This window comes from Rhodococcus daqingensis (assembly GCF_042665615.1).
In the GTDB taxonomy this organism is placed as follows: Bacteria; Actinomycetota; Actinomycetes; order Mycobacteriales; family Mycobacteriaceae; genus Rhodococcus_G; species Rhodococcus_G daqingensis.
Genome location: NZ_JBHTCS010000022.1, coordinates 173,015 through 228,346 on the forward strand (window position 1 = coordinate 173,015; position 55,332 = coordinate 228,346).

The 55,332-nt window shown below is 68.3% G+C and carries 56 protein-coding genes and 1 pseudogene (2 of these 57 only partly in view); 29 read left to right on the top strand and 28 right to left on the bottom strand.

Annotation, left to right across the window (positions count from 1 at the left end; translation table 11 throughout):
• Positions 1-73, bottom strand: partial view of a cupredoxin domain-containing protein gene (locus tag ACFQS9_RS18495; RefSeq protein ID WP_378407314.1) — the 5' portion only. The gene continues 362 nt to the left of window position 1, outside the view; 73 of the gene's 435 nt are visible here — the first part of the coding sequence; the start codon lies at positions 71-73; its stop codon lies beyond the left edge, outside the window.
• A gap of 177 nt (positions 74-250) precedes the next feature.
• Here ACFQS9_RS18495 and ACFQS9_RS18500 point away from each other — a divergent pair, with 177 nt between their 5' ends.
• Positions 251-565, top strand: a complete 315-nt coding sequence (locus ACFQS9_RS18500) for a hypothetical protein (RefSeq protein WP_378407316.1) — start codon at positions 251-253, stop codon at positions 563-565.
• Positions 566-586: 21 nt separating this feature from the next.
• On the opposite strand, the gene ACFQS9_RS18505 is transcribed toward ACFQS9_RS18500, so the two are convergent.
• Positions 587-1,174 carry a type 1 glutamine amidotransferase domain-containing protein gene (locus ACFQS9_RS18505; protein ID WP_378407318.1) on the bottom strand — a complete coding sequence of 196 codons (588 nt, stop codon included), beginning with the start codon at positions 1,172-1,174 and terminating at the stop codon, positions 587-589.
• 150 nt (positions 1,175-1,324) lie between these two features.
• Between ACFQS9_RS18505 and ACFQS9_RS18510 the strand changes: the two genes are divergently transcribed.
• Positions 1,325-1,528 (top strand): hypothetical protein, encoded by a 204-nt coding sequence (locus tag ACFQS9_RS18510; protein ID WP_378407320.1) that lies wholly within the window; start codon positions 1,325-1,327, stop codon positions 1,526-1,528.
• Positions 1,529-1,566: 38 nt separating this feature from the next.
• Here ACFQS9_RS18510 and ACFQS9_RS18515 read toward each other — a convergent pair whose 3' ends face one another.
• From ACFQS9_RS18515 to ACFQS9_RS18530, 4 genes are read right to left on the bottom strand one after another with little or no spacing between them, the layout of a single operon-like run.
• Positions 1,567-3,627: a prolyl oligopeptidase family serine peptidase gene (locus tag ACFQS9_RS18515; protein ID WP_378407322.1), complete on the bottom strand. Its 2,061-nt coding sequence runs from the start codon at positions 3,625-3,627 to the stop codon at positions 1,567-1,569.
• A 6-nt stretch (positions 3,628-3,633) separates the two neighbouring features.
• Positions 3,634-4,842: an FAD-dependent monooxygenase gene (locus ACFQS9_RS18520; RefSeq protein WP_378407324.1), complete on the bottom strand. Its 1,209-nt coding sequence runs from the start codon at positions 4,840-4,842 to the stop codon at positions 3,634-3,636.
• A gap of 18 nt (positions 4,843-4,860) precedes the next feature.
• Positions 4,861-5,682, bottom strand: coding sequence for a serine/threonine-protein kinase (locus ACFQS9_RS18525; RefSeq protein ID WP_378407326.1), 822 nt, complete (start codon positions 5,680-5,682; stop codon positions 4,861-4,863).
• The gene (locus tag ACFQS9_RS18530) at positions 5,679-7,514 is read right to left on the bottom strand and encodes an ABC transporter ATP-binding protein (protein ID WP_378407328.1); all 1,836 of its coding nucleotides are present in this window, start codon (positions 7,512-7,514) and stop codon (positions 5,679-5,681) included. The genes ACFQS9_RS18525 and ACFQS9_RS18530 overlap by 4 nt, the downstream gene beginning before the upstream one ends.
• A gap of 507 nt (positions 7,515-8,021) precedes the next feature.
• On the opposite strand from ACFQS9_RS18530, the gene ACFQS9_RS18535 reads away from it, so the two are divergent.
• The 3 genes from ACFQS9_RS18535 (at position 8,022) to ACFQS9_RS18545 (ending at position 10,237) form a co-directional block, all read left to right on the top strand.
• On the top strand, positions 8,022-8,519 hold the full coding sequence (locus ACFQS9_RS18535) for a hypothetical protein (RefSeq protein WP_378407329.1): 498 nt from the start codon (positions 8,022-8,024) through the stop codon (positions 8,517-8,519).
• 148 nt (positions 8,520-8,667) lie between these two features.
• Entirely contained in the window at positions 8,668-9,399 is a 732-nt protein-coding gene (locus tag ACFQS9_RS18540) for a hypothetical protein (protein ID WP_378407331.1), read from the top strand.
• A 217-nt stretch (positions 9,400-9,616) separates the two neighbouring features.
• Complete coding sequence (locus ACFQS9_RS18545; protein WP_378407515.1) at positions 9,617-10,237, top strand: PAS and ANTAR domain-containing protein; 621 nt, start codon at positions 9,617-9,619, stop codon at positions 10,235-10,237.
• Positions 10,238-10,282: 45 nt separating this feature from the next.
• On the opposite strand, the gene ACFQS9_RS18550 is transcribed toward ACFQS9_RS18545, so the two are convergent.
• The gene (locus tag ACFQS9_RS18550; RefSeq protein WP_378407333.1) at positions 10,283-10,720 is read right to left on the bottom strand and encodes an STAS domain-containing protein; all 438 of its coding nucleotides are present in this window, start codon (positions 10,718-10,720) and stop codon (positions 10,283-10,285) included.
• 306 nt (positions 10,721-11,026) lie between these two features.
• Between ACFQS9_RS18550 and ACFQS9_RS18555 the strand changes: the two genes are divergently transcribed.
• Entirely contained in the window at positions 11,027-11,470 is a 444-nt protein-coding gene (locus tag ACFQS9_RS18555) for an ATP-binding protein (protein WP_378407335.1), read from the top strand.
• The gene (locus ACFQS9_RS18560) at positions 11,458-12,231 is read left to right on the top strand and encodes a SigB/SigF/SigG family RNA polymerase sigma factor (protein ID WP_378407517.1); all 774 of its coding nucleotides are present in this window, start codon (positions 11,458-11,460) and stop codon (positions 12,229-12,231) included. Before ACFQS9_RS18555 ends, ACFQS9_RS18560 begins: the two co-directional genes overlap by 13 nt.
• A gap of 21 nt (positions 12,232-12,252) precedes the next feature.
• Here the strand turns inward: ACFQS9_RS18560 and ACFQS9_RS18565 are convergent, their stop codons facing one another.
• Positions 12,253-12,408: a DUF6131 family protein gene (locus ACFQS9_RS18565; protein WP_378407337.1), complete on the bottom strand. Its 156-nt coding sequence runs from the start codon at positions 12,406-12,408 to the stop codon at positions 12,253-12,255.
• A gap of 195 nt (positions 12,409-12,603) precedes the next feature.
• Here ACFQS9_RS18565 and ACFQS9_RS18570 point away from each other — a divergent pair, with 195 nt between their 5' ends.
• Positions 12,604-13,098, top strand: a complete 495-nt coding sequence (locus ACFQS9_RS18570) for a DUF6328 family protein (RefSeq protein WP_378407519.1) — start codon at positions 12,604-12,606, stop codon at positions 13,096-13,098.
• A 31-nt stretch (positions 13,099-13,129) separates the two neighbouring features.
• Here ACFQS9_RS18570 and ACFQS9_RS18575 read toward each other — a convergent pair whose 3' ends face one another.
• Complete coding sequence (locus tag ACFQS9_RS18575; RefSeq protein ID WP_378407339.1) at positions 13,130-13,498, bottom strand: hypothetical protein; 369 nt, start codon at positions 13,496-13,498, stop codon at positions 13,130-13,132.
• A 96-nt stretch (positions 13,499-13,594) separates the two neighbouring features.
• Positions 13,595-13,759, bottom strand: coding sequence for a hypothetical protein (locus ACFQS9_RS18580; protein ID WP_378407341.1), 165 nt, complete (start codon positions 13,757-13,759; stop codon positions 13,595-13,597).
• Between the two features lie 264 nt (positions 13,760-14,023).
• Here ACFQS9_RS18580 and ACFQS9_RS18585 point away from each other — a divergent pair, with 264 nt between their 5' ends.
• A complete protein-coding gene (locus ACFQS9_RS18585; protein ID WP_378407343.1) occupies positions 14,024-15,910 on the top strand; it encodes a sulfatase-like hydrolase/transferase in 1,887 nt (628 codons plus the stop codon).
• A gap of 1 nt (position 15,911) precedes the next feature.
• On the opposite strand, the gene ACFQS9_RS18590 is transcribed toward ACFQS9_RS18585, so the two are convergent.
• The 4 genes from ACFQS9_RS18590 to ACFQS9_RS18605 all read right to left on the bottom strand — a co-directional run bounded on the left by ACFQS9_RS18590 (position 15,912) and on the right by ACFQS9_RS18605 (position 19,047).
• Positions 15,912-17,147, bottom strand: coding sequence for a hypothetical protein (locus tag ACFQS9_RS18590; RefSeq protein ID WP_378407521.1), 1,236 nt, complete (start codon positions 17,145-17,147; stop codon positions 15,912-15,914).
• 101 nt (positions 17,148-17,248) lie between these two features.
• Complete coding sequence (locus tag ACFQS9_RS18595) at positions 17,249-17,869, bottom strand: RES family NAD+ phosphorylase (RefSeq protein ID WP_378407345.1); 621 nt, start codon at positions 17,867-17,869, stop codon at positions 17,249-17,251.
• A 19-nt stretch (positions 17,870-17,888) separates the two neighbouring features.
• Complete coding sequence (locus ACFQS9_RS18600; RefSeq protein WP_378407347.1) at positions 17,889-18,521, bottom strand: hypothetical protein; 633 nt, start codon at positions 18,519-18,521, stop codon at positions 17,889-17,891.
• A gap of 163 nt (positions 18,522-18,684) precedes the next feature.
• On the bottom strand, positions 18,685-19,047 hold the full coding sequence (locus ACFQS9_RS18605) for a nuclear transport factor 2 family protein (RefSeq protein WP_378407349.1): 363 nt from the start codon (positions 19,045-19,047) through the stop codon (positions 18,685-18,687).
• A 133-nt stretch (positions 19,048-19,180) separates the two neighbouring features.
• Here ACFQS9_RS18605 and ACFQS9_RS18610 point away from each other — a divergent pair, with 133 nt between their 5' ends.
• Complete coding sequence (locus tag ACFQS9_RS18610; RefSeq protein WP_378407351.1) at positions 19,181-19,984, top strand: helix-turn-helix domain-containing protein; 804 nt, start codon at positions 19,181-19,183, stop codon at positions 19,982-19,984.
• On the opposite strand, the gene gdhA is transcribed toward ACFQS9_RS18610, so the two are convergent.
• Entirely contained in the window at positions 19,977-21,326 is a 1,350-nt protein-coding gene (gene gdhA / locus ACFQS9_RS18615) for an NADP-specific glutamate dehydrogenase (RefSeq protein ID WP_378407353.1), read from the bottom strand. The genes ACFQS9_RS18610 and gdhA overlap by 8 nt on opposite strands.
• A gap of 221 nt (positions 21,327-21,547) precedes the next feature.
• On the opposite strand from gdhA, the gene ACFQS9_RS18620 reads away from it, so the two are divergent.
• Positions 21,548-22,957 carry an NAD(P)/FAD-dependent oxidoreductase gene (locus ACFQS9_RS18620; protein WP_378407355.1) on the top strand — a complete coding sequence of 470 codons (1,410 nt, stop codon included), beginning with the start codon at positions 21,548-21,550 and terminating at the stop codon, positions 22,955-22,957.
• Here ACFQS9_RS18620 and ACFQS9_RS18625 read toward each other — a convergent pair.
• From ACFQS9_RS18625 to ACFQS9_RS18655, 7 genes are read right to left on the bottom strand one after another with little or no spacing between them, the layout of a single operon-like run.
• Entirely contained in the window at positions 22,954-23,304 is a 351-nt protein-coding gene (locus ACFQS9_RS18625) for an ArsR/SmtB family transcription factor (RefSeq protein ID WP_378407357.1), read from the bottom strand. The two genes, ACFQS9_RS18620 and ACFQS9_RS18625, sit on opposite strands and share 4 nt — an antisense overlap.
• Positions 23,301-23,969 (bottom strand): urease accessory protein UreD, encoded by a 669-nt coding sequence (locus tag ACFQS9_RS18630; RefSeq protein ID WP_378407359.1) that lies wholly within the window; start codon positions 23,967-23,969, stop codon positions 23,301-23,303. The genes ACFQS9_RS18625 and ACFQS9_RS18630 overlap by 4 nt, the downstream gene beginning before the upstream one ends.
• Positions 23,970-23,973: 4 nt before the next feature.
• Complete coding sequence (gene ureG / locus ACFQS9_RS18635; protein WP_378407360.1) at positions 23,974-24,651, bottom strand: urease accessory protein UreG; 678 nt, start codon at positions 24,649-24,651, stop codon at positions 23,974-23,976.
• A 52-nt stretch (positions 24,652-24,703) separates the two neighbouring features.
• Positions 24,704-25,342, bottom strand: a complete 639-nt coding sequence (locus ACFQS9_RS18640) for an urease accessory protein UreF (RefSeq protein ID WP_378407362.1) — start codon at positions 25,340-25,342, stop codon at positions 24,704-24,706.
• 16 nt (positions 25,343-25,358) lie between these two features.
• Positions 25,359-27,080, bottom strand: coding sequence for an urease subunit alpha (locus ACFQS9_RS18645; protein ID WP_378407364.1), 1,722 nt, complete (start codon positions 27,078-27,080; stop codon positions 25,359-25,361).
• Positions 27,077-27,391, bottom strand: coding sequence for an urease subunit beta (locus ACFQS9_RS18650; protein ID WP_378407366.1), 315 nt, complete (start codon positions 27,389-27,391; stop codon positions 27,077-27,079). The genes ACFQS9_RS18645 and ACFQS9_RS18650 overlap by 4 nt, the downstream gene beginning before the upstream one ends.
• A 9-nt stretch (positions 27,392-27,400) precedes the next feature.
• Positions 27,401-27,703, bottom strand: coding sequence for an urease subunit gamma (locus tag ACFQS9_RS18655; RefSeq protein ID WP_378407368.1), 303 nt, complete (start codon positions 27,701-27,703; stop codon positions 27,401-27,403).
• 182 nt (positions 27,704-27,885) lie between these two features.
• Here ACFQS9_RS18655 and ACFQS9_RS18660 point away from each other — a divergent pair, with 182 nt between their 5' ends.
• From ACFQS9_RS18660 to nuoN, 14 genes are all read left to right on the top strand, one after another.
• Positions 27,886-28,302, top strand: a complete 417-nt coding sequence (locus tag ACFQS9_RS18660; RefSeq protein ID WP_378407370.1) for an Rv3143 family two-component system response regulator — start codon at positions 27,886-27,888, stop codon at positions 28,300-28,302.
• 288 nt (positions 28,303-28,590) lie between these two features.
• Positions 28,591-28,959, top strand: a complete 369-nt coding sequence (locus ACFQS9_RS18665) for an NADH-quinone oxidoreductase subunit A (RefSeq protein WP_378407372.1) — start codon at positions 28,591-28,593, stop codon at positions 28,957-28,959.
• 63 nt (positions 28,960-29,022) lie between these two features.
• Entirely contained in the window at positions 29,023-29,586 is a 564-nt protein-coding gene (locus ACFQS9_RS18670) for a NuoB/complex I 20 kDa subunit family protein (protein ID WP_378407374.1), read from the top strand.
• The gene (locus ACFQS9_RS18675; protein ID WP_378407376.1) at positions 29,583-30,344 is read left to right on the top strand and encodes an NADH-quinone oxidoreductase subunit C; all 762 of its coding nucleotides are present in this window, start codon (positions 29,583-29,585) and stop codon (positions 30,342-30,344) included. The genes ACFQS9_RS18670 and ACFQS9_RS18675 overlap by 4 nt, the downstream gene beginning before the upstream one ends.
• The gene (gene nuoD / locus ACFQS9_RS18680) at positions 30,344-31,672 is read left to right on the top strand and encodes an NADH dehydrogenase (quinone) subunit D (RefSeq protein WP_378407378.1); all 1,329 of its coding nucleotides are present in this window, start codon (positions 30,344-30,346) and stop codon (positions 31,670-31,672) included. Before ACFQS9_RS18675 ends, nuoD begins: the two co-directional genes overlap by 1 nt.
• Positions 31,672-33,873 (top strand): NADH-quinone oxidoreductase subunit NuoF, encoded by a 2,202-nt coding sequence (nuoF, locus tag ACFQS9_RS18685; RefSeq protein WP_378407380.1) that lies wholly within the window; start codon positions 31,672-31,674, stop codon positions 33,871-33,873. Before nuoD ends, nuoF begins: the two co-directional genes overlap by 1 nt.
• Positions 33,873-36,314 (top strand): NADH-quinone oxidoreductase subunit G, encoded by a 2,442-nt coding sequence (locus ACFQS9_RS18690; RefSeq protein ID WP_378407382.1) that lies wholly within the window; start codon positions 33,873-33,875, stop codon positions 36,312-36,314. The genes nuoF and ACFQS9_RS18690 overlap by 1 nt, the downstream gene beginning before the upstream one ends.
• A complete protein-coding gene (nuoH, locus tag ACFQS9_RS18695; protein ID WP_378407384.1) occupies positions 36,314-37,636 on the top strand; it encodes an NADH-quinone oxidoreductase subunit NuoH in 1,323 nt (440 codons plus the stop codon). Before ACFQS9_RS18690 ends, nuoH begins: the two co-directional genes overlap by 1 nt.
• Positions 37,620-38,255 (top strand): NADH-quinone oxidoreductase subunit NuoI, encoded by a 636-nt coding sequence (gene nuoI / locus ACFQS9_RS18700; protein WP_378407386.1) that lies wholly within the window; start codon positions 37,620-37,622, stop codon positions 38,253-38,255. The genes nuoH and nuoI overlap by 17 nt, the downstream gene beginning before the upstream one ends.
• On the top strand, positions 38,252-39,064 hold the full coding sequence (locus tag ACFQS9_RS18705) for an NADH-quinone oxidoreductase subunit J (protein ID WP_378407388.1): 813 nt from the start codon (positions 38,252-38,254) through the stop codon (positions 39,062-39,064). The genes nuoI and ACFQS9_RS18705 overlap by 4 nt, the downstream gene beginning before the upstream one ends.
• A complete protein-coding gene (gene nuoK, locus ACFQS9_RS18710; RefSeq protein ID WP_378407390.1) occupies positions 39,061-39,360 on the top strand; it encodes an NADH-quinone oxidoreductase subunit NuoK in 300 nt (99 codons plus the stop codon). The genes ACFQS9_RS18705 and nuoK overlap by 4 nt, the downstream gene beginning before the upstream one ends.
• Position 39,361: 1 nt before the next feature.
• On the top strand, positions 39,362-41,245 hold the full coding sequence (gene nuoL, locus ACFQS9_RS18715) for an NADH-quinone oxidoreductase subunit L (RefSeq protein WP_378407392.1): 1,884 nt from the start codon (positions 39,362-39,364) through the stop codon (positions 41,243-41,245).
• Positions 41,242-42,876: an NADH-quinone oxidoreductase subunit M gene (locus ACFQS9_RS18720; protein ID WP_378407394.1), complete on the top strand. Its 1,635-nt coding sequence runs from the start codon at positions 41,242-41,244 to the stop codon at positions 42,874-42,876. Before nuoL ends, ACFQS9_RS18720 begins: the two co-directional genes overlap by 4 nt.
• Positions 42,873-44,528 (top strand): NADH-quinone oxidoreductase subunit NuoN, encoded by a 1,656-nt coding sequence (nuoN, locus tag ACFQS9_RS18725; protein ID WP_378407396.1) that lies wholly within the window; start codon positions 42,873-42,875, stop codon positions 44,526-44,528. Before ACFQS9_RS18720 ends, nuoN begins: the two co-directional genes overlap by 4 nt.
• 129 nt (positions 44,529-44,657) lie before the next feature.
• Here the strand turns inward: nuoN and ACFQS9_RS18730 are convergent, their stop codons facing one another.
• The gene (locus ACFQS9_RS18730) at positions 44,658-45,062 is read right to left on the bottom strand and encodes a hypothetical protein (RefSeq protein WP_378407398.1); all 405 of its coding nucleotides are present in this window, start codon (positions 45,060-45,062) and stop codon (positions 44,658-44,660) included.
• Between the two features lie 484 nt (positions 45,063-45,546).
• Between ACFQS9_RS18730 and ACFQS9_RS18735 the strand changes: the two genes are divergently transcribed.
• A complete protein-coding gene (locus ACFQS9_RS18735; protein ID WP_378407400.1) occupies positions 45,547-46,548 on the top strand; it encodes an alpha/beta hydrolase in 1,002 nt (333 codons plus the stop codon).
• Positions 46,549-46,585: 37 nt separating this feature from the next.
• On the opposite strand, the pseudogene ACFQS9_RS18740 reads toward ACFQS9_RS18735, so the two are convergent.
• The 3 genes and pseudogenes from ACFQS9_RS18740 to ACFQS9_RS18750 form a co-directional block, all read right to left on the bottom strand.
• Positions 46,586-47,164: pseudogene (locus ACFQS9_RS18740) on the bottom strand (DNA alkylation repair protein); the annotation flags it as partial.
• Between the two features lie 31 nt (positions 47,165-47,195).
• Complete coding sequence (locus tag ACFQS9_RS18745) at positions 47,196-47,645, bottom strand: PaaI family thioesterase (RefSeq protein WP_378407402.1); 450 nt, start codon at positions 47,643-47,645, stop codon at positions 47,196-47,198.
• A gap of 180 nt (positions 47,646-47,825) precedes the next feature.
• A complete protein-coding gene (locus ACFQS9_RS18750) occupies positions 47,826-48,554 on the bottom strand; it encodes a hypothetical protein (protein ID WP_378407404.1) in 729 nt (242 codons plus the stop codon).
• A gap of 359 nt (positions 48,555-48,913) precedes the next feature.
• On the opposite strand from ACFQS9_RS18750, the gene ACFQS9_RS18755 reads away from it, so the two are divergent.
• The 3 genes from ACFQS9_RS18755 to ACFQS9_RS18765 are packed head-to-tail and all read left to right on the top strand — an operon-like array spanning position 48,914 to position 52,307.
• Positions 48,914-50,320, top strand: coding sequence for an iron chelate uptake ABC transporter family permease subunit (locus ACFQS9_RS18755; RefSeq protein WP_378407523.1), 1,407 nt, complete (start codon positions 48,914-48,916; stop codon positions 50,318-50,320).
• A 5-nt stretch (positions 50,321-50,325) separates the two neighbouring features.
• Positions 50,326-51,408, top strand: coding sequence for a FecCD family ABC transporter permease (locus ACFQS9_RS18760; RefSeq protein WP_378407524.1), 1,083 nt, complete (start codon positions 50,326-50,328; stop codon positions 51,406-51,408).
• A complete protein-coding gene (locus ACFQS9_RS18765; RefSeq protein ID WP_378407406.1) occupies positions 51,408-52,307 on the top strand; it encodes an ABC transporter ATP-binding protein in 900 nt (299 codons plus the stop codon). Before ACFQS9_RS18760 ends, ACFQS9_RS18765 begins: the two co-directional genes overlap by 1 nt.
• A 37-nt stretch (positions 52,308-52,344) precedes the next feature.
• Here the strand turns inward: ACFQS9_RS18765 and ACFQS9_RS18770 are convergent, their stop codons facing one another.
• Together ACFQS9_RS18770 and ACFQS9_RS18775 are read right to left on the bottom strand one after the other, a co-directional pair.
• The gene (locus tag ACFQS9_RS18770; RefSeq protein WP_378407408.1) at positions 52,345-54,921 is read right to left on the bottom strand and encodes a bifunctional lysylphosphatidylglycerol flippase/synthetase MprF; all 2,577 of its coding nucleotides are present in this window, start codon (positions 54,919-54,921) and stop codon (positions 52,345-52,347) included.
• Positions 54,918-55,332 carry the end of an alpha/beta hydrolase gene (locus ACFQS9_RS18775; RefSeq protein WP_378407410.1) on the bottom strand. The gene runs 896 nt beyond the window's last position, so only the last 415 of its 1,311 coding nucleotides appear in the window; its start codon lies off the right edge, out of view; it ends in the stop codon at positions 54,918-54,920. Before ACFQS9_RS18775 ends, ACFQS9_RS18770 begins: the two co-directional genes overlap by 4 nt.

The following is a 55,332-nucleotide window of genomic DNA, read 5'->3' on the forward strand; positions in this document are numbered from 1 at the left end:
CGAGGGTGACCGCCGCCAACACGATCCCGAACCGGACGCGCCACCGCCGTGCACCCGCTGTCGTTGCGTTCATCGCTTCCTCCGTGAATGTCACCCCCGCAGTCGACCGGACAGACATACCCGCTCCTCAGGTTCGGAAACACTCCGCGGCGAGGAGGCCTGCGCTCCGCCGTGGTCTGATCCCGAAGACGAATCGGCTGGGTTCAATCTCCCGCGTTTCGGTGACGCGCGATCCGGGTACGCGAACCTCATGACCCTCCACCAGGTCCTGAGCCTGCCCGAGTCCGCATCCGCGCTGGACCCGCTGAGCGACGGACTGCAGAACCGCATCCGGGCAACCCTCGACGGGCGTCCCGTCGATCGAGCACTGCGGGGAGGCTGGCTGGGGCATCCCGTGCATCCCGCGATCGTCACCGTCCCCCTCGGTGCGTGGACTAGTGCCCTCGCCAACCGGCCGGAGGCGCTGAGTCTGCTCGGACTCACCGTGGCCGCGGCGGCAGGAGCGGTCGGTGGACACATCGCGCATGGTGCGGACGGAATCGGTGGGCCGCCCGATTCGGGGTGACCGCGAGCAGGGCGCAGTCGATCACCCGGCCGCGCTGGGGCGAACCGCATTCCGATCGCCCGCGAAGGTGTCGACCATCTGCGCGCAGAAGGCGGGGAGGTCTCTTGGCCGCCGACTCGAGACCAGCGTGCTCGGTTCGGCGCGGCACACGACGACCGCCTTGTCCACCCAATCGCCGCCGGCGTTGGCGATGTCGGTCCTCAGGCTGGGCCAGGAGGTGAGCGTCCTGCCCCGGACCGCGTCCGCCTCCACCAGCGTCCACGCTCCGTGGCAGATCACCGCGATCGGCTTGCCCGCATCGACGAAGCCCTTCGTGAATGCGACAGCGTCTGTCCGGGTACGGAGGAAGTCCGGATTGGCCACTCCGCCGGGCAGCACCAGACCGTCGTAGCCGGCCGCGGAAGCCTCCCCGACGACGGCGTCGACGTCGAAGGAATCCGCGCGGTCGAGATGTCGGAAGGCGCTGATCCTTCCCGGTGCCGTCGAGACCAACTGCGGTGCGCCACCCGCATCCAGGATTGCTTTCCACAGCTCGGTCAGTTCCACCTGTTCGACACCCTCGGGCGCCACGAGGAAAGCGAACTTCTTGCCCTGTAGCGATCTCGTCATCGCGCACGTCCTTCCTGGACCGAATCCGCCGCTTCTGTCCGTTTACCCCGTTGCGCCGTGGGGTAACCACCACCATGCGGCCCGGGGTTCACGCCGTTTGGTGTGCGCCCGGCGCGGCAGACGAACGCACAGCACACCGTCGGAGGCGACATGCGAATCGTGACGCTCATCGTTCTGATCTGGCTGATCGTCGGCGCGGTCGCCGCGGGCCAGCGCGGCTACTTCGGCAGTGACACCCCGACGAGCTGTGCGACCGCGGGCACCATCGCCGTCACCGTCATCGCCGGGCCCCTGAACTATCTCGGGGTCAACCCGAAGATCGCGGATTGCACCTTGCCTCAACCGAGTCCGTGACAGCCGGAACGTCGAACGGAGAAGCAGCGTGCCAGGGATCAGACTGGACCCTGGATGGCCGGGCTGACCAGCGGCAGGCCGAGTTTCAGGCGGAAGAACTCATACACAAGAGCTGATGAGTATGCCGCCTGCCGTTTGCCTGCGGAACGACGATGTCCACCCGTCGTCTGTTCGCAGTACCAGACCTCGTGACCCGCCTCTTCGAGTCGCGCGACCATCTTTCGAGCATGCCCAGGGTGAACCCGGTCGTCGCGAGTGGACGTCGTGATGAGAACCGGCGGGTACGGCCGGCCGCACTCGACGTGGTGATACGGCGAGTACGCACCGAGGTATGCCCAGTCACGAGGGTTGTCCGGATCGCCGTATTCTGCGGTCCACGAGGCGCCGGCGTGGAGCTCGCTGAAGCGGGCCATGTCCAGCACCGGCATCCGACAGGCCAGCGCACCGAACAGTTCTGGGTATCGAGTGAGCATCACGCCGATCAGGAGGCCACCGTTGCTCCGTCCGACTGCACCGAGTTGGTCAGGTGTCGTGATACCTCGGTTCACGAGGTCACGCGCGATCGCCGCGAAGTCCTCGAAGGCGTGGACTCTGCCTTCGCGTCGGGCCTGGTCGTGCCAGCGTGGGCCGTACTCGTTACCGCCGCGAATGTTTGCAACGACGCTGATTCCTCCGCGTTCGAGCCAGCCGGCCCCCTTCTGCGCGTCGTAAGCAGGCAGAAGCGACTTACCGAATCCGCCGTATCCGGCCATGATGGTCGGTCCGGTCGCTCCCGCTCGCCGTGTCACGAAGTAGGGCACGTCGGTCCCGTCGGGTGACGTCGCGAAGTACTGCTCTGTCCCCATCCCGGAAGCATCGAAGAACGCGGGTGACTGTTTGACCAGTTCCGGTGGTCGATGCGGTGATGCCTCAAGCAGTGCCGGCGGCTGGGTGAACCCAGTTGTCTTGAGGAGGAATTCATCGTTGTCGAGTGGGTCAGTGCACGAAACTGAGGATGTCGTCATCGGGGTTCCCGACGGCAACCACTCGATCGACCAACCCGTTGGCGATGGAGCGCAGACCGCGATCAGGGATTGAACATCGCGCATGATCGTCAGCAAAAGGTGGCTCGCGGTCCACTCAGCGTCGATCAGTGATGTGTGCGCGTCCGGTGTGAAGAGAACCTCGAAAGCATCTCCCCCCGCGAGGAATCGGGAGAGACTCGATGCGAGAACTGCGCCGGCTGGATAGGTGTTCCCACCCGTTTCCCATGCGGAACGTGGGACCACGATGAGAGTATCCCGATGCCAGGCGGTCGCTGCATCAGCGGGAACGTCGAGCCGCACGGCATTGTCGCCGTCACAGAGTAGTCGGATCTCCTGCCGTGCAGTGTCCAGGACCCGGACGAAGTAGTGACGCTCGAATCCGGGCATCTTGTCGAATCCCGCGGTGACGGAGACGTCATCAGCATGGCCCTCGAAAACGGTGACCGCGTCGGTGATCGGAGTTCCCCGCTGCCACCGTTTCGCGGTTCGCGGGTATCCGGACCGCGTGAGGCTGCCTGCGCCGAAATCGGTGCCCACGTATATCGACGACTCGTCTATCCAGCACACTCGTGTCTTCGCTTCGGGAACGACAAAGCCATCGGAGACGAAGGTGCCGGCGGTGAGGTCGAACTCGCGGACGACGACTGCGTCGGAGCCGCCGCGTGACAGGTGCACGAGAGCCCGGGTTTGCGCTGGCCGGAGCATTGTCGCGCCACCCCACACCCAGTCCTCGTTCTCGGCTGCCGCCAGCACATCGAGATCGATCAACCGCTCCCACCGCGGGTCTTGCGTGCGGTACTCCGACAAGGTCGTTCTGCGCCATACGCCGCGCGGGTGCTGTGAATCGCGCCAGAGGTTGTAGTACCAGTTCCCGACGCGGGCGGGATGGGCGATTCGCGTGCGGTCCTGGCGGATGTCCAGTATTCGCTGGCTGAGGTGGGCGAAGGCGGTACTCCCGGCGAACTCCGCCCAGGTGGCTTCGGTCCGCGCGGTTGCCCACGCGATCGCTGTGCCGTCATCGACATCCTCGAGCCACAGGTGTGGATCGGCGCCACCGGAATTGGCCTGTTTCACTGAAACCTACGAGCGACGCGTCGGGGGAAGGAGCGGTTCGCCGCGCCGTCGGGCCAGATACCAGCGCCGGGCGTGATCGTAGCGATCCCTCCCGTGACGGACGATCGGGAACTGGGCAGCCCGATGTGACGCGTACCCCCAGGGTTCTTCTGGGTGATATCGCCAGGCGAGTGCGTAGGCAACATCGACGACGTCGTCGCCGAAACTGTTGTCGGCGTTCTCAAACCACATCATGCTGGTTCGTCCGGCGGCCGCGACTCGATGCAGCGCGGACCGACGCTTGCGTGAGTAGCGCTCGAGAGCATCGGACAGTGCAGGCCGACGGTGGAGCGAGGCAGCGAGCTCGCACGCATCCATCATCGCGAGTCCGGTGCCAGACCCCATCGTGAAATGCACGGTGTGCGCGGCGTCGCCGACCAACGCGATGTTGGCGTGGTGGAAGGTCTCGTTGCTGGTCTCGACATACTGTGCCCACTGGGCGGGCCGCCCGCGGTCACTGCTGATGAGCGAGTTTCCGCCGAGCGCCTTCCTGAACACCGACTCGAGTATGCGCACGCCATCCTCGTGGTTCGCGGAGTCGAGTCCGAGCCCGGTCCAGGTCTCGGGCGGACATTCGACGACGCATGTGCTGATCCCTGGTGCGGAGGGGTAGCCATAGAACCACATCCAGCCTGCGTCGGTTTGCTCCATCGCGATCACCATCTGCTTGAAGCGCTGTTCGGTACCGAGCCAGATGAACCGGTTGCGCCCAGTACGCGTTCTGGAGCCGAAGGATTCGGCGTGGGCGGTGCGAATCTGACTGCGTGACCCGTCGGCGGCAACGATGAGATCCGCCGCGCTGAAGCCGTCGTGGTCAGCAGCGGCGATCTCGTGCCGGATCTCGACTCCGAGTTCCTCCGCACGCTCGGTCAGGATCTCCAGGAGCGTCGAGCGGTTGACGCTGTATCCAGACCCACCGAGATAGGCAGCCTGCTCCCCCCGGACAACCTTGCGTCCTTGCCACACGAACGATGCTGCACGCAGTTTCTGCGCTGAAACCCGGTCATGCCGGTACATCACGTCCAGCAAGTCGTCCCAGTAGCCGACACCCCAGCCGTAGGTGGCGCCCCGCGGGTCGCGCTCGACGACCGCGATTTCGTGGCCGGCATCGCGGCGTTTCGCGCAGATCGCGAAGTACAGACCTGCTGGTCCGCCACCAGCACAGACGATCCTCATCACATCCCTCCCGCCACGTCAGATGAATCGTTCTAGGACCGACTCGACCTCGATGAGCGAAGGTCGATCGGCCGCTGTTGGCTCGAGGCAATCGTTGATCGTCGACGCCAGGTCGGACGGCAGTTCGACCCGGCACGATTTGGGAAGCCGGAGCCGTGTCGAGACCTGCTGGTACGCCTGCGGTGTCGAGTCCGGAAATGGCGTCGCTCGGGTGACTGCTTCGTACATCACGGCACCGATCCCCCAGATATCGGCAGCTGTGGTGAGTTCACCTCCGGCTGCCTGTTCGGGCGACAGGTAGGTGCGCGTACCGATCCCACGGTGGACGGTCCCAGGCTCTCGAGCGAGGCTCAGATCGATGAGCTTGACCTTGCCCGCCTCGCAGACGACGTTCGACGGCTTGAGGTCGAGATGTACGAGGCGCTTGTCGTGCAGGTAGCCGAGCGCGGAAGTCAGGTGGGTGCCCATGATGGCGAGCTCTTGAGCAGTGAGAGCGTGCCCGGATTCGTGGATGAGATGCTTGAGGGTCTGGCCGGTGAGCGTCTCCATGATGAGAGCCGGCTGCGGTTCATCGACGAATTCATAAGCTCGTACGAGATGGGGATGCGAGAACGAGAGCAAGTGGTCGGCCTCGGCTCGCAGCATCTTTCGGGCACGTTCGCTGTGGATCAGTTCCGGGCGTGGCATCTTGGCGATGCAGCTGCAGCGACGTTCCTGGCTGATGACCTCGTAGACATCGAAAGGTGTCGCGCGGCGCAGGTGGCGGCGAACGCGAAATCCCGGAATCAGTTGGCTGCCCGCATTCAGCGGTGCCGGCTCTGTGGCTGCGCGGGGATTCACCGTGCAGTCCTGACCAGATCGGCCTCGGCAGTTTCGTGCTGCTGAAGTTCCCAGAGTTGGGCGTAGAGGCCGGAAGATTCGAGCAGGCTGTCATGCGATCCCGAGTCGACTATCCGGCCTTCGTCGAGCACCAGAATGCGGTCGGCGGCGCGCGCGAGCATGAGGTTGTGAGAAATGACGATTGTGGTGCGCCCGGTGGCGAGCCTGCGGAGCGGGCCCATCACCCTGTGCAGTGATGCTGCGTCGAGAGCGGTCCCAGGTTCGTCGAGGACGATCACGGGCGAGTCCTGCAGGATGGTGCGCGCGATGGTCACTCGCTGGCGCTGTCCGCCAGAGAGCATTCGCCCGCTATGTCCGACACGGCTGTCATAGCCGTTGGGCATACAGCGGATGAAATCGTCGGCGTCTGCGGCGTCTGCGGCTCCGACGACGTCGCCGTGTTCCGCATCGGCCATCGCGTACCCGATGTTTTCGCCGACCGAGATGTCGAGCAGATACGCGTCCTGGAGGAGCAGCGCGACATTGCGGCGGATGTCAACGAGTTTCAGATCGCGCAGGTCGTGGCCGTCGAGGCGGACCGCGCCCGATTCAGGATCGCAGAACCGGCCGAGGAGGCGGGCCAGCGTGGACTTCCCGGCTCCGCTTGGTCCGACGAGCGCGACGATCTCACCGGGTTCGGCGGTAAAAGAAACGTCGTCGAGCGCGGGCCGGTCGGAGTCCGGATATCGGAAGGTCACGCGCTCCAATCGGATCTGCCCGTTTGCGCGCTGCAGTGAGCGGGCGTCTGGCTTCTCGACGATGGACGGCTCCTGGTCCAGCAGCTCGAGAACGCGTTCGGCCGCGGCTCCTGCGGTGAAAAGTGTCGTGGTCAGCTTGCCGAGCCCGCTCAACGGCGCGAACAGCTCCCGCAAGAAGGCGAGGAAGACGATCAGGCTACCGAGTGTCACCGTGCCATTGATAAGCATCCAGACGCCCACGCCGAACACGAGAACGCCGCCGAACAGCTCGACGACCTGAACCAGGAGTCGATAGATGCCGGAGTACTTGGCAGAGGCCAGCTGTGCCTCGAGCGCGCCCTGGCCGTGACTGTCGACGCGCTTCGCCTCGTACTCTTCTCGGCCACAGCATTGGACGAGCGTCATGTTGTACATCGCGTCCTCGGCGAGGGCGGCAACCGCGCCACTGCGGCGTCGCTGCTCGCGTGCGGCTTCCTGCCGAAGCCGTGCGAAGTGCCTGGTCAGAATCAGCATGACGGGCGCGGTGACGAGAGTGATCAGTGCCAGTTGCCATTGCACGACGAAGAGCGTGCCGGAGAAGAACACGATTCTGATCATCGCGGCGATGCCCTGCGTAGGTCCGGCGAGGACAAAGGTCTGGATCGCGGCGACGTCGCCGCTGAGCCGCAACTGCACGTCTCCTTGGCCGCGACGGGTGTAGAAGTCGGAAGACATGCGCTGTAGGTGCCGGAAGACGCTGGACCGGAGATTGAACAGGAAGTTCTCGCCGAGCCACGTCGACAGGTAGTCCTGTGCGAACTGGATCAGTGCACTGGCGAGAGTCAGAACCGCGAATCCCGCCACGATCGGACCCAGGGAGTCGAGGTCCCGAGGAACGAGAACATCGTCGACGAGCAGCTTCCAGCACCAGATCGCGGCGGCGCTGAGGAGCGGTCCGAGGATGAGCAGCGCAATGAGCACGCCGAACCAGCCGCGGTATCCGCTGGCGTACGGCCAGAATCGAGGGAAGATCTCACGGATGCGCAGTGCAGGCGCCGATGCGACGGGATCCTGTGGCCCGGGCTCGGTCGGGTGGTCCTGGCTATGGCTGCGCACGGTGTTCCTTTTGTGGACTCGAGTGGTTGTCGACAGGCGAGCGCCCCGCCATTGGACGGGCGGACCTCTCCAATGGCGGGGCGTCGTGGGGCTGGACCTACCAGCCGCACACCGCTGCGTCGCTGCTGGCGCTCGAGTCCGACGCAACATCGACGGTGGTTGCGGCAGCGGTAATGACGGTGAATGCCATGGGGGGTATTCCCTTTCGTTGAATTGTTGGTTGCCGGACGGCAACGAGCAGGGACCATAACAAGGTTAGGCTGGCCTCACAACTGGACATCTGGATCTCCGGTCACCGGCCCCTACCTGGACAAATGCCCATATGTGACCGGAACCACATTGGTTGACTTCGGGTACCCGAACACTTTTACTAAGGCGGTCCTCACACAGGACATCCTTAGCTAACTCGCATACTGGCCGGGTCCGACCGAAAGGTCTCGGACCGGCTTTCGTGTGCGAGGTCGATCCACCGTGCCTGGGCACGGTGACCCACGAATGGAGCACTCCGTGGCAAGTTTCACCAAGCGTCGTCTCGCCGGTGCCGGCACCATCGCCGGCCTGTCCGCGCTCGCCCTGATCGCGAACCCCGCCATGGGCTCGGCGGCCATCACCGGCGGTGCGACCGTGGCCGCGAACGCGGGCAAGGGCACCATCACCACCACGATCACCGGGCTGAACACCACGAAGGCGTTCGTCAAGTGCGAGGGCACCGTCTACCGCGGCGACGCCACCGTGCTGGACAAGACCACCAAGGTCGGCGAGAGCTACCTCATCGTGGGCGAGACGATGGTCGCGGGCCAGGTCCTGACCGGCGCCTCCGGCACCGGTACCTCCGCGGTCTTCCCCGCGGGCGAGTACCAGGTCCGCACCAAGTGCAAGGAAGAGGGCGACGTCGACTACCAGGACCCGATCGCCGCGGTGCGGGTCACGGTGACCTCGGGCAATCCGGCCGGTGGCAGCCTGGACTTCGGGCTCGAGAGCCTGATCGGCGGGTTCGGCAGCTAGCAGCGGATCGGCGGTGGTTGGCGTCCGGGGCAGCGCGCGCCAACCACCGACTCCCGTCCCGAGCCGCGGAGCTCCCAGCACGCTTCGCGGTGGAAAGCGCCGCGCGGAGACGACTTCTCGCCCGCCCCACCCGTCAGGATCGATCCCTGTGTACGACACCCCCCACATCGTCGGCGCCGCCGACCTGGACCCGTCCGAGCCCGATCTCCTGCCGCCCGAACCGGCCGCCGCCGGTGCCGTTCGGCCGAAGCCACGCGTGGAAGCCGTGACGTGGGGGCGTCAACATCTCCACGTGCCGACCTCGGTCGTCGCCGCCCGGCGATCGACGTGGCTTGCCACGGAGCCCGAACGCCCACACGCGCTGCACGATTCGTGGTGGATCATCGCGGCCGTCGCGCTCGTGGCGTCGTCGCTGATCGCGGTGGTCCTGTGGATCTCCGCGCACGTCGACGTCGACCCGACACTCCACACCGTTGCGCTGTTCGTGCACCTGGCGTCGCTGGTGCTCGGCTTCGGCGCCGTGTTGGTCGCCGACTACCTCGTGCTGGTGTGGCTGTCCGGCCGCTGCACCCTCGCCGAGGCGATCGGTGGGGCAAGTCGGCTCCACCTGCCCATCTGGGCGGGCCTCGTCGGCCTCGTCGCCAGCGGAGCGCTGCTCGAACCCGACCTCACGTCCGGCCTGACACGAATCAAGATGATCCTCGTCCTGATTCTGACGATCAACGGACTGCAGGCCCTCATCCTCAGCAGACGTATCTCCCAACATGTTCCGATTCCTCTCACCCCTCGGCTGATGGGCTGGGGTGCAGCGACCGCACTGATCTCCCAGATCTGCTGGTGGGGTGCGGTGTGGATCGGATTCTGGAACGCCGAGAACTAGTCGTCGACCTCCCCGGGGACCACAAAGGCGCTGCCGCCCAAGGAAACTGCGGCGGCCGCCGCGCACCCTGCGGGCACCCCGCAGGGTGCAGATCGACCGCCCTCCTCGACAGATCGCCACCACCCCCGAATGGGTCCATACTCGATGGGTGAGCGATGTGGCGCCCGAGGCGCGGCCGGAGCCGAGCGATCTCGAACCCGCCGTCGACGCGTCGGGCATGCTGGTCGGGAGTTTTCGCTTCCGGGTCGCCGACGACGCGTGGGAGTGGTCCGCCGCGGTCGCCCGGATGCACGGGTACGAACCGGGGTCCGTGGTCCCGACGACCGAGCTCCTGCTCTCGCACAAACATCCCGACGACAAATCGCACGTCGCGGCGATACTGGACAACGTGCGTGCCCACGGTGCACCGTTCAGCAGTCGTCACCGCATCATCGACACCGAGGGCGAGACCCATCGCGTGGTGGTCGTCGGCGACCGGCTGCTCGACGACGGCGGCAAGGTGATCGGCACGTTCGGGTTCTACATCGACCTCACCGATGCCTTCGAATCCGAGGTTCAGGAATCGGTCGACGACGTCGTAGCCGAGATCGCGTCCTCCCGGTCCGCGATCGAGCAGGCGAAGGGGGCGCTGATGCTCGCCTACGGCATCTCGGCCGACCGCGCATTCGAGGTTCTGACCTGGCGCTCGCAGGAAACGAACGTCAAGGTCCGCGATGTCGCGCGAGCGCTCCTCCGCGACATCGCAACCAAGCTCGACACCCCGCAGGGGTTTCGGGAGGACTTCAACCACATCCTGCTCACCCCGACCGACCGGGCGGACCGGCGATCCGTCCGTTGACCGCCCGCGGGCGCGTTCCGGTCGGCGGTCGGGTGTGATGCCTCGCTAGCCGGCGTCCCGGAATCTCTCGACCGGTGCCGGGACCGTCATCAGTGCCCGGCCGCGACGGGTCTGACGAACAGCGTCGTCCGCTGACCCGAAACGACGGAACCGGTCCTCGAGCCCGGTGACGGTCAGCGTTCTGTCCACTGCCCGCCCGCCGGTGACCAGGACCAGCTCGACGCCGTCGTGGCCTGCGCGCCACTGGGCGTCCGCGAGCACCTCGGCACCCCTGATGCTGAGGAAGGTGACCTTCGACAGATCGACGACCAGGACACGAACCGCGGTGCCGATTCCGGCGTTGAGGTGCCGGCTGAACTCACCGAGCGCGGCCGCGTCGACGTCGCCCCGCATTCGGACAACGGTAGGAGGCGAACGTCTCTCGCGGGTGGCCCCGGGATGTGATGTCCGGTCGGATTCGTCGAGCTGGTGGCGCGTGGGCACGGCACCCTCCTCACCTTCGCGGTTCGCTTCTGGTAGGTGCAGTGATGGTGCGTCGGCGCAAGACGCTGTGATCTTGGGAGAGACACTGTGATCTCGGGAGCCACGACGACCTGCTGGACCTACCGCAGGCTGTGGGCTCAACCTCCTTCGTTCCTACCAGAAATCGACCCGTCGGGCCAGAGACATCCGAGTTCACCGGCTCGATCGCCGCGTGCGGATCGATGACGTTTGGGGGACCTCCGAGGGTGGGTAGTCTTCTGCGTGTCAGCGAACGGCGACGTCCCGCATCGGATGAAACGAGGCCGCATGTCCCAGGCATACGCCGACGAGCCCATTCCGGGGCGGTCGGGATCCTTGGTCGAACTCCGGGTCCCAGCCCAGGCCGAACAGCTCTTCATCGTCCGGTCTGTCGCTTCGGCGATGGCGACACACAACGACTTCGACCTCGACACGATCGCCGACCTGCGGCTCGCCGTCGACGAAGCGGCGACCAGGTTGATCCGTGCCGCGGCTCCGGAAGCGTCCCTGTCCTGTCGTTACCACGTCCGCGGGCGCCGGATCGAGTTCTCCGGGTCGGTGCGGATCGGCCCCGACGATGCGGTGGGAGTGTCCGAACACGGATTCGGCTGGCATGTACTCCGGACGCTGACCGACGAAGTCGCCGCACATCGGACTCCCGACCCCGATTCCGACACACACTCCATCCTGAGCATCGAGTTCACGCTGAAGTCAGGCGGATCGGAGGGGTGAGCCAGCGCTCGGACGAGTACACGGACGTGAACGCCCAGTTCCTCGCCCTGGCCGCCATGCCACCCCACGACCCGGCTCGCCTCGCCGTGCGCGAGGCGATCGTGGCTCGCTGCCTGCCGCTGGCGGAGCACATAGCTCGCCGGTTCGACGGGCGAGGTGAACCGCACGAAGACCTGGTGCAGGTGGCACGCCTCGGACTGGTCAACGCCGTGAACAGATTCGACGTGGCACAGGGATCCGAGTTCGTGTCCTTTGCCGTCCCCACGATCATGGGTGAGGTCCGTAGACATTTCAGGGACGTCGGCTGGTCGCTGCGAGTCCCCAGGCGCACCAAGGAAATTCACCTCGCGATCGGAAAGGCGACCGGCGTGCTGAGCCAACGGTTGGGACGAGCACCGACGCCGACCGAGCTCGCGGCCGAGCTCTCCGTGAGCCGCGCGGACATCGACGAGGCATTACTCGCCGGCAACGCCTATCAAACAGCGTCGGTCGACGCTCCCGGAACGGACCGTGCGGACGGCCAGACATTGGCGGACACCATCGGCGATCTCGACGCCGCGTTCGACGCAGTCGACGATCGAGAGTCACTGCGCCCCCTCCTCGCCGGCCTCCCGGAACGAGAACGCACGGTGCTCGTGTTGCGCTTCTTCGGCAACCTCACGCAAACACAGATCGCGGAGCAGGTGGGCATCTCCCAGATGCACGTCTCACGCATCCTGGCCAGAACCCTGGCCTCCCTGCGTGAGGCAATCGGAGGGTGAGCGTGGCGGCCAAGGCCGCCGCTAGTACCAGTTCTTGCGACCGCCGACCGCGCGACCGGTGGCCCCGAGCAGCGCCAGGATCAGGCCGACCACGAGGAGAACGATTCCGATCGTCCACAGAATCGAGATTCCTGTCAGGAAGCCGATGAGCAAGAGGATCAAACCAAGCACGATCATGGGTCGCACCCCATCTCAGACCTGCGATCGAGAACAGAAGGCGTTGTCGTTCAATTGAAGCACGCCGGCAATACGAACGACAGACTCGGCGACCCGAGAACTCTTGCGGTCCTTAGCGAATGCCATGACCATTGAAGGATGGATCGGGACGAGCAGACCTCGGCCTCCGAGCCGGGCGGCGACCGGGAGTCCCACATGGACGCGGACCATCCCGAGTCGGACGCCGATTGGAACAGGTACGCCCGCCACGAGACGGAAACCCAGCGCCTCGACCGCAACTGGGCGAGCATCCTCCAGGAGTTACGCGTGGTCCAGACCGGCGTACAACTGCTGACGGGCTTCCTCCTCTTCCTGCCTTTTCAGGTGCGATTCGCCGAACTGTCGACCTACGAGCGGTCCGTCTATCTGGTTACGGTGTTCCTGTCGATCTCGTCCACGATCCTGCTTCTCGCCCCGGTGGGAATGCACAGGGTCATGTTCCGTCAGCGCAAGCTGCGCACCCTCGTGTCGTCCGCTCATCGACTCGAGCTCAGCGGCCTCCTCCTGCTCGGCCTGGCACTGACCGGCGTCGTGATGCTGATCGCCGGCACGGTGATCGGTCCTCACGTGGGCGCTGTCGCGGGGGCCGTCACCGTGCTTGCCTTCTCCTACTTCTGGATACTCCTGCCCTGGCTCCATCTCCGGGACTGATACGACTCTCCTCGGCCTTGCCGGCGGTCGATCATTCCGGTGGTTTCTCGGACTCCGTGTCCGGGTCGATCTTGTCGGCGCGCTTCAGGTCGTCCTCGACCTCACTCCGGGACGCCGCTGCCTCACTCCCGCGCGCCTGCGCCCGGCTCTCGAGTCGGGCCGCCTCCGCGGCCTTGGCATCGGCCTCCGCCTCGGCGACCCGAGCCTTGGCCGCGGTCTCCTCCGCGAGCGCCTCTTGTTCGCTGACCTTCATCGACCGCTCCGCAGCATCGTCGCGAATGGTCTCGGCCTCGACGCGGTGATGCTCCTTGCGTCTGTTCATCGACACCCAGGCGACCGCGGCCACCGCGAGAACGACGACGAGCGCAACGATGATCCACATGACGATGGTGTTGTCCATCTTCGGCTCCTTGGCGAAATTTCCGCCCTCTCCACCCTAACGCCGCCCGCGCCTATCGAGGCAGGCCAAGCCTGCGGCGGACCGTGGAGCGCCCGATCAGGCCGCGAGCGTCTCGTTCAGTTTGTGCAACCCGCGCACTCGGCGCCGCGAGGGCCGGGCGCCAGACGCGAACATGCCGTCGATGTGGGCCTTGATCTCCTCGGTACTCATGGAGCCGCCGGTTCCGGACGCGGTCGACGCCGATGTGTTCATTGCATTCATGCCGAGATTCATGCCGAGCTCTCCGTGGATCGTGACGGGGTGAATCCTGATGTGGATTCGTTCCCCTCAATGTTGAGCCGCGCGGCGGTCGGGGCGCCATCACCCCAGGGCGAAGAATGGCCCACCCTTGGGTGAATCATCTGCAGAAATCACACTTCTGGAATTCGCGGGCGACCGCGGGTGGTTTCTCCGATTCCTTCATGTTCCGGATGCAGTGGGCGTATCTGTTGATGGGAAGCCGGTGCACCGGAAGGGGAAATCGCAATGCCTCAGGAGAATCCCGCTCCCCGGATCGACAGACGGACATTTCTCACCGGCGCGGCGGCGGCAGGCGGCATCACCGTCATGTCCGGCCTGTTCGACGGCCGCGCCGACGCCGCGCAGGCGCCCCCCGGCCCACCGAAGGGCCGCTATCAGCAGCCCAATATCGTGTTCATCGTCGTCGATGAAATGCGGTTCCCGTCCGTGTTTCCGGCCGGCGTCACCTCACCCGGCCAATTTCTCGAACGGTTCATGCCGAACCTGTACGGCCTGTGGGCCACGGGCGTGAAATTCGCGCAGCATTTCACCGCGGGCGTCGCGTGCAGTCCCGGGCGCGCCGCATTCGCCACCGGGCTTTATCCGATGCAGACCTGGCTGCTGCAGACCCGCATGGGAGACCGGAACAGTCCGGTCCCCTCGCCCGCGCTCGGACGCGAGTTCCCGACCTACGGCAAGCTGCTCCGGCAGGCGGGCTACGAGACGCCGTACGTCGGAAAGTGGCACCTGTCCCCCTCACCCGACCAGGACACCGGGATCGGTGAGGGCTACCTCGAACCGTACGGCTTCCACGGCATGACCCTGCCGGACATCATCGGCATGAACGGCGAGGGCACCAGTGACGACGGCCTGATCGCCCGTCAGGCGGCGGGCTGGCTGGCGAACCGCAGGCCGGGCGACAAGCCGTTCTGCCTGACGGTCAGCTTCGTCAACCCGCACGACCAGCAGTTCTTCTGGGCAGGGACGGAGGCGCAGCGCTACACCGCGCTGTACCAGGACCACGAGCCGCCGCTCGAGCCTGCGCGGGCCTGGCCACCCGCGGCCGCTGAGCTGGCCGATCCACCGAGGCTGGGATTCCCGTCGATCCCGCCCAACTGGGAGCCCGCCGCCGCGCTGAGGTCGAAGCCGAGCACCCAGACGTTCGCGCGGGAGTTCCAGGCGCTGGTATGGGGCGGGGTGACCGACGATCACCTCAACTCCTCGGAGTTCGGCCTGCGCCCGTACGGCGCCGGAACCGACCCCACCCGCAATATCGCCTATGCGCCGTACACCTACTGGGAGCGCGCCCTCGACAGCTACACACGGATCCTGTCGATGGTCGACGCGCACATCGGCACCGTGCTGGAGGCGATGCCCGCCGACATCGCGAAGAACACCGTCTTCGTGATGACCTCCGACCACGGCGAGTACGCGGGCGCGCACGGACTCGTCGCGGGCAAGCTCGCGACCGCCTACGACGAGGCCTTCCACATCCCGCTGATCGTGGCCGACCCGACCGGACGCTTCACCGGCGACACGGACGCCGTGCGCACGCACCTGACGTCGAGCGTCGACGTGCTGCCGATGTTGGTCACCCTCGGATTCGGCGACCGCGGCTGGATGAGCGGGGATCTCGCGCTCACCTACGGGGAGCGGCTGGACCTGATGCCACTGCTCCGCAGCAACGCCGCCGGCGGCCGCCCGCACGTCCTGCTGGCCACCAACGAGCATCCGCCGCAGGGCACCAACTGGAACGACTCGCCCACGCACATCTACGTGATGCGCACGCCGGAGGCGAAGGTGGCGGTCTACTCCAAGTGGCTCGGCCCCACGGCCTACATAGACCCGTCCTCGTTCCAGTACGAGTTCTACGACTACGCCACCGAGCGCGGCCGGGCCGAACTCGACAACACCTTCGATCACGATCCCCGGGCCAGGGCGATGGCGGCACAGCTGATGACGCAGTTCGTGCCCGGTCAGCTGGCCGCCGCGTTGCCGCCGTCATATCAGCCGCAGAGCGCGGCCGCGCAGGCCCGGTACCTCACCTACGTCCAGGCGATCGACCGGTTCACCCCGGGCGAGATCGACAAGGAGGGACTCGCGAGGCTGACGCCGTTCGGAGAGGTCTTCTGACTCAGCCCTTGTCCAGGCAGGCTCGATAGCCACCGGCCTCGAAGTCGGCGCGCGCGCAGTAGGACGCGCGCGGGTAGTACTCCCCCATGGTCGCCGCGGGATCGGCGTTGGCCGCCTGGGACGCCTGCACCGAGTACGGATAGAAGGCCGGACTGGGCAGCATGTGCCGCATGAACAGCACCTTCCTCGGCACCGCTGTCGACCCCCAGGGCAGGACGGTCACCGTCGGGTCCGACGTCGCGGTCGCCGGCACGTCCTCGGGCGCCGCCACGACATAGGTGTAGTAGCCACCGGCGTCGACCCCGGTCTGGAAATCCGCCGCACACGCCACCACCGGATACGGCGACACCTGATCGTTCTGGCACATCGACCAGTACCGCACCTGCTGCCCCGGCTCGGTCACCGGCACGCCCGCACGGGTGTCCGGGAAGCTCGGCGCCCGCCCACGCACGACCACGATCCGGCCCGGCTGATAGGTCAATCCGGCACCGATGTACTTGTTGTCGCCGTTGGGGAACAGGCCGGAGGTGCTGGCCGGGTTCACGAACGTCGCCTCCGGCACGTTCCCCGGGAACGCACCCGATGCCGCGCCTGCGATGAGCCGATCGAACGCCTGCTCCATCGCCTGCCCAAGCGGTCCGCTGGTCGCGTCTGCGGGGTCGAAGGCAGCGGGGCAGGTCGAGATGGGGATGGTGGTCGCGCCATTGTCGAGGACCAGGGCCACCGCGGGAAGCGGCACCCCTCCGGGGAGCGAGGCCGCGTCGTCCGGGACGTACACCCGGATGATCAGGAAACCCATCGGCACCGTCTGGCTGCCTGCCCCGGAGGGTAGCGCCCGGATCTGGTTTAGCGCGTGGTTCGCCTCGCCGGGCACCACGGTGGCGTGCCACCGTCTCGCCAAGGCCGGCAGTCCGGTCAACGAGGGATCCGCGAACGGGTTCCCGCTGCCTGCATCCGGAACGATCATGTCGTCGCGGAGGGTGTCGACCGTGTTCAGGTCCGTGCCGTAGGTGTTGAGCGAGAAGTACCGCGCCGCGGGATAGTCGCCGCTCAGCTCGATCCGGTCATCTCCGCCCAAGGCATACGGCAGCACCCAGTAGGTGGCGTTCGAGTCCGGGAACGCGACATTGAGGACCGTGTCGTTGGACATGAACCGCCACGCGCACCCGATCGCCGGGCCCGCGGGCGGGGCGGCGCCCGCCGCCGTGGGCACCCCGAGCGCCGCGCTCACCACCATGCAGACCAGCGCAAGGAGAACACGCACCGAGTACCTCGACTGTGGCACCGCCTCGGCCATACCCGACTCCGTTCGTCCAGGTGCTCACGCTACGCGCGTGGTCAGCGCAGCGTGGCGTTGTAGACGGCGAGGTGCGACCGAACCAGTTCCAGCCCGGCGGGGTCGTCGAGCGGAATGGGATCACGGACGACGGTCATCAGGTCTGCCAGCGCGACGGGCGGGTCCGCGTCCGCGCGAATGGTCATGACCACCGAGAACCGGTCCTCGTCGTTGCGGGCCCTGTATTTGATGCCTCGCACCTCGGAGCCGTTCACCACCGCCGCCGCCCACTGCTGGGTCAGGGGATAGTCGACGGGGTCGCACTTCGTGAGCCAGAGGTCCTGACCGATGGCGGCCAGGTGGCGGCCGTGCAGGAGCGCGACCGGGAACTCGGTGGTCACCTGCACCTGCGACAGCACCCGGCCCTCGAGCTTGCGCCTGCGCAGGATCCTGGGCACGTTGTCGTCGAGCGGGAGTGAGCGGCAGTAGGTCTCGGCGATGCACACCGAGATGTCGTCGCCGAAATAGCTGTAGTGGAACGAGCCGTCCGGGGAGTCGAACCTGCCGCCGTGGACGGGATGGGCCGGGGCCTGGTTCAGGGACAGGACATGCCGATCGGGGGCGCCGGAATGAATGCGCCACAGCTTCGTTCCGGCAGGGATCGACGCCACCTCTGCGGTCACCGCGGGTGGGGGTACCCGGTTAGGCAATGTCGTCCTCGACCTCGGCCCGGACCAGGGCGGCAACCTGCTCGAGGTCGCCGGCTTCGAGCAGGTCCACCGGAGAGGGGCGGCCCGCGGCGGCCGGGTTGGGTGAGAGCCACCAGGACGCCACGCCCCATGGGTCGTCCTCGGCGCCGAGCGCCACATTGCTCCGGCGGACCAGTTCGGTCGCGTCCTCGGGCAGCGAGAACTGGAACTCCGGATAGCGGTATCGCCTGCCCTGCTTGAGGCCGATGATCTGTCCGGCCCGCTTGCGCAGCGCATCGCTCGGGTTGGCCCAGGTCTTGCGATACTTGACGGCGACCTCGCCCGCGGAGAGGTGCGGGAACGACAGGATGTACTCGACGGCGTCGCGCATCACCGTCTTCTCGTCGAGGACGTTGCCCGGATCGATGAGGTCGAGGATCGGATCGTCGCCGTCGACCTGGCCGGCCAGCAGCAGGTGGGAGACCCGACCCGCGACCAGGCTCAGGGTGGGACGGCTGGCCAGTTCGGATCGGATGAGCTCGATGAGGTCGTGGTCGCTGACGGCACCGCCGACGGCGGTCAACCTGCGCGAGTGGTCGCGGTGGCGCTCGGGAACGCCGTGGGTGCGTGCCGCACTGTTCGACATGTCCGCCTCCAGGAAGCCAGCTGATTCTATCTAGATAGCTAGTATAGATCGTCCGGCGGCCGTCGGCGACCCGGGCGCGCGCGCACCTGTTGACAGCATCGCACCCCCGTTGCGGGCCCAACGAAGGTGCGATGTCGCCAGAAGGTGTGCGGTGGGCGCGACCCTAGGCGGACGGCACCTTGTCGAGGAAGCCGAGCACGTGGATCAGCCGGCCGGTCGCATCGCGCTCGATCACGTCGAACCCCTCGATCAGGTCCTCCGCGCCCGCGGGCCCGAGCTGCCAGCCGAACCTCGCCTGGTCGTGGTGACCGTCGACCGGCCCGGTGAGGCGGAAGCTCATCCCGGCGAACTGCTGCTGCACGGCACCGATGGTGGCGTCGATCTCGTCGAGCCCCGTGGCCGCGGCCATCGGGTCCACATACCGACCGCCGGGCGCCCACAACGCGTCGATCGCGGCGCGACGCCTATCCGCATCCGTCTCGTTCCACACCGCGATGTACTGGGCCGCAAGGTTTTCGAAGCTCATGTCGTCACTCCTGTCGGATGTCGCGGTGACCGTCTCGGCCGCCGTCTGGACACCACTCTGGCCGCCGCGGTGCGCCGCGTCGATTACCTCCGAGGTAATGGCGACGCCTCCCCCACGGCCATAGGGTTGCCGGATGACCACCCTCACCCAGGCCCCGCAACCGGTCGGCACGCTGCTGCGGCGTTGGCGCGAGCGACGCCGGCTGAGCCAACTGGACCTCGCATCCCGTGCCGACGTCTCGGCCCGCCACGTGAGCTTCCTCGAGACCGGCAGGTCCCAGCCGACCAGGGCGATGCTGCTCAAGCTCAGCGAACAGCTCGACATCCCTCTGCGGGAACGTAATTCGCTGTTGCTGGCAGGCGGCTACGCGCCCGCCTACCCCGAGCACCGACTCTCCGATGTGCCGATGGCCGCGGTCGCCGACGCGATCGCGGCGATCCTCGGGGCGCACCTTCCCGCCCCCGCGGTCGTCGTCGACCGGCACTGGAACATGGTCGACGGCAACGCGGCGGTCGCGATGTTCACCGAGGGGTGCGCGCTCCACCTGCTCGAACCGCCGGTCAACGTGCTGCGACTGAGCCTGCACCCGGAGGGCATGGCACCGCGGATCGTCAACCTCGGACAGTGGCGCAGCCACCTGCGCCACCGGCTCGACCACCAGATCGCCGCGACGGGGGACCCGTTCCTGGGCGCGTTGGCCGACGAACTGTCGACCTACCCCGGCGCCGACGCGCCCTCGGAGCACGACCCGGACGCCCTGGTGGTGCCGCTCCGATTCGCCACCCCCGCCGGCGAACTCGCCTTCCTCAGCACCACCACGGTGTTCGGCACGCCGATGGACGTCACGGTCGCCGAGCTGGCGATCGAGACCTTCTACCCCGCCGACGCGCCGACCGCCGCGGCGCTCGCCGCGGCGCTCGCCGACGGCGTCAGATGACGCCCATCGCGAGCATCGCGTCCGCCACCTTGACGAAGCCGCCGATGTTCGCGCCGAGGACGTAGTCGCCCGGCTTGCCGTACTCCTCCGCGGTCGCGACACAGCGGCCGTGGATGTCCGACATGATCTTCGAGAGCCGCTCGTCGGTGTAGTCGAAATGCCAGGAGTCGCGGGAGGCGTTCTGCTGCATCTCCAGCGCGGAGGTCGCCACGCCGCCCGCGTTCGCGGCCTTGCCGGGTGCGAACGCGACGCCCGCGGAGCGCAGCACGCGCAGCGCCTCCGGGGTGGTCGGCATGTTGGCGCCCTCCGCTACCACGCGGACCCCGTTCTCGACCAGGGTCAGTGCGCCCTTTTCGTCGAGCTCGTTCTGGGTGGCGGACGGGATCGCGACGTCACAGGGCACGTCCCAGATCGAGCCGCCCGCAACATATGTCGCCGACGGAACCGTGTCGACGTAGTCGCAGATCCGGCCGCGCCGGACCTCCTTGATCTCCTTGAGCAGCTCCAGGTCGATGCCGGTCTCGTCCACGATGTAGCCGGCCGAATCCGAGCAGGCCACCACGGTGCCACCGAGCTGGTGCACCTTCTCGATCGCGTAGATCGCCACGTTGCCGGAGCCGGAGACCACGACCCGCTTGCCGTCCATGGCGGTGCCGGCCGTCTTGAGCATCTCGGCCACGAAGTAGGCGGCGCCGTAGCCGGTCGCCTCCTTGCGCACCTGTGAGCCACCCCAGGTCAGGCCCTTGCCGGTGAGCACGCCCGACTCATAGGAGTTCGTGAGCCGCTTGTACTGGCCGAACAGGTAGCCGATCTCGCGGCCGCCGACGCCGATGTCGCCCGCGGGCACGTCGGTGTACTCGCCGATGTGCCGGTGCAGCTCGGTCATGAAGGACTGGCAGAACCGCATGATCTCCGCGTCGGAGCGACCCTTGGGGTCGAAGTCGGAGCCGCCCTTGCCGCCACCGATCGGCAGTCCGGTGAGCGCGTTCTTGAAGATCTGCTCGAAGCCGAGGAACTTCACGATGCCGAGGTTGACGCTCGGGTGGAAGCGGAGGCCGCCCTTGTACGGGCCGAGCACGCTGTTGTACTGCACCCGGAACCCGCGGTTGACGTGCACGTTGCCGTTGTCGTCGGTCCACGGCACCCGGAAGATGATCTGGCGCTCGGGCTCGCAGAGCCGCTCGATCAGCGCGCCGTCGGCGTAGTTCGGGTGCCGCTCCAGGACCACCGTGAGCGATTCGAAAACCTCGGCGACGGCCTGGTGGAACTCCGGCTCACCAGCGTTGCGGCGGACAACTTCCTCGAAGTACTTGTCGACGCGCTCACGGACATGCCCACTCACAGCGGCCGTTCTCCTCTTGATCTACAGGGAATGGAAAGTAAAGACAATCACAAGACTTCCTCACCGTCGTACGCGGGTCTCCGTGATGATGCTCGCCGCGGTGACCGATCCCACACCTTCCGGTCGCCGCGACACGGGGTCCGGTGGACGTCCCTTACCAGGACGCGAGCTGGGCCTGGGACTACCGTGAGATCGTCATCCCGTACTGCGGAGGAGCGTCAATGAGCATCCAGACGGTGGAATCGCGCCGCCATCGCGTCGTGGTCATCGGTTCCGGTTTCGGCGGCCTGTTCAGCGCGCAGGCACTCAAACGCGCCGACGTCGACGTCACCCTCATCGCCCGCACCACCCACCACCTGTTCCAGCCGCTGCTGTATCAGGTTGCGACCGGCATCCTCTCGGTAGGCGACATCGCCCCCGCCACCCGCATGGTCCTGCGCAAGCAGAAGAACACCCAGGTGCTGCTCGGCGACGTCCTCGAGATCGACCTCGAGGCCAAGACCGTCACCTCGCGACTGCTCGAACGCGAAACGGTCACCGAGTTCGACAGCCTGATCGTGGCAGCGGGCGCCGGCCAGTCGTACTTCGGCAACGATCATTTCGCCGAGTTCGCGCCGGGTATGAAGACCATCGACGACGCCCTCGAACTGCGCGGCCGCATCCTCGGCGCCTTCGAACAGGCCGAGTTGTCCCAGGATCCGGAGGAGCGCGCCCGGTTGCTCACCTTCGTCGTGGTCGGGGCGGGCCCCACCGGCGTCGAGCTGGCCGGCCAGATCGCCGAGCTGGCCCATCGCACCCTCAACGGCGCCTTCCGCAGCATCGACTCCCGGGAGTCGCGGGTGATCCTGCTCGACGGCGCCCCCGCGGTGCTCCCCGTCTACGGCGGCAAGCTCAGCGAGAAGGCGGCCGCGCGCCTGGAGAAGCTGGGTATCGAGATCCAGCTCAACGCGATGGTCACCGACGTCGACGTGGACGGCCTGGTCGTCAAGGAGAAGGACGGCACCGAGCGCCGCATCGACTCGCAGTGCAAGGTGTGGTCCGCGGGGGTGCAGGCCAGCCCGCTCGGCAAGCAACTGGCGGCGCAGTCCGGAGCCGAGATCGACCGCGCCGGCCGCGTCCACGTCAATCCCGACCTGTCACTGCCCGGCTACCCCAACGTCTACGTCATCGGCGACATGATGTCGCTCGACAACCTGCCCGGACTGGCGCAGGTCGCAATGCAGGGCGGCAAGTACGCCGCCAAGCAGATCAAGGCCACCGTCGCGGGTGAGTCGCCCGAGGCGCGCCACCCCTTCAAGTACTTCGACAAGGGCTCGATGGCGACCATCTCCCGTTTCAGCGCCATCGCAAAGGTCGGCAAGCTGGAGATCAGCGGTTTCATCGGCTGGATCGCCTGGCTGGTGATCCATCTGATGTACCTGGTCGGGTTCCGCAGCAAGTTCTCCACGATCCTGTCCTGGACCGTCAGCTTCCTCGGCCGCGGCCGCGCGCAGATGGCGTCGACGGAACAGCAGGTGTTCGCGCGCAACGCGATGGAGCTCTTGCAGGACTACGAACGGGCCAAAGATGCCGGCCTGATCGGCGATCCGCTGGCGGTCTCGACCGGCGAGGAGCGGGAGAAGGCCGGCTAACCGTTGTGCGCGTGGGTGGCGCCGAGGTCGTGCAGCATCCGGTGCACGACCTCGTCGTCGAGCGAGTAACTCATCTTCTTGCCGTCCCGGCGCACCGCGACCCAGCCCTGATTGCGCAGCAGCCGCAGGGCGTGCGAGACGGCGGTGGTGCTCATGTCCAGCGCCGCCGCGAGATCCGAGACGTAGATTCCGGGGGCACGGTGCAGCCCGAGCAGGATCCGGAGCCTGGTCGGGTCGCCGAGCAGTTCGAACCGGCGCACCCACTCCGGTAGATCCGGCACCGCAGCTACGGCGGCGCGGGCCTGCGCGACCTGTTCCGGGTCGAATGCGGGCGAGGTACCGGTCATGGGTTCACCGTAGCCAACGCGCGGCCCAGTCGGGTCCCGAGACTGCCGCCCGCCGCCAGGGGCATCCGGACCCACGACCCGCCGGGGTACCGCTCGACCACCGCGGGCCGCTCGTCCGGGTACACCAGTTCGCTCAGGACCGCCATCGGCGCGTCCAGCACGTCGTGACCGACGGTCCCCGCCCCCAGCTCCAACCGGTGTCTGAGCAGCGGAATCCCGTCCAGGTCCGCGTGCAGCGCGCCCGACCACCGCCCGCCGACTTCGCCGGTGCGCCCGATCTGGGCCCGCTCGCGCACCGTCACCCGGGACGAGGACGTCAGCTCGAGCCGGGTGTGGGTCCGGTGGTCCGCGTCCGCCGCGACCACCATGGGCTCGGGGTCGAGCAGCAGCTCCGCGTCCGGCCCCACCTCGATGCTCCAGCGGGCGGTCGAGACCAGCTGGTCGGCGCCGGGCAGGGCGAGTGCGGCTGCGACGGTGCGCACCGTCAGGCTCGCGCCGGGTCCGACGCGCAGGGCGATCTCGAGGTGGTCGCCGCCGAGCGGCGTCGCGGCCGCGGAGATCAGGTGCACGGTGTCGTGCGCCGTGATCCGGGCGGCCAGTCCCCCACTCGCCTGGATCCGGGGTGTGCGGCCCCGCTCGGCGACGATGGTCAGCGCCGTGCGCACCCGGTCAGACCGCCGCCGCCAGCTGCTCGCGCACCCAGGCCAGCACGGGGGTCGCCGCCGGATCCGCGGTCAGCGAGATCAGCGCCGTCGGCCGGCCCTCGCGGACGCGGGCCGCGTCGGTCTCCATCACGGTCAGGTCCGCGCCGACCAGCGGGGCGAGATCGGTCTTGTTGACCACCAGCAGGTCCGAGAACGTGACGCCGGGTCCCCCCTTGCGCGGAACCTTGTCGCCGCCCGCCACGTCGACCACGAAGATCTGCACGTCGATCAGTCCCGAGGAGAAGGTCGCGGTGAGGTTGTCGCCGCCGGATTCGACCAGGATCAGGTCCAGCGGCGGGTTCGCCTCGATCAGGTCGTCGATCGCGTCGAGGTTCGCGGTGATGTCGTCGCGGATCGCGGTGTGCGGGCAGCCGCCCGTCTGCACCGCCGTGATCCGCTCGTCGGGCAGCACGGCGTGCCTGCGCAGGAAGTCCGCGTCCTCGGTGGTGTAGATGTCGTTGGTGAGCACGGCGAGCGACAGTTCGTCGCGCAGTTCCCTGCAGAGGGCGGCGACCAGCGCGGTCTTGCCGGATCCGACCGGGCCGCCGATGCCCACCCGCAGCGGCTCTCCCGCCGCGCGAACCCGCTTGGGCCGGTCGTGCGTGTGCCGATGCGGTTCTCCGTCGATCAGGTGTGGGGGCATGTCGGTCTCCTTCGGGTGATGAGGTTCTCGGGTGTTCGGGGTGCCGGGTGATTCACGAGGCGAACAGTGGACGTTCGCGCTCCACGTGCGCCTGCGCGACCACGTCCAGCATCGGGTCGGACAGGTCGGCGAGCCCGGCCGCGGCGAGATCCGCGGTCCGGTCGCACAGCTCGGAGAGTGCGAAGGTACAGGCCGCCACGTCCGCCGGATCGAGCGCGAGCAGGCGCTGCGCGGCGATCGCGGTCCCCGTCATCGTCGTGTAGACGAGCACCATCGCGGCCTCGGTGCCGCTCATCCCGCAGACCCGCGCGGCCTGGCCGGACGCCACCGCCAGGTGCGGGCGGGTACCGAGCGCCGACCAGTCGTGCTGGGGCCAGACGTGTTTGGACAGCCGCACCAGTCCCCGGCCCTGGGCCCGGGACGCGGCCCGCCCCGCCGGGGACGGGGTCCGTGCGTCGGTCTCCGCGTCGGCCTCGCCGGGCGCGAGCGCGCCCACGCACACCGCGGCGGCGATCGACCCCGCGACCAGCCCTCCGCTGCCGATCCGCCTGCGCAGGTACGCGTCGAGCGTCGGGAGGTCCCGCACCAGCCCGCACGCAATGGCCTCCTCGACTCCTCCGGAGTGCACATGCCCTCCCGTGGGGAGCCGGGAGTCGGCCAGCGCCAACAGGTTCGCCAGTCTCGTGGTCATCGCGCATGCACCGCCATCAGAACAGGAAGTAGCGCTGGGCCATCGGCAGCTCGGTCGCCGGCTGCTCGCGCCACACCTGCCCGTCGATCCGCACGGTGAACGTGTCGGGGTCCACCTCGATGTGGGGTCGCGCGTCGTTGAGCGGCATGTCCGCCTTGCCCCGCGCGCGGACATCGAGAACCGGTACCAGCCTGCGGTCCAGGTTCAGCCGATCGGCCAGACCGTCCTCGATCGCCTGCGGCGCCACGAAATGCACCGAGGTGGCGGCGGCCACCTTCGGGGCGGCGCCGAACATCGGCCGCGGCAGCACCGGTTGCGGGGTCGGGATCGAGGCGTTCGCATCGCCCATCGCGGCCCAGGCGATCGCGCCGCCCTTGATCACGGCGTGCGGCCGGACCCCGAAGAACGCGGGCTCCCAGAGCACCAGGTCAGCGAGCTTGCCCACCTCCACCGAGCCGATCTCCGCGTCGAGGCCGTGCGCGATCGCCGGGCAGATCGTGTACTTGGCCACGTATCGCCTGGCCCGGTGGTTGTCCGCGGCGCCGTCGCCGGGCAAGGCCCCGATCCGGCGCTTCATCACGTGCGCCGACTGCCAGGTGCGCAGCACCACTTCGCCGATCCGGCCCATCGCCTGCGAGTCGCTGCCGATCATCGAGATGGCACCCATGTCGTGCAGCAGGTCCTCCGCCGCGATCGTCGACGGCCGGATCCGGCTCTCCGCGAACGCCAGGTCCTCGGGGATCGACGGGTCCAGATGGTGACACACCATGAGCATGTCCAGGTGTTCGTCGAGGGTGTTCACCGTGTGCGGGCGGGTCGGGTTCGTCGAACTCGGCAGCACGTGACCCTGCGCGGCGACGGTGATGATGTCCGGAGCGTGCCCACCGCCCGCGCCCTCGGTGTGATAGGCGTGGATCCCCCGCCCTGCGATGGCCGCCAGGGTGTCCTCGACGAAGCCGGCCTCGTTCAGGGTGTCCGAGTGCAACGCCACCTGGACGCCCGCCGCGTCCGCGACGGACAGGCAGGCGTCGATGGCCGCCGGGGTCGAGCCCCAGTCCTCGTGCAACTTGAATCCGGAAGCGCCGCCACGCAACTGCTCCCACATCGACTCCGCGCTGACGGTGTTGCCCTTCCCGAGCAGCGCGATGTTCATCGGCCACCCGTCCAGCGCCTCCAGCATCCGGGACAGATGCCAGGAACCGGGCGTCACGGTGGTGGCCTTGGAACCCTCGGCGGGACCGGTACCGCCGCCGATCAGCGTGGTGATCCCGCCGCCGAGCGCCTCCTCCATGATCTGCGGGCAGATGAAGTGCACATGACAGTCGATCGCACCCGCGGTCAGGATCCGTCCGTTGCCCGCGATGATCTCGGTGGAGGGCCCCACCACCAGGTCCGGGTGTACCCCCGTCATCGTGTCCGGGTTGCCCGCCTTGCCGAGCGCCACGATCCGGCCGTCCCGGATCCCGACGTCCGCCTTGATGATTCCCCAGTGGTCGAGGATCACCACCCCGGTGATGACGGTGTCGGGCGCCCCTTCGGCGCGGGTCGCACGGCCCTGCCCCATGGATTCGCGGAGCACCTTGCCGCCGCCGAACACGGCCTCCTCGCCTGCCAGCCCCGGCCCGCCCGAACGGTCCTCGGTGACCTCGATGAACAGGTCGGTGTCGGCCAGCCGGATCCGGTCGCCGGTGGTGGGACCGAACAGCGCGGCGTAGCGGGCCCTGCTCAACGAGCTCATCGGCGGTCCAGCCGTCCGGGTGCGGCCAGGGTCAGGCCGTGCACCTCGCGGGTGCCGCCGATCGGGACCAGGCTCACGCGCTGCGCCAGCCCCGGCTCGAACCGGACCGCGGTGCCCGCGGGGACGTCGAGGCGGAGGCCGTGGGCGGCCGAACGGTCGAACCGCAGCGCCGCGTTCGCCTGCGGGAAGTGGACGTGGCTGCCGACCTGGACCGGCCGGTCGCCGACGTTGAGCACCTCGAGCTCGGTCCGCGGCGCATCGGGGTTCAGCTCGATCTCGCCATCGGCGCAGAGGATTTCACCGGGGATCATCGTCTGCTCCTACGCGATGGGATGGTGGACGGTCACGAGCTTGGTGCCGTCCGGGAAGGTGGCCTCGACCTGGACGTCGGCGAGCATCTCGGGCACGCCCTCCATCACGTCCTCGCGGCCGAGCACCTCGCGACCGGACGCCATCAGCTCGGCGACGGTGCGGCCGTCGCGCGCGCCCTCGAGCAGGTGATCGGTGATGATGGCCACCGCCTCGGGATGATTGAGCCGCAGCCCCCTGCCCCGGCGGCGCCTGGCGAGCTCGGCCGCATAGCTGAGCAGGAGTCGTTCCTGCTCGTGGGGCGACAGCCGCATCCGTCCTCCTGATGGTGTGCCGGGCGGGCGCCCGGAGTGGCAATGGTGCCACGCGATCCCGGGGCGATCGCAGCCTCCCCGCCGGGTTGACGCGGCCGTAAGAAGACCGAAACATGCAGGCAACACGCCCCTCTCGACGGAGCGGCGGCCCAGGAGGGCGCACCGCCAGTAGCATCGAGCCCGTGACCGAGGCGACGGAACGCACCAGCCCGCCAGTCGTGTTGCGCGTGCTCGTCTACAGCGACAACGCGCACACCCGCGCCCAGGTCATGAGCGCGCTCGGCGATCGGCCCCATCCGGATCTGCCGGCATTGACGTACCTCGAGGTGGCGACCGGTCCCGTCGTCATCGAGCTGATGGATGCCGGCGGCATCGACCTCGCCATCCTGGACGGGGAGGCGACGCCCGTCGGTGGCATGGGAATCGCCAAGCAGTTGAAGGACGAGATCCGCCGATGCCCGCCGATCCTGGTGCTGACCGGCAGGCCCGACGACGCCTGGCTGGCCAACTGGTCCAGGGCCGAGGCCGCGGTGCCGCAACCGATCGACCCGATCCGGCTCGCCGAGGCCGTCGTGACGCTGCTCCGCGCCTCCGCCTGACACCGCGATCCCTCCCGGGACACGCCCGCGAAGCGCCGAGCCCTGACTCACCAGACCGGTAGGGTGAGATGTAGCTCACATCGACCCGAGTCGGGATAGTGCGGCTCGTTCGGCCGGAGTGATCGCGTGGGAAGTGCTTCGGATCGTAGGAGCGTGGCATGGGGCGAGTCTGGCAACGCGGACCGACTGGTCGGCCCGGGATGCGCTGCCGCCCGAGTCCCGCGCGCGTGCTGGAACGACCGCTCGGAACCGGGCGGCCAGGCTCGCACAGAGGGGAGCTCATGCGGCATGAACGTCTATGTGCCGATCCTCGTACTCGGGGCGATCGCAACGGGATTCGCGATCTTCTCCGTGATCGTGGCGTCTGCCGTCGGCCCGAAGCGGTACAACCGGGCCAAGCTCGAGGCGTACGAGTGCGGTATCGAGCCGATGCGACAGCCGGCGGGTGGGGCCCCCGGTCAGCGCATCCCCGTGAAGTACTACCTCACGGCGATGCTGTTCATCATCTTCGACATCGAGATCGTGTTCCTGTACCCGTGGGCGGTGCACTTCGACGCACTCGGGCTCTTCGGGCTGGCCGCGATGGCGCTGTTCATCTTCAACGTGGCGGTGGCCTATGTGTACGAATGGCGACGCGGCGGCCTGAGCTGGGACTGAGCGTCCGCTCACGTAGTGCCGGAAGCCATCTCAAGCGAAATCCGAACTGAGAAGAGTGGCGAGATGGGTCTCGAGGAGAAACTGCCGAGCGGCTTCCTGCTGAGCACGCTCGAGGGGCTCGCGGGTTTCGCCCGCAAGGGTTCCCTCTGGCCGGCGAGCTTCGGCCTCGCCTGCTGCGCGATCGAGATGATGGCCACCACCTCGGGTCGCTACGACCTGGCCCGCTTCGGGATGGAGGCGTTCCGAGCCTCGCCACGGCAGGCCGACCTGATGATCGTCGCCGGACGGGTCAGCCAGAAGATGGCCCCGGTGCTCCGGCAGATCTACGACCAGATGGTCGAACCGAAGTGGGTCCTGGCGATGGGGGTGTGCGCGTCTTCGGGCGGCATGTTCAACAACTACGCGATCGTGCAGGGCGTCGATCACGTCGTTCCCGTGGACATCTACCTGCCCGGCTGTCCGCCGCGGCCGGAGATGCTGCTGAACGCGATCATCGCGCTGCACGAGAAGATCCAGCAGATGCCGTTGGGTGTCAACCGCGAGGAGGCGGTCCGGGCAGCCGAGCAGGCCGCCCTCGCCTCCACCCCGACGTTCGAACTCGGCACCCCCGGGGGTCTGCTCCGGTGACCCACAAGGACAGTGATCGCGACGACGATGCCCGGCGGGTCGACGCGGAGGCGACCGTGGGCCCGGAAGGCGCTGTGCCGTCGGAGCATCCGGAGGACGAGGAACTGATCGGTGTGCGTCGCGGCATGTTCGGGGTGCGCGGCACCGGCGACACCTCCGGCTACGGTCGGCTGGTTCGCCCGGTCACGGCGCCCGAGCATGCCACCCGCCCGTACGGCGGCTACTTCGACGCGGTCGCAGACGCCCTCGAAGCCGCGCTCACCGACGCCGGAGTGCGGTACCTGGAGGCCATCGAGAAGGTCGTCGTCTTCCGGGGCGAGATGACCTTGCATGTGCGGCGCGGGCACCTGCCGCTGGTCGCCCGGACCCTGCGCGACGAACCCGACCTCCGATTCGAGCTGTGTCTGGGCGTCAACGGTGTGCACTACCCCGAGGATGCCGGCCGGGAACTGCACGCGGTCTACCCACTCCGCTCGATCACCCTGGGGCGCGTGATCCGGCTCGAGGTGTCGGTGCCCGAGACCGATCCGCACGTGCCGTCGCTGTACCAGGTGTACCCGACGAACGACTGGCACGAGCGAGAGACCTACGACTTCTTCGGCATCGTGTTCGACGGCCATCCGTCCCTGACCCGCATCGAGATGCCCGACGACTGGCAGGGCCATCCGCAGCGCAAGGACTATCCGCTCGGCGGCATCCCCGTCGAGTACAAGGGCGCGCAGGTGCCGCCGCCGGACGAGCGGAGGGCGTACAGCTGATGAAGCACGCCGACCAGAGCATCACCGTCACGGGCCAGGACTGGGACGAGGTCGTGTCCACCACCGGAGCAGCGTCCACTGGTCGCTCCGCAGGCTCCGCTCCTGAAGGCCCCGAACGCATCGTCGTCAACATGGGTCCTCAGCACCCGTCCACGCACGGCGTGCTCCGTCTCATCCTCGAGATCGAGGGCGAGACCGTCACCGAGGCACGCTGCGGAATCGGGTACCTGCACACCGGGATCGAGAAGAACCTCGAATACCGCAACTGGACCCAGGGCGTCACCTTCGTCACCCGGATGGACTATCTCTCCCCGTTCTTCAACGAGACCGCGTACTGCCTCGGGGTGGAGAGGCTTCTCGACATCACCGAACAGATCCCCGAGCGGGCGGGCGTCATACGGGTCATGCTGATGGAACTCAACCGGATCTCCTCCCACCTGGTCGCGCTGGCCACCGGCGGGATGGAGCTCGGCGCGATCACCCCGATGCTCTTCGGGTTCCGCGAGCGCGAGTTGATCCTCGACGTCTTCGAGACGATCACCGGCCTGCGTATGAACCACGCCTACATCCGCCCCGGCGGCCTCGTCCGGGACCTGCCGCCCGGTGCGGTCGAGAAGGTACGGGACCTCCTCACGATCTTGCCGAAACGACTGCGGGACATCGAGTCGCTTCTCACCGACAACGCCATCTGGAAGGCCCGCACCGAGGGCATCGGTTATCTCGATCTGACCGGCTGCATGGCGCTCGGTGTGACCGGTCCGGTCCTGCGGGCCACCGGCCTCCCCCACGACCTGCGAAAGAGCGCACCGTACTGCGGCTACGAGAACTACGAGTTCGACGTCGTCACGGACACCGGCTGCGACTGCTACGGGCGATACCGGATCCGGGTCGACGAGATGACGGAATCGTTGAAGATCGTGGAGCAGTGCCTCGACCGGCTGCGGCCCGGCCCCGTGATGGTCGAGGACGAGAAGATCGCCTGGCCTGCCGATCTCGCCCTCGGCAGCGACGGATTGGGCAACTCCCCCGACCACATTCGCACGATCATGGGGACGTCGATGGAGTCGCTCATCCACCATTTCAAGCTCGTCACCGAGGGGCTCCGGGTACCGGCGGGACAGGTCTATGTGTCGGTCGAGTCGCCCCGCGGCGAGTTGGGCGTGCACATGGTCAGCGACGGCGGCAGCCGCCCGTTCCGGGTCCACTACCGGGACCCGTCGTTCACCAATCTTCAGGCCGTGGCGGCCATGTGCGAGGGCGGGATGGTCTCCGATGTCATCGCCTCGGTCGCCAGCATCGATCCGGTCATGGGCGGAGCTGATCGCTGATGTTGCAGGGACGAAACGACGAGCGGGCGAACAACATCGCCGTGAGCGGTCCGGCCGGCACCGCCGGACGGATCTTCATCGAACTCGGACCACGCCCGGACGAGAAGGGACAGCTGGTCCGCCCCGGCGCGCGCGCCTCCTACCCGGCCGACGTCCACGCCCGTTTGGCGGCGGACGCGGCGGAGATCATCGCGCGATATGGACAGGCGCCGAAGGACCCGGCGGCCCGCTCGGCACTGTTGCCCCTGCTGCACCTGGTCCAGGCCGAGGACAGCCACATCACCCCGGCCGGAATCGAGTTCTGTGCAACGCAACTCGGTCTCACCGGGGCCGAGGTCACCGCGGTGGCGACCTTCTATTCCATGTACCGTCGCAACCCGACGGGCGAGTTCCACGTCGGGGTCTGCACCAACACGCTCTGCGCGATCATGGGCGGCGACGCGATCGCCGCCGCACTCGAGGAGCATCTCGGCGTCGGCAACGGCGACACCACCGACGACGGCAAGATCACCCTCGAGCGCATCGAGTGCAACGCGGCGTGCGACTTCGCCCCGGTCGTGATGGTCAACTGGGAGTTCTTCGACAACCAGACCCCGGACACGGCACGGGGGATCGTCGACGGCCTGCGCGCGGGCGACCAGGTCAACCCGAGCAGGGGCGCGCCACTGTGTACCTTCCGCGAGACCGCGCGCATCCTGGCCGGGTTCCCGGATGGCCGGCCCGGCGCACTCGAGGCCGGCGGCGGCGCGGGCGATCCCACCGTGGTCGGCCTGCGGATCGCCCGTGAACTGGGGATGGAGGCACCCGCCGCCGCCCCACCACCCGAGCCCGCCATCTCCCCCGACGAGGCGGACCAACCACCGGCCGATGCCGCGGACCCGGCCGCCGCCCCCACCCCCCTGACCCCGGTCCTCAGCAGATACTGGGACGACCCGAGATCCTGGACGCTGGACACATACCGCCGCCACGACGGCTACCGGGCGCTGGACAAGGCCCTGCGCATGGATCCCGATCAGGTGATCGGGACCGTCAAGGACTCCGGGCTCCGTGGGCGAGGCGGTGCCGGCTTCCCCACCGGCACGAAATGGGGTTTCATCCCGCAACAGGACGACCCGACCGCGCCACCGCACTACCTGGTCGTCAACGCGGACGAGTCCGAGCCCGGCACCTGCAAGGACATGCCGCTCATCCTGGCCACCCCGCACGCCCTGATCGAGGGCGCGATCATCGCGGCGTACGCCATCCGCGCGAGCCGCGCCTTCATCTACCTGCGCGGCGAGGTCGTTCCGGTGCTGCGTCGGCTGCAAGCCGCGGTGGCCGAGGCCTACGACGCCGGGTACCTCGGCCGGAACATCCTCGGTTCCGGCTACGACCTGGATCTGGTGGTGCACGCGGGCGCGGGGGCCTACATCTGCGGCGAGGAGACGGCACTGCTCGATTCGCTGGAGGGCCGCCGCGGCCAACCCCGGCTGCGTCCGCCGTTCCCGGCGGTCGCGGGCCTGTACGCGAGCCCGACCGTGGTCAACAACGTCGAGTCGATCGCGAGCGTCCCGCCGATCATCCTGCGCGGGCCACAGTGGTTCCGCTCGATGGGCAGCACCGAGTCCCCCGGTTTCACGCTGTACTCCCTGTCCGGCCACGTCGCCCGGCCGGGACAGTACGAGGCGCCGCTGGGCATCACCCTGCGCGAACTGCTGGAGTACGCGGGCGGCGTCCGGGCCGGGCATCGGCTCAAGTTCTGGACCCCGGGAGGATCGTCGACCCCCCTCTTCACCGCCGATCACCTCGACGTCCCCCTGGACTACGAGCACGTCGCGGCCGCGGGCTCGATGCTCGGAACCAAGGCCCTGCAGATCTTCGACGAGACCACCTGTGTGGTCCGAGCGGTGCTGCGCTGGACCGAGTTCTATGAGCACGAGTCCTGCGGGAAGTGCACCCCCTGCCGAGAGGGCACCTACTGGCTGGTCCAGATCCTCGAACGCCTGGAGGCAGGCAACGGCACCGACTCAGACCTGGAGAAGCTGCTCGATATCTCCGACGCCATCCTCGGGAAGTCGTTCTGCGCCCTCGGCGACGGCGCGGCCAGCCCGATCATGTCCTCCATCAAGCATTTTCGTGACGAGTACCTCGCGCACTTCGAGCTCGGCCGATGCCCGTTCGAGCCGGAACGGTCCACTCTCCTTCCGAGAGGACACATCTGATGACGGTGAACACGAACGACGACGCGACCGAACTGCCGGTGCCCGAGGACCTCGTGTCCGCCACCATCGACGGTGTCCCGATCGCGGTTCCCAAGGGCACGTTGGTGATCCGCGCCGCCGAGATGGTCGGCATCCAGATCCCGCGGTTCTGCGACCACCCGCTGCTCGACCCGGTCGGCGCCTGCCGCCAGTGCCTGGTCGACGTGGAGGGCCAGCGAAAGCCGCTCGCCTCGTGTACCACCACCGTTACGGACGGCATGGCGGTCCACACCCAGCTCACCTCGCCGGTCGCGGACAAGGCGCAGCGGGGAGTGATGGAACTGCTGCTGATCAACCACCCGCTGGACTGCCCGGTCTGCGACAAGGGCGGCGAGTGCCCGCTGCAGAACCAGGCCATGTCCAACGGCCGCACCGAATCGCGGTTCGGCGGGGTCAAACGCACCTTCCCCAAACCGATTCCACTCTCCTCCGAGGTCCTGCTCGACCGGGAACGGTGCGTGCTCTGCGCGCGGTGCACCCGATTCTCCCAGCAGATCGCGGGCGACCCGTTCATCGACCTGTTGGAGCGGGGCGCGCTGCAGCAGGTCGGCATCTACGCCAAGGAGCCGTTCGAGTCCTACTTCTCCGGCAACACCGTGCAGATCTGCCCGGTGGGTGCGCTCACGGGCGCGGCGTACCGGTTCCGAGCCCGACCGTTCGACCTGGTGTCCAGTCCGAGCGCCTGCGAGCATTGCGCGAGCGGGTGCGACCTGCGCACCGATCACCGGCGCGGCACGGTGGTACGCCGGATGGCGGGCGACGACCCGGCGGTCAACGAGGAATGGAACTGCGACAAGGGCAGGTGGGCGTTCACCTATGCCACCGCGCCCGATCGCATCACCACACCGATGGTCCGCGCCGATGACGGCACGCTCGTGCCCGCGTCCTGGCCGCAGGCGCTGGCGACGGCGGCACGCGGATTGAGCTCGGCCGGTGGTGGTGTTGTTTCGAGCGACCTGCAAGCAGTCGCTACGGGTACCGGCGTCCTGGTGGGCGGCCGGTCCACCCTGGAGGACGCCTACGCCTACGCGAAGTTCGCGCGGGTGGTGCTCGGCACCAACGACATCGACTTCCGTAGCAGGCCGCACTCCGCGGAAGAGGCCGACTTCCTGGCCGCACGCCATTGGGTGACCGTGTCGTACCACGACCTCGAGAACGCACCGACCGTGCTGCTCGTCGGGTTCGAGCCCGAGGAGGAGTCACCGATCGTCTACCTGCGGCTGCGGAAGGCCGCGCGACGCGGCACCCTCGTGGTGCAGTCGATCGCGCCGTACGCCAGCCGGGGCCTGGAGAAGATGTCGGGCAGTCTGCTGCAGGCCGCGCCGGGCACCGAAGCGGCGGCGCTCGACGCGCTGCGGGAGTCGGAATTGCTGCGGAAGCCGGGTGCGGTGATCATGGTCGGCGAGCGACTGGCGGCCTTTCCCGGCGCACTGTCCGCCGCCGTCCGGCTGGCCGATCACACGGGTGCCCGGCTGGTGTGGGTGCCGCGTCGGGCGGGCGACCGGGGCGCGCTGGAGGCGGGCGCCCTCCCCCAGCTGCTCCCGGGCGGCCGACCCGTCGCCGACGCGGCGGCCCGACGCCAGGTGGCGCAGGCGTGGGGGTGCACGGACCTGCCTGCGGCGCGGGGCAGGGACACCGCGGACATCCTCGCCGCCGCGCGGGACGGCCGGCTCGGGGCGCTGGTGATCGGCGGGGTGGAGCCGGGCGATCTGGCCGACCCGCGCGCCGCCCTCGCCGCGATCGAGGCGGCGGGGTTCGTGATCAGCCTGGAACTGCGCCGCAGCGAGGTCACCGACCGCGCCGATGTGGTGTTCCCCGTCGCCCCTGTCGCGGAGAAGGCCGGGACCTTCCTCGACTGGGAGGGACGCCCGCGGGACTTCGACGCGGCGCTGCACGGTACCGGCGCCATGCCCGACCTGCGGGTGCTGGACGCGATCGCCGACCGGATGGGCGTGCGGCTCGGCCTCCCCGATGCCGCCTCCGCGCGGGCGGAGCTGGCCCGGCTCGGCCGGTGGGACGGTGAGGCGCCCGCCCCGCCGACTGTCGCGCCCGGGGAGCCGGCCCGGCCCGGTCCGGGCGAGGCCGTCCTCGCCGGCTGGCGAATGCTGCTGGACGCCGGTCGCATGCAGGACGGGGAGCCTCATCTCGCGGGCACCGCCCGTGCGCCGGTGGTGCGCCTGTCCGCCGTCACCGCGGCCGAGATCGGCGCCGGAGACGGGGATCCGGTGACCGTCAGCACGGACCGGGGGGCGATCACCCTGCCGCTGGCCATCACGGACCTGCCGGACCGGGTGGTGTGGCTGCCGCTGAACTCGCCCGGGTCCGCGGTGTTCCGCGAGCTCGCGACCCTCCCCGGTGGCGTCGTCCGCATCCACGCCGCGACAACCGGAACGGAGCGGTGATGGACACCGGGTATGCAGACCTGTCGGCGTTCGGCCACGATCCGTGGTGGCTGGTCCTCGGCAAGGCCGTGGCGGTCTTCGCCTTCCTGGTGCTGACGCCCCTGCTGGCGATCCTCGTCGAACGCAAGGTGCTGGCCTGGATGCAGATGCGGGTCGGGCCGAACCGGGTCGGGCCCAAGGGAACGCTGCAGAGCCTGGCCGACGGCATCAAGCTGGCGCTGAAGGAGGGCATCGTCCCGAGCGGCGTCGACAGGCCCGTCTACCTCCTGGCACCGATCATCGCGGTGGTGCCCGCCTTCATGGCGTTCGCGGTGATCCCGTTCGGTCCCGAGGTGTCGATCCTCGGCCACCAGACTCCGCTGCAACTCACCGACCTACCTGTCGCCGTGCTGTACATCCTCGCGGTCACCTCGGTCGGCGTGTACGGCATCGTGCTCGCCGGGTGGGCGTCGGGCTCGACCTACCCGCTGCTGGGCGGGTTGCGCTCGACGGCACAGGTCATCTCGTACGAGGTCGCGATGGGATTGGCGTTCGCCGCGGTCTTCCTGTGGGCGGGCACGATGGCCACCTCGGGCATCGTCGCCGCGCAGGAAGGTACCTGGTACGTCTTCCTACTGCTGCCCTCGTTCCTCATCTATGTCACCTCGATGGTCGGCGAGACCAACCGCGCGCCCTTCGACCTGCCGGAGGCCGAGGGCGAACTGGTCGGCGGCTTCCATACCGAGTACTCCTCGCTCCGCTTCGCCATGTTCATGCTCGCCGAGTACATCAACATGGCCACCGTCTCGGCGCTCGCGACCACGCTGTTCCTCGGCGGCTGGCACGCACCGTGGCCGCTGAACCTGTGGGACGGCGCGAACTCCGGATGGCTGCCCCTGCTGTGGTTCACCGCCAAGGTGTGGGGCTTCCTGTTCCTCTTCATCTGGCTGCGCGGCACGCTGCCCCGCCTTCGGTACGACCAGTTCATGAATCTCGGCTGGAAGATCCTGATCCCGGCCGCGCTGCTGTGGGTCATGGTCGTCGCCACCGCGCGGGCACTGCGGAACGAGGGGTACGGCTCCCTGCCGGTCTTCCTCTTCGGCGCGGGGACGGCCGTCGCACTGGTCGCGCTCGTCCTGCTGTGGCGCCGGCTCCGGTCCACGCAGAAGCCCTCGGCCGAGCCCGCGGGCCATATCGCGCCACCCCTCGAGGAGCCGTTCGACCCCATGGCAGGCGGGTTCCCGGTTCCGCCGCTACCCGGCCAGACGCTGCCCGCGTTCCGCCGGACACCGGTGCCCACGGGCGCCACCACCCAGGAGGGCGACGATGGCACAGGAGCGTAGCCCGCGGAGCGACCAGAAGGGACCGTTCCTAGGTCCCCTGTCGGGATTCGGCGTGACCTTCCAGACGATGTTCAAGAAGCCCAACACCGAGTTCTATCCCGAGGAGAAGGTGCCGACCGCCCCCGGCTTCCACGGCAGGCATCAGCTCAACCGCTACCCGGACGGTCTGGAGAAGTGCATCGGGTGTGAGCTGTGCGCCTGGGCCTGCCCCGCCGACGCCATCTACGTGGAGGGCGCGGACAACACCGAATCCGAACGCTACTCACCCGGTGAGCGATACGGCCGCGTGTACCAGATCAACTACCTGCGGTGCATCGGATGCGGCCTGTGCATCGAGGCGTGCCCGACCCGGGCGCTGACCATGACCGACGACTACGAGATGGTCGACGACAACAGGGCAGGGCTGATCTACGAGAAGGACCGACTCCTGGCGCCGCTCGAGCCGGGCATGGAGGAGCCGCCGCACCCGATGCAGCCGGGGAGCACGGACCGGGACTACTACCTCGGCACGGTCCCCGACAACACAGGCGCGGAGCCGGCGGAGCGCCCCGATAACACAGGCGCGGAGCCGGCGGAGCGCCCCGATAACACAGGCGCGGAAGGAGGGTCGCACCCGTGAACGCGGTCGCAGTCGCGGCGCAATTCGCCGCCGAGCCCCTCGAACGCACGTCCACGGGCGAGGCGGTCCAGTTCTGGATCCTCGCCGTGGTGGCCGTGATCGGCGCCCTCGGCGTCGTGTGCGCGACCAAGGCCGTCTATTCGGCCATCTTCCTCGCGCTGACCATGATCGTCCTCGCGGTCTTCTACATCGCCCAGGACGCGCTCTTTCTCGGCGTCGTGCAGGTCGTCGTCTACACAGGCGCGGTGATGATGCTGTTCCTGTTCGTCCTCATGCTCATCGGCGTCGACTCCTCCGACTCGCTGGTGGAAACGCTTCGCGGACAACGGGTCGCCGCGATCGCGGCCGGTCTCGGATTCGGGGTGCTGCTGATCGCCGCCATCGGCAACGCGACCGTCGTCTGGGGCGGGGTCGCCGCCGATCGGTCCGAGCGTCCGGTCGGCGACGTGGAGGCCCTCGCGGAACTCATCTTCATCCGCTATGTGTGGGCATTCGAACTCACTGGCGCGCTGCTGATCACCGCGACGATCGGCGCCATGGTGCTGGCGCATCGCGAGCGGTTCGGTCCCCGGGCGGATCAGCGGGAACTCTCGCGTGAACGGGTCCGCCGCTGGAGCGAGGGGGTCACCGACGGCAGTCGCGTGACCCCGTTGCCGAGTCCCGGTGTCTACGCGCGCAGCAATGCGGTCGACATGCCCGCACTGCTACCGGATGGGTCGTTCGACCCGTCGTCGGTCAGTCGCGTTCTGCGGCAACGAGACATCGCGGCACCCGAGTCGGAGACGTTCGGAGAGGAGGGCACGAGATGAACCCCGAGAACTACCTGTATCTGTCCGCCCTGCTGTTCACCATCGGCGCGGCGGGCGTCCTCACCCGCCGCAATGCCATCGTCGTGTTCATGTGCATCGAGCTGATGCTCAACGCAGGCAACCTCGCCTTCGTGACGTTCGCGCGGATGCACGACAACCTCGACGGCCAGGTCTTCGCGTTCTTCACGATGGTGGTCGCCGCGGCGGAAGTCGTTGTCGGCCTGGCGATCATCATGACCATCTTCCGTACCCGACGTTCGGCCTCGGTCGACGGCGCGAACCTCCTGAGGTACTGACGTGTCCGGGGGGATCTGGCTGCTGCCCGCACTGCCGCTGCTGGGCGCCACCGTGCTGCTGCTCGGCGGCAGGCGAACCGACCGGTGGGGTCATCTGTTCGCCTGCGCGACGGCGTTGGCGTCGTTCGCCGTCGGTGTCGTGTTCTTCGCCCAGATGCTCGGCCGCGACACCGCCGACCGCGTGGTCCACGAGAATCTCTTCAGCTGGGTGCCCGCCGCCGGCCTACAGGTCGACTTCGGGCTCCAACTGGACCAACTGTCCGTCTGCTTCGTGCTGCTGATCACCGGGGTGGGTTCGCTGATCCACGTCTACTCGGTCGGCTACATGAAGGACGATCCGGAGAGGCGACGATTCTTCGCCTACCTCAATCTGTTCCTGGCCGCGATGCTGCTCCTGGTGCTGGCGGACAACTACCTCGGCCTGTACGTCGGCTGGGAGGGCGTCGGCCTGGCCTCCTACCTGCTGATCGGCTTCTGGCAGTTCAAGCCCGCGGCCGCGACCGCGGCGAAGAAGGCCTTTGTCGTCAACCGCGTCGGCGACATGGGCCTGGTCGTCGCGATCATGATCATGTTCGCGACGTTCGGTTCGATCGGGTTCGGCGACGTCTTCACGATGGCACCCGAGGTGAGCGAGTCGGCGGTGACCGCGATCGGATTGGCTCTGCTGCTCGCGGCCTGCGGCAAGTCGGCCCAGGTGCCGCTGCAGTCCTGGCTCGGTGACGCGATGGAGGGCCCGACACCGGTGTCGGCGCTGATCCACGCCGCCACGATGGTCACCGCGGGCGTGTACCTCATCGTGCGGTCCAATGTGATCTTCGATCTGGCGCCGGGTGCACAGCTCGCCGTGGTGACCGTCGGTGCGGTCACCCTGCTGTTCGGCGCGATCATCGGCTGCGCCAAGGACGACATCAAGAAGGCGTTGGCCGCCTCGACGATGAGCCAGATCGGCTACATGGTGCTGGCCGCGGGGCTCGGGCCGGCGGGATACGCCTTCGCGATCATGCACCTGCTCACCCACGGATTCTTCAAGGCGGGACTGTTCCTCGGTGCCGGGTCGGTGATGCACGGCATGAACAACGAGACCGACATGCGCCGGTACGGCGGCTTGCGGGTGTTCATGCCGATCACGTTCGTCACGTTCGGGCTCGGCTACCTGGCGATCCTCGGCATCCCCCCGTTCGCCGGCTACTTCTCGAAGGACAAGATCATCGAGGCGGCGTTCGGTGCGGGCGGCACCGAGGGCATCATTCTCGGCTCGGCCGCGCTGCTGGGGGCGGGTATCACCGCGTTCTACATGACGCGGGTGATGCTGCTGACGTTCTTCGGACAGCCGCGGTGGGCACCCGCGGCCCACCCCCACGAGTCGCCCCGCGTGATGACGTGGCCGATGATCCTCATCGCGATCGGTTCGGTCACCTCCGGCGCCCTCCTGACTTTCGGTGGAGCACTGCAGCATTGGCTCGAACCCGTGGTCGGTACCCACCATCCGGAGCTCGCCATCCCCGTGTGGGTGATCACCGCGACCACCCTGGCGGTGGTGCTCGCCGGGGTCGCGGTGGCCTACCGGCAGCACGCCGGGCAGGAGATCCCCGAGGTCGCACCCACCGCGGTCTCCCCACTCACCGTCGCGGCCCGCAGGGACCTGTACGGCGACGCAGTCAATGAGGCGGTGTTCATGCGACCTGGCCAACATCTCACGCGGTGGCTCGGGTACGTCGACGGCAGGGGAATCGACGGCGCGGTCGGTGGGTTGGCCGCGGCGATCGGTGGTGCCTCGTCCCGGATCCGCCGCCTGCAGACCGGATTCGTCCGGACGTACGCCCTGTACATGTTCGCGGGTGCGGGCGCGGTGGCCGCGACGATGGTGCTGGTGGGTCTGCGATGAGCATTCCGTGGTTGACCGCGATCTGGGTGGCACCGCTCGTCGGCGCCGCCGCCGTCCTCTGCCTGCCCCCGGACCGGCACCGCCTCGCCCGGTCGTTCGCGCTCGGCACCGCGCTCGTGGTGCTCGTCGTGGCCGTCTCGGTGGCGGTCGGCTTCGACCCGGCCGGCGCGCAGTACCAGTACGTCGAGTCGCACGCCTGGATCCCTGCCTTCGGCACCCGGTACACGCTCGGGCTGGACGGGATCGCGCTGGTGATGGTGCTGCTGACGGCCGTGCTCGTCCCGCTGCTCCTGTTGGCCGGATGGAACGACGTGGCGGAGCCCGATCCGGCCGGCAGGCGCAGGATCCACTTCTATGTGGCGTTGATACTGGTGGTCGAGTCGATGGTGATGATGGCGTTCAGCGCCCTCGACGTCCTGCTGTTCTATGTGTTCTTCGAGGCGATGCTGATCCCGATGTACTTCCTCATCGGCGGTTTCGGCGGGAGTGAGACGGGCGAAACGACGGGGCGGTACAGCCCGGCCCGATCCCGCGCTGCGGTGAAGTTCCTGCTGTACAACCTCTTCGGCGGACTGATCATGCTCGCCGCGGTCATCGGACTGTATGTGGTGACGGTTCGCGCGGGCAGTCCGTTCCCCGGTGGCACCTTCGACTTCCGTGAGATCGTCGCCGCCGCGTCCACGGGCGGGCTCGGCGTCGATCCCGGCGTTCTCCATGCGCTGTTCCTCGGCTTCATGTTCGCCTTCGCGGTCAAGGCGCCGCTGTGGCCCTTCCACACCTGGCTGCCGGGCGCGGCGACCGCCGCCACCCCCGCCACCGCGGTGCTCATGATGGCCGTCGTCGACAAGGTCGGCACGTTCGCCATGCTGCGCTACTGCCTGCAACTGTTCCCCGAGTCGTCCGCGTACTTCGCGCCGGTCATCGCCACGCTGGCGGTGGTCGGCATCGTCTACGGCGCGGTGCTGGCGATCGGCCAGACCGACGTGATGCGGTTGATCGCCTACACGTCGATCTCGCACTTCGGGTTCATCATCCTGGGCATCTTTGCGATGACCAGTCAGGCGCAGGCCGGGTCGGCGCTCTACATGGTCAACCACGGCATCTCGACCGCGGCCCTGTTCCTGGTGGCCGGGTTCCTCGTCTCCCGCCGGGGAACCAGGGCCATCGCCGCGTACGGCGGCGTGCAGAAGGTCGCCCCGGTGATGGCCGGCACCTTCCTCGTCGCCGGTCTCGCGACCCTGTCCCTGCCCGGGCTGGCGCCGTTCGTGAGCGAGTTCCTCGTCCTGGTCGGCACTTTCACCCGGTACCCGGTCGCCGCGCTGATCGCCGCCAGCGCGCTGGTGCTGGCCGCGATCTACGTGCTGTGGCTCTACCAACGCGTGATGACCGGCCCGGTACGCAGCGGCAACGAGCGCATCCGCGATCTGGTCCCTCGCGAGATCGCGGTCGTGGCGCCGCTGATCGCGCTGCTCCTTGTGCTGGGCTTCTATCCGAAACCCGTCCTCGACATCGTGAACCCCGCGGTGAGTCAGATCATGACCACCATCGGCCAGCAGGACCCGGCACCGACCGGCCCGCACATCACGGGCTACGTCGCCGATCAGGACAACCCCGGAGGTGCGCACCGATGAGGTCCCACGAAGCCCTCGCACAGGTGGCGTCCCTGCCCGCGCCGGAGATCGAGTACGGCCGGCTCGCGCCGATGCTGATCGTGTTCGGGGTGGCCGTCGTCGCGGTGATCGTCGAGGCGTTCGCGCCCAGCCGGGGCCGCCTGACCAGCCACCTGGTGCTCAGTCTGGGCGGCCTGGGCGCGGCATTCGTCGCGGTCGTGCTGCTGAGGGGGGATCACGGCACCGCCGCCCTGGGTGCGGTGGTCGTGGACGGACCCACCCTGTTCCTGCAGGGCACGATCCTGCTGGTGTCGATCCTCGCGGTGCTGCTGATCGCCGAGCGGAGTGTCTTGCGGGCGGAGGCGGCACCGGGCGCCGCGGTCCGGACCCCCGGTGCCGGCGTCGGGGGTATGGACGCCTTCGCCCCGCAGGCGTCCGCCGTCCCCGGCAGTGTGGACGAGCTGGAGGCCACTCGGGCGGGGGTGACGCAGACCGAGGTGTTCCCGCTGGCACTGTTCGCGGTCGGCGGGATGTTGCTGTTTCCCGCCGCGGGTGACCTGCTCACCATGTTCGTGGCCCTCGAGGTGCTGTCCCTGCCGCTCTACCTGCTCTGCGGGCTCGCCCGACATCGTCGACTGCTCTCGCAGGAGGCCGCCCTCAAGTACTTCCTGCTCGGCGCGTTCTCGTCGGCGTTCTTCCTGTACGGCGTGGCGTTGCTGTACGGCTACGCCGGCACGGTGCGGCTCGGGGGCATCGCCGACGCAATCGCCGACGACGGCGGGCAACGCCCCGTGCTGGCACTGCTCGGTACCGGACTGCTCTCCGTCGGCCTGCTGTTCAAGGTCGGCGCGGTGCCGTTCCACTCGTGGATACCCGACGTCTATCAGGGCGCTCCCACCCCGATCACCGCCTTCATGGCGGCGGCCACCAAGATCGCCGCGTTCGGTGCGATGCTGCGCATCTTCTACGTCGCCGTGCCCGAGCTGCGCGCGGATTGGCGGCCGGTGCTCTCCGGCATCGCCATCGCGACCATGGTGATCGGTTCGGTGCTGGCGATCACGCAGACCGATGTCAAACGAATGCTCGCGTACTCGGCGATCGCGCACACCGGATTCATCCTCACCGGCCTGATCGCGGGCAACGATGCGGGCCTGTCGGCCACGATGTTCTATCTGCTCGCCTACGGGTTCAGCACACTCGGCGCCTTCGCCTGTGTCGGACTGGTCCGCGGCAGCACCCGCGAGGCCACGGACATGTCGAGCTGGGCCGGCCTCGGCCGACGTTCGCCGCTGCTCGCCGCGGTCTTCGCCCTGTTTCTGCTCTCCTTCGCCGGAATCCCGTTGACCAGTGGGTTCGTCGGAAAGTTCGCGGTGTTCCGGGCCGCCGCCGAGGGCGGGGCCGTTCCCCTCGTCATCGTCGGCGTGGTCAGCAGCGCGATCGCGGCCTTCTTCTACGTACGGGTCATCGTCCTGATGTACTTCTTTGAGCCACAGGAGCGGAGCCTGCGGAGCGACCAGACAGCACAGCCTGCATCCGGAGCGACAACGGTCGTGATGCCCGGAACCGCGACCGCCGCCGCGATCTGCCTGTGTGCCGCCGTGACGGTGATGCTCGGCATCCTGCCGCAGCCCGTCCTCGATCTGGCCGACCGGGCGGCCGAGTTCCTCCGCTGACGAGGACCGACGACGCGGCTGGCGCCGACTGAAGGGTGTAATCGGCCGGCGGCGCGTCATCCGCCGGCGCGAAGCGCCAGGTCGGCGAGTTGCGATTCGGCAGCGGATGCATGCCGATGGTGCGCGCGGTCAGGACGGCAGGCGTCCGGTGAGGAGAAACTCGTGGACGTCTTCGATTGCGGCGCCGATGCTGCCGACGTTGGCCTGGCCGGTGCCGGAGAAGGGACCCCCCTCATCATATGGATCTGCTTCGACCGTCACCGACTGGGATCCTAGGTGACCCGAGTGCTCGCATCGAGCGCTCACGGTGTACTGACCAGCGGAAGCGAGGGCATTCAGGGAGAGATAACCGTGCCCGTCCGTGTAGCCGCTCTTACTCACATTGGCGCCGACCAGCATCTCGCAGTATTCATTCGAGTAATCGGATTCGATGATGACGCCGAGCTGTTCTTCGCCACCGTAGAATCGGGCGCTGGCCGCAGTCGCGGTTCCGGGAAGGACAAGCATCGGCAGGACTGCGGCGGCGGCGGCCACCGCGGCGCCTAGGGTTATGCGTTTCATGATCAAAGCTGCCGATCTGACGAGATGCAGATGTTCTTCATCGATTTGATCGATTCATCTTCTGACCTGGGTCAGCGGAGAAATCGAAATCCCTGCGCGGTTATCAACTCTACCCCTATGAAGGTTCATGTTTCGGTACAGTTTATGTACTCCAGGTTGATTTAGGTGCCTAGAAGGTGGGCTGCCGTTTCTTGGCAATAGTCGAGCCCGACGTGCGCAATTTGCCGTAGGCGATCCTCATTACGGTTCAGCGCTGCGATCCAGGTAACCCGACTGCCGCCGGGAATCCCGACGACAAGCCGGACAGGTGCGGCAATCCGAGCTTGTGTACGACCCTCAGGTGACGAGTCGGTCTACCATTTTCACCGCGGGCAACATCGACCCTCGATACCGTGAGGCGAGTCTGCAGATGAGTCGGCCAACGTCGCGAATCATCACGACAGCTTTTGCTGCCCTGATGTCGATGCTCCCGCCGGCGGGAGGGGGTACCGCGGCTGCGGACCCGATCATCGACACCGGTGCGTTGCTCGCCGCCGCGCAGGCGCCGAACGGGTCGTACGTGGACACCGTCGAGCTCACCGATGATCGACATCTGACGATCCACGTGTACTCGACATCCATGATGCAGACGTTCCCCGTGCAGGTACAGCGGCCGGCCGACACCAACCAGAAGCGCCCCGTCCTGTATTTGCTCAACGGAGCGGGAGGCGGAGTGGACGATGCGCAATGGGGGCTCACTACCGACGTCCTCGAGTTCCTCGCTCCCGAGAACATCAACGTTGTGACACCGATCGGTGGCGCATTCAGCTACTACACCGACTGGAAGCAGGCCGATCCGGTGCTCGGGCTCAACAAGTGGAAGACCTTCCTCACCGAGGAGCTGCCCCCCATCATCGACGCCGGACTGGGAACCAACGGCGACAACGCCATTGCGGGCCTGTCGTCGTCGGCGACCTCAGTGCTCGCGTTGGCCGAGTCCACGCCCGGCCTCTACAAGGGCGTGGCCTCGTACAGCGGTTGCGCCCAGACCAGCGACCCCCTCGGCCGGAGTTTCGTCGAGGTCACGGTCGAGACCTGGGGTGGGGGCGACGTCCTCAACATGTACGGCCCGCCCGACGACCCGATGTGGGTGGCGAACGACCCCTACGTGAACGCCGAGAAGCTGCGCGGGCTCAGCCTGTACATCTCGACCGGCAACGGACTGCCCGGACAATACGAAACCCTGAACAACCCGCACGCCCTTCCCGGTCCCTATGGCCTCGCCAACCAGATCGTCGTCGGCGGCGTCATCGAAGCCGCAATCAACTACTGCACGCACAATCTGCAGAACCGGTTGAACGAGCTGGGCATCCCGGCAACTTTCCACCTCCGCAATTCGGGCACCCACTCGTGGGGCTACTGGCAGGACGACTTCAAGCACTCGTGGCCCGTCATCGCCAGGCCGCTGGGCGGTGTGTAACTCCTTGGCACGGCACAGGGGTGCCGCCGCGGTGCGGCTACCCGTGCGTTCGGCGGCGGACGATCTCGATGATCCAGATCGGCGCGTAGGGGGACGTGCAATTGGGCGGAGTGGGGTAGTCCTTGAGCACTTCGAGACGTTCGCCGATGCTGATCGCGCGGGCACGGTGCTCGGGGTGATGGATCCCGGTGGTCGCGAGGCATTCGTTCATGGCCCACTGCAGGCGATCCGGCGCGTCCTTCATGTGTTCCTCGATGAGGTCGAGCAGTTCGGGCAGGTCGAGGTCGTCGGGGGCTTTCGCCACGCGGTCGCTGGTCAGCGCCCACCCGGCGCTGGCGACGACCGGGTCGGAGTCGGCGAACCACGCGGTGCGAAGTTCTTCGACGTGCGCATTCTTCTTGACGACGTAGCTGATGAGCCAGCCGTGCACCTTGGGGACGCGCGCGTCGCGGAGCATGCCGTCCAACTCGGACGCGGTGTACGCCTTGGGACGGCTGATCAGGATCGCGAGGAGAGGGGCCGCGGTGTCGCCGGTCCCCCAGAGCTGACCGGCGAGGTCGTGCTGGGTCTTGAGGCGTTTGGCCACCGCGCGCAGCTTGGTGAGGTTGACGCCGTGCCGGCACCGCTACGCCAAGGGAGAGGCTCCCCTAGCTGCCGAGCCGGTCCGTGTCCGTGACGTTCGCGAGACGCACCTGACCCTTGGCGACCAGCCGGTCGCGCTCGTCGACGACGGCGACCTGCCACAGCTGCTGGGTTCGGCCTCGGTGCACCGGCGTCGCCTCCGCGAACAGGACTCCGTCCCGGGTGGCCCGCAGGAAGTCGGTGTTGTTGTTGACGCCGACGACGTGCCCCCGGTCCCCGAGCCAGATGCTGCCGGCGATGCTGGCCAGCGTCTCGACGACGGCGCAGTGCACGCCGCCGTTCATGATGCCGGCCGGCTGGTACAGCTCGGGACGCACGGTCCACTGGGCGCGCACCCGGTCGCCGCTCAGTTCGGTGTACTCGAGGCCGAGCACCGCACCGAATCCCTTGTTGAGGAAAGGGGTTGCCGTCGCGGGATCCATTCCCGACAGATCACTCAGGGACGCACTGCTCATTTCACACTCCGTGGTTGCCGGCCGGTCGAGTGAATGTACCTTTCGCCGGAAATGCCGACGGGCCCCACACCCGAAGGTATGGGGCCCGTCGCGGGGAAGGACCGGGAGTCACTGCAGCCCTCAGGACTCCGGCGCGGTCCGATCATTCACGTTCCGAGGAGAACTATAGGCAAGCCTGACCTAACTTGCAAGCGCCGCGACGGCACCGCGCCGCAATGCCGTCCGGTCGGCGCGCGCCCGGACCGGCACCCCCGCGCCCTCGAAGGCGTCGAGCAGGCCTTGACCGCGGCGCATCGCAACGGACTCGCCGACACCGCCGAGGATCGGCACCAGCGTCGCCGCACCGAGGATCGCCTCGCCGACCATGGCCCACAGGCGCGATCGATCGAGCGGCACGATCAGGTCCAGGGCATCGAAGATCGCGACCAGCGCGATGCGAGCGCGGTGCGCGGTCCACACCAGCAGGGCGCCCTCGCACGGCAGCGTCACCGCCGCGGGCGTGCCGGCCCAACGATCACCCGGCAGCACTCGCAGCACCGGGTCGCTCACCCCGGCCCAGTCGATACAGCCGTCGCTGTCCATGTGCAGCCACAGGTTCTCCAGGCCCGGATCCCAGGCCCGCCCCTCCAACACCACCAGGGAGGCGACCCGGCCGATCACCGCGTGAATGAGGGCGGTGGCCACCGAGGCGGCCGCCGCCTCACGGTCGCCGAGATCCGCCAGCGCCCGCTCGACCATCCGCTCGACGCGGTCCCCCCAGATCCCCTCGGCGGCGGACCACCATCGACGCTTGCCCTGATCGGCCATCAGCGCGACGGCGTACACCCGCGGATACTCCGGATAGATGCCGCGCAGGCGACTGCACGAGTCCTCGAGTGCGGCGAAGGGGTCACCGCCTGCCGGTTTCACCGAAGCGGCGGTCGATGACACTGCGATCGGGGGCGCTGCGATGGATGACAATGCTCTCTCACTCCTGGGTCGGCGACGTTCGGACAACTCGAAGAGGTCTGCACAGGGCGACCGCTAGCGGGTCACCCCATCTGCACAGGACGGCCAGATGTCGACCGGCTTCGAATGTAGGTTAGCCTAACCATCACTATCGGGTGACAGGGAGCCGGACCCCCGGCCGGGGATAGGGTTCCGTAACCTAAATCTCTCAACCTGCGCCCCGCCGATCAGGAGCACCGACCGTGACGTCCACACCCCCACCCGGCTCGGTCGCCGCTCGCCCCGAGCCGACCGCGACCCGGGGGACCCACCCGACCGAGATCTACGGGTCGCTGGAGGTCCCGAGCGGGCCGGCACCGATCCAGCGTCGACTGCTCGCCGCCCTCGCGGACCTGGGTGTGGTCGCGCTCCCCCTGATCATCGGCTGGTTCGTCGTCGACTCCCTGCGCGACGACAACGGCGGCGGCCAGATGGATCGCGCGGTCTTCGGCGCAGTCGCGCTGATCACCGCGCTCGCCCTGCTCATCTGGAACCGCGGCACCAGGGAGGGCGCCACCGGCCAGAGCGTCGGCAAGGGCTGGCTGGGTCTGGTCACCCGGGACGCCGAAACCGGCGAGCCCCTCGGCACCCGGCGGGCCCTGCTCCCCCGCACCGGCGCCGAGGTGGTCCGGCTCAACACCGCGGCCGCGGAAGGCTTCACCCCGATCCGTCGCGACACCTCGATGGCCGCGACCCGCAGGCGTCGCCTGCTCGGGCTCGCGCTCCTGGTGCTGCTGCTCGCCGCGGCGGCCCTCGCCAGCATCGCCGTCGGCGCCCGGCCGATGACCTTCGCCGAGATCTTCCACGCCCTGTTCACCCCGACCGGACTCGACACCGACCTGGTGGTGCGGACCCTGCGGGCGCCGCGGACCGCGCTCGGGATCGCCGTCGGCATCGCGCTCGGCATCGCGGGCGCCCTCATCCAGGGCCACACCCGCAACCCGCTCGCGGACGCCGGGCTGCTCGGGCTCAACGGCGGCGCCGCCTTCTTCGTGGTGCTCTCGATCTATCTGTTCGGACTGGCCGGGCCGAACGAGTACCTGTGGTTCGCCTTCGCCGGATCCCTCGCCGCCAGCATCGTCGTGTTCGGCATCTCGTCGATCGGCAACGGCAGGTCGAGCCCGCTGAGCCTCGCGCTCGCCGGTGCCGCGGTGGCCATGTTCCTCAGCGCCATGACCAACACGGTCATCCTGCTCGACCAGACCAGCCTCGACGGCTACCGGTTCTGGGTCGTCGGCTCCATCGCCGGGCGCGGCCCCGAGGTGCTCTGGCAGGTGCTGCCGTTCCTGGTGATCGGCGCGCTGATCGCGATGGCGAGCACCCCGAGCCTGAACGTGCTCAGCCTCGGCGACGACGTCGCCCGCGGACTCGGCACCAACATCGTGTTGAGCCGGACCATCGGCATCGTCGCGATCACCCTGCTTACCGGCGCCGCCACCGCGGCCTGCGGCCCGATCGCGTTCGTCGGGCTGGTGGTACCCCACGTCGCCCGGTCGATCACCGGCCCGGACTACCGCTGGCTGGTGCCCTACGCCGGCATCATCGGCGCCATCATGGTCCTGCTCGCGGACGTGATCGGCCGCGTCGTGGTCCGCCCGGGCGAACTCCAGGTGGGAATCGTGTTGGCGCTCTTCGGTGCACCCTTCTTCGTCGCGCTCGTCCGGCGCAGAAAGCTGGTGTCGCTGTGAGCCTGATGAACGACGAGGTCGAACTCCCCACGACCGTGCCCTCGCGCCCGGCCTTCCGGGTCGGGCCGGTCTCCCTGGTCCGCCGGACCGTCATGCTCGCGATCACCATGGCCCTGCTCGGCGCCGCATTCCTGTTGCTGTGCATCAACATCGGCCGCGGCGACTTCGCGATCTCGGTGCCGACCGTCGCCGAGATCCTCTTCGGCGGCGGCACCAAGGTCGAGCGGTTCATCGTGATGGATCTGCGGTTGCCGCGCTCGCTCACCGCGCTGCTCACCGGATTGGCCTTGGGCATCTCCGGCGCGATCACCCAGTCCATCCTGCGCAATCCCCTGGCCAGCCCGGACCTGTTGGGCATCACCGCCGGAGCCAGTGCCGCCGCGGTTGCCCTCATCGTGCTGGCCGGCGGTGGCAGCTTCGTGGGACTGCTCGCCGTGCTCGGGATCCCGATCGCGGCGCTGGTCGGTGGCATCGTGACCGCCGTCGTCATCTACGCGCTCTCCTGGCGGGGCGGAGTGCAGGGCTACCGGGTGGTGCTGATCGGTATCGGCTTCAACGCCATGCTGATCGCCGCGATCCAGTGGATGCTGATCTCCGCCGACATCAACGATGTCGCCCGCGCGCAGGTCTGGCTCAACGGATCTCTCAACGGCAGCGACTGGGCGCAGGTCTGGCCGGTCGCGATCGGCGTCGCCGTGGTCGGCACGATCGCGCTGATCTCGTCCTTCACCCTCGGCGCGCTGCGTCTCGGCGACGACAACGCCCGCTCGCTCGGCATCCGACTGCAGGCCGGCCAGGCCACCCTGCTGCTGGCCGCCGTGGCGCTCGCCGCCATCGCGACCGCGGCCGTCGGACCGATCGGGTTCGTCGCGCTGTGCGCGCCGCAGCTCGCGCTCCGGATGCTGAGGACTGCCGGTCCGCCCATCCTGGCGTCCGGCCTGACCGGGGCCGTGCTGGTGATCGGCAGCGACGTCATCGCGCGCACCATCCTTCCCGTCGAACTCCCGGTCGGCATCGTGACCTCGGCGCTCGGCGGACCGTTCCTGCTGTATCTGCTCGTCCGCAACAATCGAAAGGTGTCGGTCTGATGAGCGAGCTCACCACCGAGCACAGCGCGCCGCGACTCGCGGCCGAGCACTCCGCACCGCGGCTCGCCGCCGAAGCCCTCACCGTCGGCTACGGCGACCGGATCATCGTGGACGGTCTCGACCTGGAGATCCCGACCGGCGTCGTGACGACGGTGATCGGTCCCAACGGCTGCGGCAAGTCCACCCTCCTCCGCTCGCTGGGCCGGCTGCTCAAACCGAAGTCCGGTCAGGTGCTGCTCGACGGCAAGGCCATCTCGAGCCTCAAGACCAAGGACGTCGCGCGCACCCTCGGCATGCTGCCCCAGGCACCCGTCGCGCCGGAGGGACTGACCGTGGCGGACCTCGTGGCCCGCGGACGGCATCCGCACCAGTCCTGGATCCGGCAGTGGTCCGCCGACGACGAGGGCGAGGTGGCCAGGGCGCTCGCCCTGACCGGGGTGTCCGAGCTCGCGGACCGACCGGTCGACCAGCTCTCCGGCGGCCAGCGCCAGCGCGCCTGGATCTCGATGGCCCTCGCCCAGGGCACCGACATCCTGCTGCTCGACGAGCCGACCACGTACCTGGACCTGGCGCACTCGATCGAGGTCCTCGACCTGGTGGACCGGATGCACGAGGAACTCGGACGGACGGTGGTGATGGTGCTGCACGACCTGAACCTCGCGATCCGGTACAGCGACCGGCTGATCGTCATGTCCGAGGGCGCGGTCGTCGCGTCCGGCACACCGAGCGAGGTGATCTCGGCGGAGCTGCTCCTGGAGGTGTTCGGGCTCGAGGCCCGGGTCATCGAGGACCCCGTCTCCGACCGGCCGCTGATCGTGCCCATCGGGACCCGGCACGTGTACGGGTCGATCGGTGGGCCCGCGACCGCAGCCGATGCGGTGAGCGTCGGCTCGGTTTGAGTCAGGCGGTCACTCTCGAGCGACCTGCAAGCAGTCGCTAGCGGTTCCCCCCACCGATCATGGTGCGCACCAGGCGAACGCCCTGCCCGACCGAGACCTCCGGCAGGTAGGCCCGCCCGATGGCGTTGCCGATGCTCGGCAACGCCGCGGGATCGGCGAACGTCATGTGCATCGGCACGTACTCGGGCTGGAACTTCGATTTGAAGGCCAGCAGGGACCGAAACCCGTACACCGGCTCCAGCGTCTTGCCGAGGACGTCCAGGAGCCGATCCAGCACCGTGGACAATGCGGAGCGCGCGGGATCCTCCTCGGCCTCCGCGGCGTCGACCGGCGCGGCGACCTTCGCCAGCGGTGCGCCGGACAAGCTGACGAACTCCGCGCCCTCTTCCTTGAGGAGCATCGCCGCCGACGCGATCAGGAATTCCATCGCGGGACGGAAGCCCTCGGAACGGCGTCGCATGAAATCGAGCGTCCACCCGACCACCCGTCCGTCGCGGTAGACGGGCATCCACGAGGTGACCCCGTGCACGGTGCGCTCGGAATCCACGGCGACCAGGCACCGCACCTGCGGGTCGTCGATCTCCTCGAGGCCGCCGAGGGTGAAGCCCATCTCCGGCATCCCCTTGTCCGCCACCCACTCCTCCGAGATGGCGGTGATCTGATCGGTGATCGCCAGCGGGGCGTCGGGGAACGAGATCCACTCGGCACCGATCCCGTCCTTCTTGGCCCGGTTCACCGCGGTGCGCACATCCTGGAACTTCTTGCCGGTGAACGCCAGGTCGTCGAGCCGGAGCACCGTTTCCTCGGCGACCTGGATTCCGGACCACCCCATCGAATCGGTCACCTCCCGCAGCCCACCCGTCACCGAGTAGAAGCACGGGATCCAGCCGCTGCCCGACGCGAACTCCGCGAAATCGGTCACGTTGGCCCGCAACCGGTCCGGCGGACCGACCGGGTCTCCGGTGGTCAGCGCGACGCCGGCGATCACCCGGTACGCCACGTAGCTCTTCCCGTCCGGGCTGAACCAGTACTTGTTGCCGCGCCAGGTCGTCATCCACGACAGCGGGCTACCACCGGTGGCCCGCAACAGGTTCCGGGCCCGTTCCGTGTCCTCCGTGTCGGCGCCGTAGGCCGGTGCGAGGAACGTCGCCAGCACCGCCACGCAGGCGATCGCCCAGAACAACACACCGGTCCACTCGAACAGCAGCGTCGTGGCCGCGCTGTCGGGCAGCAGCCGCGGGTCCAGCCATTGCAGATACACCGGGGGGATCAGGCGTTGGGGGTAGTCGACGATCAACCCCGAGAGCCCGGGGTCCCGATCGAATCCGCGGCCCGCCAGCAATCCGCCGATGACGTACAGCCCGCCGAGCCCGGCGGCGACGGCCAGCAGCAGCGCCCACATCTTGCGGTACGTGCCCTTCGGCGCGGAGACGTCGAAGAACCGTCGGGTCAGCAACAGCAGCACGAGAATCGCGAGCGGCATCAGGAACGGCGCGATGGTCCGGTACAGGTTCGGCGAGTCGAGACCGTAGAAGATCGATTCCTCCCCGACCGACTCGATGAACCGGACGAAGTAGTTGGCCACGGACAGCACGAGCAGCACACCCTGCACGACGACCGCCGCGATCCAGGCGAACCGCCTCCCACGGCGCAGCCCGTCCGCGAGCACCAGCAGGAAGATCGAGGGCATCAGGCTCAGCAGCGTCGGCCCGACCCCGCCGAGCCGCAGCCCGAGCAGCCCGCGCCGACACGCCTCACTGTCCGACGACCCAGCAAAACAGACCGCGCGCACCTCGTCCGGCGTCCACGGCACCCCGCGGAACAGCTCGCGCAGCACGGCCAGCGGCCCGACCGCGTTGGGCGAGAGGGCCGCCAGCGCCGGGCCGAGCGCACCGGCGGCAACCACGATCGCGACGAGGACCCGGCCCTCGCGGCGGGTCCCCGCGAGGCGCGTCCCGCGCGCCGACCGGCCGACGATCCACGGGCCCAGGACCAGCCCCACCACCCCGGCGGCGAGCCGGATGACGTCCTGCAGGTGCCCGCCAAACAGCGCGAGCGTGATCAGCAGCGCCAGCAGACCCACCCGGGTCCGCCGGCGCCACAGCGTGTCCATCCGCGAGCTCGCCACCATCGCCACGCCGACGATCCAGGTCGTCGGGCCGACCGCGCCGCCGATGTGGAGCCGGAAGCCCCATCCCTCGTCGACGAGTTTGACGAGCGCGGCCACCGCGACGCCGAGCAACGCGCCGAGCACCTGGGTACCGACCGCGGCCACCGCGAACCGGCCCGACCCGATCCGGTGCTCGATCGGCGCGGCCACCAGCAGGACCAGCGCCGTCGCGACCAGATATCCGGCCAGGCTCGGCGCCCAGAGCCCGGCGGTGAACGCCGTCCAGACCCGCCCCTGTTCGAAGGCCACGATTCCCACGGCGAAATGACGGTCCACGTACCGCGACGGACCGGACAGCAGGCTCGAGGTCGCCGCGCCGAGGACCCAGATCAGGACCAGCAGTCCGATGCTCACCGGCGCGCCCGACGCGCCGGACCTGGCCAGCTCGACCAGCCTCCGGGTCTGCCGGGTGGCCGCCGTCGCCGTCGCGGTCGCCTGAGTCATGAGATCAGCCCCATCCTTGTCGCCAACCACCCGAGCTCGCGTTCGAGCCCGGCCGACCACACCGCAAAGCTGTGCCCCCCTGGCAATTCCAGGTACTGCACGTCCATCCCAGCCGCCTTGGCCGCCTGATACACCCGCTGAGCCCCGGGCCGGTACTCGTTGTCGTCGCTGCCGACGACGAACACGCCTGCCGAGTTCGGGTAGGTCCGCGCGGCCATCAGGTCCATCGGATTCACCGCCGCGAACTTCGATGCATCGCCGCCGAATGCCTCGTCCACCGTGCGGGTCCGGTCGCCGAGTGTCGGTTCCTCCTGCCCGGACAGGTCGAGGAAAGTCGGGTACACCTGTGGGTAGTTGGTGGCCATCTGCAACGAGCACGTGCCGCCGTAGGACAGCCCGCCGATGGCCCAG

What these genes read in the sequence shown, in the direction of transcription:
- ACFQS9_RS18770 (WP_378407408.1), bottom strand. Translation starts at nt 54,921, where the DNA reads ATGACTCAGGCGACCGCGACGGCGACGGCGGCCACCCGGCAGACCCGG.
- ureG (WP_378407360.1), bottom strand. Translation starts at nt 24,651, where the DNA reads ATGCCCCCACACCTGATCGACGGAGAACCGCATCGGCACACGCACGAC.
- ACFQS9_RS18670 (WP_378407374.1), top strand. Translation starts at nt 29,023, where the DNA reads ATGGGTCTCGAGGAGAAACTGCCGAGCGGCTTCCTGCTGAGCACGCTC.
- ACFQS9_RS18510 (WP_378407320.1), top strand. Translation starts at nt 1,325, where the DNA reads ATGCGAATCGTGACGCTCATCGTTCTGATCTGGCTGATCGTCGGCGCG.
- ACFQS9_RS18620 (WP_378407355.1), top strand. Translation starts at nt 21,548, where the DNA reads ATGAGCATCCAGACGGTGGAATCGCGCCGCCATCGCGTCGTGGTCATC.
- ACFQS9_RS18555 (WP_378407335.1), top strand. Translation starts at nt 11,027, where the DNA reads ATGTCCCAGGCATACGCCGACGAGCCCATTCCGGGGCGGTCGGGATCC.
- ACFQS9_RS18765 (WP_378407406.1), top strand. Translation starts at nt 51,408, where the DNA reads ATGAGCGAGCTCACCACCGAGCACAGCGCGCCGCGACTCGCGGCCGAG.
- ACFQS9_RS18520 (WP_378407324.1), bottom strand. Translation starts at nt 4,842, where the DNA reads ATGAGGATCGTCTGTGCTGGTGGCGGACCAGCAGGTCTGTACTTCGCG.
- ACFQS9_RS18585 (WP_378407343.1), top strand. Translation starts at nt 14,024, where the DNA reads ATGCCTCAGGAGAATCCCGCTCCCCGGATCGACAGACGGACATTTCTC.
- ACFQS9_RS18655 (WP_378407368.1), bottom strand. Translation starts at nt 27,703, where the DNA reads ATGCGGCTGTCGCCCCACGAGCAGGAACGACTCCTGCTCAGCTATGCG.
- ACFQS9_RS18590 (WP_378407521.1), bottom strand. Translation starts at nt 17,147, where the DNA reads ATGGTGGTGAGCGCGGCGCTCGGGGTGCCCACGGCGGCGGGCGCCGCC.
- ACFQS9_RS18610 (WP_378407351.1), top strand. Translation starts at nt 19,181, where the DNA reads ATGACCACCCTCACCCAGGCCCCGCAACCGGTCGGCACGCTGCTGCGG.
- nuoN (WP_378407396.1), top strand. Translation starts at nt 42,873, where the DNA reads ATGAGGTCCCACGAAGCCCTCGCACAGGTGGCGTCCCTGCCCGCGCCG.
- nuoH (WP_378407384.1), top strand. Translation starts at nt 36,314, where the DNA reads ATGGACACCGGGTATGCAGACCTGTCGGCGTTCGGCCACGATCCGTGG.
- ACFQS9_RS18625 (WP_378407357.1), bottom strand. Translation starts at nt 23,304, where the DNA reads ATGACCGGTACCTCGCCCGCATTCGACCCGGAACAGGTCGCGCAGGCC.
- ACFQS9_RS18665 (WP_378407372.1), top strand. Translation starts at nt 28,591, where the DNA reads ATGAACGTCTATGTGCCGATCCTCGTACTCGGGGCGATCGCAACGGGA.
- ACFQS9_RS18645 (WP_378407364.1), bottom strand. Translation starts at nt 27,080, where the DNA reads ATGAGCTCGTTGAGCAGGGCCCGCTACGCCGCGCTGTTCGGTCCCACC.
- ACFQS9_RS18745 (WP_378407402.1), bottom strand. Translation starts at nt 47,645, where the DNA reads ATGAGCAGTGCGTCCCTGAGTGATCTGTCGGGAATGGATCCCGCGACG.
- ACFQS9_RS18640 (WP_378407362.1), bottom strand. Translation starts at nt 25,342, where the DNA reads ATGACCACGAGACTGGCGAACCTGTTGGCGCTGGCCGACTCCCGGCTC.
- ACFQS9_RS18650 (WP_378407366.1), bottom strand. Translation starts at nt 27,391, where the DNA reads ATGATCCCCGGTGAAATCCTCTGCGCCGATGGCGAGATCGAGCTGAAC.
- nuoF (WP_378407380.1), top strand. Translation starts at nt 31,672, where the DNA reads ATGTTGCAGGGACGAAACGACGAGCGGGCGAACAACATCGCCGTGAGC.
- ACFQS9_RS18720 (WP_378407394.1), top strand. Translation starts at nt 41,242, where the DNA reads ATGAGCATTCCGTGGTTGACCGCGATCTGGGTGGCACCGCTCGTCGGC.
- nuoI (WP_378407386.1), top strand. Translation starts at nt 37,620, where the DNA reads ATGGCACAGGAGCGTAGCCCGCGGAGCGACCAGAAGGGACCGTTCCTA.
- ACFQS9_RS18570 (WP_378407519.1), top strand. Translation starts at nt 12,604, where the DNA reads ATGGACGCGGACCATCCCGAGTCGGACGCCGATTGGAACAGGTACGCC.
- ACFQS9_RS18565 (WP_378407337.1), bottom strand. Translation starts at nt 12,408, where the DNA reads ATGATCGTGCTTGGTTTGATCCTCTTGCTCATCGGCTTCCTGACAGGA.
- ACFQS9_RS18505 (WP_378407318.1), bottom strand. Translation starts at nt 1,174, where the DNA reads ATGACGAGATCGCTACAGGGCAAGAAGTTCGCTTTCCTCGTGGCGCCC.
- ACFQS9_RS18690 (WP_378407382.1), top strand. Translation starts at nt 33,873, where the DNA reads ATGACGGTGAACACGAACGACGACGCGACCGAACTGCCGGTGCCCGAG.
- nuoD (WP_378407378.1), top strand. Translation starts at nt 30,344, where the DNA reads ATGAAGCACGCCGACCAGAGCATCACCGTCACGGGCCAGGACTGGGAC.
- ACFQS9_RS18575 (WP_378407339.1), bottom strand. Translation starts at nt 13,498, where the DNA reads ATGGACAACACCATCGTCATGTGGATCATCGTTGCGCTCGTCGTCGTT.
- ACFQS9_RS18580 (WP_378407341.1), bottom strand. Translation starts at nt 13,759, where the DNA reads ATGAATGCAATGAACACATCGGCGTCGACCGCGTCCGGAACCGGCGGC.
- ACFQS9_RS18545 (WP_378407515.1), top strand. Translation starts at nt 9,617, where the DNA reads ATGCTGGTCGGGAGTTTTCGCTTCCGGGTCGCCGACGACGCGTGGGAG.
- ACFQS9_RS18500 (WP_378407316.1), top strand. Translation starts at nt 251, where the DNA reads ATGACCCTCCACCAGGTCCTGAGCCTGCCCGAGTCCGCATCCGCGCTG.
- ACFQS9_RS18605 (WP_378407349.1), bottom strand. Translation starts at nt 19,047, where the DNA reads ATGAGCTTCGAAAACCTTGCGGCCCAGTACATCGCGGTGTGGAACGAG.
- ACFQS9_RS18600 (WP_378407347.1), bottom strand. Translation starts at nt 18,521, where the DNA reads ATGTCGAACAGTGCGGCACGCACCCACGGCGTTCCCGAGCGCCACCGC.
- nuoK (WP_378407390.1), top strand. Translation starts at nt 39,061, where the DNA reads ATGAACCCCGAGAACTACCTGTATCTGTCCGCCCTGCTGTTCACCATC.
- ACFQS9_RS18760 (WP_378407524.1), top strand. Translation starts at nt 50,326, where the DNA reads ATGAACGACGAGGTCGAACTCCCCACGACCGTGCCCTCGCGCCCGGCC.
- ACFQS9_RS18735 (WP_378407400.1), top strand. Translation starts at nt 45,547, where the DNA reads ATGTCGATGCTCCCGCCGGCGGGAGGGGGTACCGCGGCTGCGGACCCG.